Genomic DNA, 57,671 nt, shown 5'->3' on the forward strand with positions numbered 1-57,671 from the left:
GAGACCACCTGGCCCGTCGTCGACGGTATCCCCTACCTGCGTGACCGGGAACCCCTGCGCTCCGCCGCCGTCCGGGCGCTGGAAGCGGGGGACGTACGGAGCGCCCGCCGGCACCTGCTGGCCGACCAGGACCGCTTCAGCCCCACCGCCCCTCCCGACCGGGAAGCCATCGACCGGGCCACCGGCGCCGGGCATTCCCTCCGGGAAACCATGGTCTTGCTGAATTACGGACCGGTGGGGGACTACTTCGCCTACCGCTGGTGTTCCCCCACCTTCACCGGCGGACTGTACATGCTGGAGTGCACGCCCCCCCATCTACCGGTCATCGAGGTAGCCTGCGGCATCGGCCACTTCCTGCGCGCACTGGAGGCTACGGGGCGGCGGACGGTGGGCGTGGATATCGTCTGGTCTAAACTATGGCTCGCGCGGCATTTTCTGGACGTTCGGGGATTGCTGGTCTGCGGGGACATCGAGGAAGGTCCAGTACTCCGGACCGCCGAACCCCATACCGTATTCTGTCACGATGCCTTCTACTTTTTCGCCCGCAAACCAACCGTACTTACCCATCTACGGCAGCTGCGGCAGGGGGGCAGCCTGGCCGTGGGCCATATACATACCCGAAGCAGCGCCCACGGGGCGGGGTTTGCCGAAAGCCGCGCGGATTACGCAAATCTGACCCAGGCCTCCGTACGGGACGACGTCTACTACGTAAGGGGCTGGTACGGTCAGGAGCTCGGTGCCCCCTCCGGATCACCCACCGCCGTGGGCTGGATCGAGGGGGAAACCGATCACCAGCCGATCGACTGGTCGGACCCCTCCGGGGGAGTAGAGCTGCAGCCCAACCCCCTGCTCGGGCAGGGAGAAATACGCTGGCCGAGCACCGCCTGGGCGCGGGAATATGCCGAGGACAGTCGTGCCCTGAACGGGCTGTCCGTCAACGATTTACTGCACCGGCCACCACCCGCCACCCGGGCCGATCGGTACCGCCAACGGTACCTCATCAACTTACCCGACCGATGGTGAAGCCGCTACGGATCGGGATCATCGGCCTTGGCTGGGTGGCGCGCGACTACATGTCGCCGGCCATCGCGGAGGCGGGCGACCGGGTGCGACTGACCGCGGTTGTCAGTCTGGACGACGAGGGTTTTGTCGGCCTGGACCCCGACGTGCAGCGGTTTCACCGACTGGATGACTTGTCCGCTGAGCTGGTCGACGCCGTGTACATCGCTACCCCCAACCATCTACACCGCCCCCAGGCCATCGCCTGCCTCGACCGGGGTATTCACGTTCTGTGCGAAAAGCCCCTTGCCCTTTCTTACGCGGAGGCATGCGAGATGCGGGATGCCGCCCTGCGGAACGGCCGCTTACTGGTCACCGCCTTCGACCAACGCCACCATCCGGCTCACCGGGCCATGCGGGAGCGCATCCGGGCGGGCGCCATCGGTACCCCCACCCAGGCCCGGATCGACTACGCCTGCTGGTTGCCCGCCGGCTGGAGCGCCGACAACTGGCGGATCGACCGTACGCGGGCCGGCGGCGGTGCCGTAATCGATCTGGCTCCCCACGGCCTCGACCTGCTCGAATGGCTACTGGAAGACGAGGTCCGGGACGTGCACTGCTTCCTGCAGCGTGCCGTGCACGACTATCCGGTTGACGACGGCGGCGTCCTGAGCGTGCGTTTCCGGGGCGGTACCCTGGCCGCACTCACGGTGGGTTACAACCGACCGGAAACCCTTCCCCGCCGCCGCCTGGAAGTGACGGGAACCGCCGGCACCCTGCTGGCCGAAAATACGATGGGTCAGGACGCCGGGGGGCGTCTCCGATTCATCGATGCCACCGACGGACGCGTGGATACGATCTCCTTTTCCCCTACCGAGGGGCCCTTTCGTCATCAGTTACTGGACTTTGTCGACCGCATCCACTCGGCTCCCGGCGACTGCCGTGACCTGGACGTTGCCCTCCGTCACGTAGAGCTACTCGAACGGGCGCTGACCCGTGCCACCGACCCAACTCATTCCCTATGGCCCTGACTCACTACGCCTGCACCCACTGCGGGGGTTGGATCCTCTGGTTCGACACCCGCGAGCCCGTCGTCTGCCCCAACTGCATGGACGTGCGCAACGCCCTGCCGCAGGAGGATTTTACGTATTTGCACATCGACGACGCCCACGGCCGGTACCGCACCCGGTGGCGGGAGGTGCTGCCCGGACTGTGGGAATACTGGACCGAGCCGCAGCTCGGTTTGGGCAGTCACGGCTGGCTCATCGTGCGGCAGGCCGGGAATGTCGCCTTCGAAGCCGCCCCCTATTACGATGCGGCCAGTCGGCGGCATATTGAGTCTTTGGGAGGCATCCGGGTTCTGGCGGCCAGCCACCCCCACGGCTACGGTGCCCTCTGGCAGTTGCAGGAGCACCACCGGCCGGAAGACCTGATTATTCACCGCGACGACCTCATTCACACGAAGGCCTTCCGGGTAAACCGCCCGATCGATGACCGTTACGTACTCGACGCCGACCGGCAGTTTCAGCGGCTGGGCGGCCACTACGAGGGGCAGACGGCGCTGTACGACGCGGCCTACCGGATCCTGTTCCTCGGCGATGCCGTGAAGATCGACTTCGCCGCCGATGGGGCGACCCCCGTCGCGCTCAGTTGCCACAAGGGCTATCACTACAGCATTCCCCTGACCCGCGACGAGCTCCTGCACTACCGGGAAGTATTCGGTCGCTTCGACTTCGACCACGTATGCACCCCCTTCGAATTCGGGCGGGGCGTGGGCCGGCGGGAGGCGATCGCGTTGGTCGACCATCTCCTCGCTACCGAGATCCACACGAAGGCCGTGCCCCTCACTACCCTCCTTGCCTATGAGTGACTACGACTACGCGACCCCTACGGAAGCCTACCGCCGGAGCCTGCCTCCCGGTCACCTGGAGGAATTCCGCATCGACTACGTCGACTATCTGGGTATACCTATCGTGAACGTCGACCTGCATGCCGACGACGGCATTCACGCCAACGGCATCGGCTACGGGCGTACTGAGGCTGCCGCCCGCCTCGGCAGCTACGGGGAACTCTGTGAAGAGCGTCACACCCTGGCCGGATTTACCCGGTTGCCCCAGGAGGAGGGCAGCTACCGCGATCTGGTGAAGAAGTACGGGGCGGGGCGCGTGGTCGACCCCCTAACCCTCGTACTGGAGGCCGGTAGTCCCTACACCGCCGACTATCCGCTGCGGTGGGTACCCGTAGATCGCCTGGCGGATGGCGAGAGCTGCTGGATACCGGCTGAATTCGTCGCCTGCACCAATGGTCAGGTGGATTACCCTCACCGACTCATCACCGCCATCCGCAACGGCAGCGGGGCCGGGGATACCGAAACCCGGGCCCTGCTCCACGGCACCCTTGAGCTGCTGCAACGAGACGGCAACGCGGACTGCTTCCGGGCCCTCGACCGGGGGCTGGTCATCGACCCGGCTACCCTACCGGAGGAATGCCGTACTCTGATGGATAAGTTAGCCGGGCGGGGACTGCACATTACCTGCAAACTGGCGCGCGTAACCTGCGGCTGCGTAAGCGTCTACGCGGTAGGCGACGACCGGACCGACGATGACTTTTCGCTGGGGGTCACCGCCACGGGCGAGGGGGCGGACACCGATTACCGGGTCGCGCTGGTGAAGGCCATTACGGAGTGCGCCAGCAGCCATACCCGCAAGCGCTTCAACAACGTACCCTGGGAACAAAAGGCGGGTCCGCTACCGGAAGGCTACCGCCAGCGCCGTCTGGACGAAATCGACCTCGCCACCGAGGAACCCCGCGCCCTGCGCGCCATGGTCGACTGGCTCACCGGAAGCCGGGAGGCCCTCCGCGAAACCCTCGCCGGTACCGTTTTTTTGGAGAGGGAGCTGGTCGACTGCCGGGATCTACCCGCTCGATCGTTTGCTACCCTGGAGGAGCAGTGGGCGTACGTCTTGTCCCAGTTGCATGCGGAGGGACTTACGCCCTACGTATTTCGTGCGCCGGTTCCCGGCGGCCACTGCCACGTCGTGAAGGTCATTATTCCCGGCATCGAGCAGGAACTGGGCAGCTACCACCGGATCGGGGAGCGGGGAGTACGTCGTCTGCTTGAGCGCGGGGAGCCCCAATTAATTGCCCGCCAGCCGGGGCCGGGTCGCTCCCGTATCCTGCTTTCCGCCGCCGCCGAGGAACGCCTCAGCGGGCCCGTCTGGTTGGAGGCCGGGCGCCTCGATAAACTGGTCGAGCCGGTCTACGCCCTCTACCGGGAGCCCAGTGCTTTTGCCGCCCGCCAGGCTATCGACACCGACTTTCTTACCTAAAGCCCACCCTGAACCATGCGCATTTGCTTCATTTCCCGCCGCTACTTTCCGGCCGTGTCCGGTATGAGCGTGTACGCCCGTAACCTGACCAAAGCGCTGGCGGACCTCGACCACGAAGTCGTGATGATCAGCCAGTACCGGGAAGATCCGACGGGAGTCGAGGTTTACGGCGGCGGCCCGCCTCCCGACGAGCCCTGGATGGAGGTACACGGCCTGCGCAGCGTGGGGGAAGAACTGGGCGCCGAATCTCCGCCCGCCGACTTCGAAGCGGACCTGCGGGCCATGGTGGCACTGGCGGTGGAACTGCACGAACAACGTCCCTTCGACGTCGTCCACGCCCAGTACGCCTACCCCACCGGCCTGGCCGCGCTGGAGGTGAGCCGTCAGCTGGGTATCCCGAACGTCGTCAGCATCCAGGGTGGCGACGGCCACTGGGTAGGGGCCTGCTGTAAGACCCACCAGCGCGCCATGGACGCCGTGCTGAACCATAGCCTCGCCCTGGTCATCGGGTGCGACAGCTTCCGTGACGAGGTCGTCGAAAATCACGGTACGGACCCCGGCCGCTTTACGATCGTACCGGGGGCTACGAACGTCGATCAATTCACTCCCCGTCAACTGGAACACCCGAACCTGATCGATCGCGTGGTCCGGCTCGGGGAGTTGCGGCAGCCGGCCCGCCTGCTCTACCACGGCCGGGTAGATCAACGGAAGGGAAGCCTGGACTTTATCCACTGCGGAGCGCGGCTCGTCGAGGACGGTTACGATATTCACCTGATCGTCAGCGGCATCGGTCCGGACCTTGAGGAAACCCGCAATTTGGCGCTCAAACTGGGACTGGGCAGCCGTTGTCAGTTTCTCGGGGAAGCCGACTACGCCGATGCACCCGCCCGCTACCACGCGGGAGATATCTTCCTGAGCCCGACCTACGCCGAAGGATTTTCGAATACGATCCTGGAAGCCATGGCGAGCGGTCTGCCCATCGTAAGCACCCGTACGGTCGGCGTGATCGACTGCCTGCGCGACGGCGAGAACGCCCTCCTCGTGGAACCGGGCGGCCTCGATGCCCTGACCACCGCTACCCGCCGCCTCCTCGACGACGAAGCGCTACGCCTGGATCTGACCCGCACCGCTTACGCGGAAGTCCGGGAAAAATACTCCTGGCCGGTGGTCGCCGAGCAGATCGCCTCCATCTACCATGACCTGCAAAAACGCCCCGTCGACAACGACTGGACGGACATCATCACCGCCGCGGCCCGGGTAGAAGATGCCGACGCCACGTGCCGCTTCCGGACCCAGCCCCACTTGCTGTGATCCTCGCGATCAGCCCCCACCTCGACGACGTAGCCTTCTCCTGCGGCGGCTACCTGTACGATCGTGCCCGGGCGGGGACACGGGTACGGTGCCTGACCGTATTCACCGCCAGCGTGCCCGAGCCCACCGGTTTTGCCCTCGCCTGTCAGCTCGATAAGGGACTGGACCCCGGCGTAGACTACCTACAGCTTCGTAGGGCGGAAGACCGGAATGCCTGCCGCCGCCTCCGGGTCGAACCCCTCCACTGGGACTTCCCCGAAGCGCCGCACCGGGGATACTCCTCCGCACCCGCATTGTTTGCGGGAATCCTTCCGGACGACCGACTGGACACCACCGCCCTGGATCGCCGACTACGCGCCCTCCTGCGACAACATCAGCCCACCGAAGTCCTCTATCCCTTCGGGGCGGGCAATCATGCGGATCACCTCCAGGTCATAGGGGCCGTGGGGCGTATTCGCCCCGAATTTCCGGATATCCGTTACCGGCAGTACTACGATATGCCCTACGCCCGAAAGTTCCGGGATCGCTATCCCGAACTAGATACCACCGTCCCCGCCCGCTGCTTGTCCGGGCAGACATTCACCGCTAAGCTCGCGGCCTGTCGTGCCTACACCACCCAATTGGCCTTTCAGTTCGGCAGCGCCGATAACGTCGCGACGGTACTGGGCGACCGTGAATACCTGTATTGTCCCCCACCTAAGTCGTAAGCCCGCGCTTCACACCAAGCGCCGGCATCCTTATGTTCACCCACGTTCCATTTCACGTTCGCCTACGATACCCTACCTTCCCCGGCTCACACCATCCCGAATCCCCGTGATCGAATTCGTAGCGCGTGCCAACCAATTTTCCGAGCGTACCGCCGTGGTCAGCGACGGCGACCAGTACTCCTACCGGCACCTGCTGGAGGCATCCTCCCGTATTGCACGGGCGTTGCTGGACGGCCGTACTGACCTCGACGAGGCCCGTATCGCCTTCCTCGTACCCCCCGGCTTCACTTACGTAGCCCTGCAGTGGGGCATCTGGCGGGCCGGAGGGATTGCCGTCCCGCTGTGTACGAAGCACCCCACGCCTTCCCTGCGGTACGTCATCGAAGACACCGGTGCGGAGCGCGTACTGTTTTCCCGGGGGTTCACCGACGTGCTCTCGCCGCTACAGACGGAAGGCCTTACCACCTTTACCCCGGCGGAAAAATTTGGGGTGGATACGCCAGCCGACCTGCCCGACGTCGCTCCCGCGCGCCGCGCCCTCATCCTCTATACCAGCGGCACTACCGGTCGGCCCAAGGGCGTCGTCACTACCCACGCCAATATCCGGGCCCAGATCACGGCCCTGGTGGATGCCTGGCGGTGGTCCGCGAGTGACCGCATTTTAAATATCCTGCCACTCCACCACGTGCACGGCATCATCAACGTGCTTTCGTGCGCGCTCTGGAGCGGGGGGTGCTGCGAGTTCCTTCCGCGGTTCTCGGAGGCGGCCGTTTTCGATCGCTTCCGGAGCGGCGAGATCAACGTCTTCATGGCCGTGCCCACCATCTACTTCAAGCTCATCAGCTACTACGACACCCTCCCGGAAGACAGTCAACGGGACATCAGCGCCGCCCTGCGCGAGTTCCGCCTGATGGTTTCCGGTTCGGCCGCCCTGCCCGTTTCGGTACTGGAGCGGTGGCGCGGGATCAGCGGCCATACCCTCCTCGAACGCTACGGCATGACCGAAATGGGGATGGCCATCAGTAACCCCTACGCGGGCGAACGACGACCGGGGCACATCGGTCAACCGCTGGACGGCGTGAGAGTAAGGCTCATAAGCGAGGCGGGGACGCAGGTGCCGGCCAACTCCACGGAGAGCGGAGAAATTCAGGTAAGGGGGGATAATGTATTCCGGGAATACTGGGGCCGGCCGGAAGCTACCGCCGCTACCTTCACCGACGACGGCTGGTTCCGTACCGGAGATATCGCCGTACTCGACGCGGGAGCTTACCGTATCCTCGGCCGCAACTCGGTCGACATCATCAAATCGGGCGGGTATAAGATCTCCGCGCTAGAGATCGAGGAGGTACTCCGGACCCATCCTGAAATTCGGGAATGCGGCGTCGTAGGGCTGCCCGACGAGGAATGGGGCGAGATCATCGGTGCCAGCCTGGTCGCCGATCCCGGGGCGGTCGACCTCGATCAACTCACCACTTGGCTCCGCGAACGGCTCCCCGGCTATAAGCTGCCGCGGCGCTACATCTTCCAGGACGACCTGCCCCGCAACGTGATGGGCAAGGTGACCAAGCAAGAGCTTAAACTGGCCTTCTCATGACCATCTACGGCGTCGCCCTCCTGGCCTTCTGTTTTCTGGTAGGCAAGATTACCGGCACCCTGGTCGGCGCGGCCATCGGCATCGACGGCGACGTGGGGGGCGTGGGGTTTGCCATGATCCTGCTGGTCGTCGGCAACACCTGGTGGAAGCAGCGCGGCGGACTCCCCCCGGCCACCGAGCGCGGCATACTGTTCTGGAGCGCCATGTACATTCCCATCATCGTGGCCATGGCCGCGGTACAGAACGTAAAGGCCGCCCTGTCCGGGGGTTGGCTGGCCCTGCTGGCGGGTACGGCGGCAACCGTGGTCGGCCTGCTGCTCGTCCCCGTCCTTTCCCGGATCGGACGGCGCCAATTACCGACCGATGTATGAGCTCATCGAGGGAATCCTGATCAAGAACGGCCTGCTCTTCGCCTTTGTCTGTGTCGGCGTCGTGATGTGGGCATCGTTCTGGGTATCGCGCCACCTCCTGGCCAACCGTATTCCGGGGGTAGCGCTGGCCATCGTAGCCGGGCTCGCCCTGGCCTTCCTGGGGAACGAAAAGGGACTCGCTGACGTCCCGCTCTTCGCCGGCCTGGCGCTGCTCGGCGGGTCCATGCTGCGCGATTTCGCGGTGGTCGCCACGGCCATGGGGGCCGACCTGGATCAGATCCGCACGGCGGGGCTGGCGGGCGCGATCGCCCTCATGCTCGGCGTTTTGTCCGCCTTCGCCGTAGGAGTAGCTTTCGCCCTGGCCCTCGGACACACCGATCCGGTAAGTCTCACTACCATCGGCGCGGGGGCCTGTACCTACATCGTCGGTCCCGTGACGGGTTCGGCCCTCGGGGCTACCTCGGAGGTGATCGCCATCAGCATCGCGGCGGGTGTAGTGAAGACCATCGTAACGACCATCGCCACTCCCCTGTTAGCCCGGGTCATCGGTCTGGACAACCCGCATTCGGCCGTCGTTTTCGGGGGGCTTATCGGGACCACCAGCGGCGTGGCGGCGGGACTGGCGGCCACCGACCCCAAGCTCGTTCCCTACGGCGCGCTGACGGCGACTTTCTATACCGGGCTGGGCTGTCTGCTTTGCCCCTCCGTGCTGTACCTTGCCGTACGCTGGCTCGTGGGCTAACTGCTGCGGATGATCCCATCCAGGTCGGGAAGGCGGGCCAGAAACTCCTGGGTGAGGCGCAGCTGATTGCGGGCGCGGAGCAGATTGTGGTCCGGAGAGGAAATCTTGTAGTACACGTCGCCCGAGAGGAAATCGGTAAGGAAGCGCACGCCCATGATGAAGGTCATGTAGGCGCCCGAGAGTCCGAGGTACCGCAACTCGGTGGCGGAGAGTACGTCCCGCGTCACTTCCAGGTAGCCCGCCGAGAAGGCCCGGAACTTTTCCAGGTCGACCGTCACCAGCGACAGATCGGCTTCATCCTCGCCGGCGGTGCCGATACCCGAACGAACGGCGTCCCCAAAATCGAAGTGCACCACCCCCGGCATGACGGTATCGAGGTCGATCACGCACTTTCCGCGATCGTCGGGGGTGAGCAGCACGTTGTTGAACTTAGTATCGTTGTGGGTCACCCGTTGACGGATCTCCCCCGATTTATGCAGCCGGTCGATGACGAGCAACCTCTCCGCCAGCTCCGAAACGAGGCTCACTTCGGTGCGGCAGCGCGGCTCCCGTCCCGACGTGGGTGCGTTCGCGGCAAGCTGGAAGGCGCGCAAACGGCGCGCGAGGTCGTGAAATCCCGGGATAACTTCCGTGAGGCGCCCGGCCGGAAAATCGTCGAGGAAGCGTAGGAAGTAACCGTACGACTTGGCCCCTTCGTAAGCCTGCCGTGTCGTGGTAATGAAATCATAGACGTGGAGGTCACTCAGAAAGTGGAACATGCGCCAGTACTTCCCCTCCTGATCCCGGTAAAACCGGGCTCCGTCCTTCGTCGGCACGACGAAAAGCGTCGTTTGTTGGTTAGCCGGAAATGGTGCCCGGGCGATTCGCCCCCGCAGATGATCGGTCACCAACGCGATGTTTTCCATGAGCCCGGCCACGTCGGGGAACACCCGGTCGTTCACCCGCTGCAGCAGGTAGTCCGGCGAGTCCGCTGCCCCATTGAATACCCGGTAGGTATCGTTGATGTGGCCGCCACCGAAAGCTTCGATCCGATCAATATTCCCCTCCAGTCGAAAATGCCGTACTACTTCAATCATCCTGCTCATCCCCTAATCCTCCTCAGCAATCCATCACCGGTTCCTCCGGCTTCGCCCGGCTGTTCTGCAGGATGCGCTGGTAGTAGGCTTCGTACTTGGGGATCATCTCTTCAATGTCGAAGCGGGCGGCCTGCGCCAGGGCGGCCTCGCGGAATTTCTGCAGCGATGCGTCGCTTTCGAAGATCTTCATGATGTCTTCGGCCATTTTATCGACCATCCCGACGCCCGAGGTGAATCCGGTCACGCCGTCGATGTTTACCTCGGGAATACCCCCGACGTTGCTGGACACTACGGGTACCTGACAGGCCATGGCTTCCAGGGCGGCGAGTCCGAAGCTCTCGCTGGCGGAGGGGAGGAGGAAGACGTCGGCCACGGCCAGAAGCTCCTCAACCGCGTCCTGCTTGCCGAGAAAGCGAATGTCCTTGGTGAGCCCGAGGCGGCGACTGAGTTCTTCGCACTTGCTCCGCTCGGGCCCGTCGCCGATGAGGAGCAGCTTGCTCGGCGTCTGGTCGTGAATGATCTTGAAGATGTAGATCACGTCGTCGACCCGCTTCACCGGACGGAAGTTGGAGACGTGAATGAGGATGCGTTCCCCATTGGGCGCGATGGCCCGCTTGAAGTGATCCTTATTGTCGCGCTTGAATCGCTTGAAGTCGATGAAGTTGTAGATCACTTCGATCGGCTGGCACACCTCGAAATTGGCGTGGGTGTCGGCCTTCAGGGACTCCGATACCGCGGTGACGCCGTCGGACTTATTGATCGCGAAGGTGATCGTGGGCGCGAAGGCGGGGTTAGACCCCACCAGGGTGATGTCGGTACCGTGCAGGGTTGTCACGAAGGGTACGTACCGCCCCCGGGTAAGCAGGATCTTGCGGGCCATGAAGGCTACGGCGGCGTGGGGCACCGCGTAGTGCACGTGCAGCAGGTCGAGTCCGTAATTTTCCACCACGTCGACCAGTTTCGAGGCCAGGGAAGTTTCGTAGGGAGCGAATTCGAAGAGGGGGTAGTCGGCCCCGCTGTCCACTTCGTGGTAGAAGACGTTCTCGTGAAAGAAGCCCAGGCGGGCGGGCCGCCGGTAGGTGATGAAGTGGATCTCGTGTCCGCGGCGGGCCAGTCCCAGACCGAGCTCGGTGGCCAGAACGCCACTCCCTCCGTAGGTAGGATAACAGACCACGCCAATCTTCATACAAGCTCGTTTGCCCCGCCGGTTACGGACTTCCGCGGACGGGTCTAACTCAAATGTAATATGCGTGCAAATAGTTTGGCCGCCGCCCGCGCGCCGCGCCAGTGAACCCATCACCCGACCGTGACCTTAGTGCACTATGACCACCATCACGCTACTGCCCGCTACCGGGAAAGACGACTACGCCGAAACCATCGACTCCGATACTTATTTGCGCACGGTTTCCCCACCGGGTTTCATTGCTCGCTTGCCGGAAAACGCCGTACCCGCGTCCGCGCAAAAACTGGGGCAGCGCCTGAGCCACTCGGAAAAAAAGCATTTCACCCCGGAGGTAAGCATCGCTGCGGAGGGAATCGCAGACGAACTGGTTGCCGCCTTCATCGGCGGACTGCGGCTCGGGACCTATTCCGCCGGGCAGGGTAAGTCGGACCACGCCCCCCACCCGCTGGCGGAGGGGAACATAAGCTGGGGCGGGGACGCGGGAGCAGCGGAAATACTGTCCAGCGTGCAGAATCGGGTGCGTGCCCTGGTGGATGCTCCGGCGAATAAAAAACGTCCCCAGGACCTGGCCGCCTGGGCCCTGGAGAGCGGCGATACCTACGGCTACGCCGTGAAGGTACTCGACAAGCAAGCCTGCGAAGCCGAGGGGCTGCACGCCCTCCTGGCCGTCAACCGCGGCAGTGAAGACCCCGCCGTGCTCATCGTCATGGAACACCGGGGCGGGTCCGAAGCCGACGCCACCACCGCACTCATCGGGAAGGGCGTGACCTTCGATACCGGCGGGGTGAGCATCAAAGGTAGTCAGAACCTGCACCTGATGAAAAGCGATATGGGCGGGGCGGCGGCCGTGTTCGGCACCCTGGAAGCCGCCGCTCGTCTGCACCTCCCGGTGAACGTCATCGGCATCGTACCGGCTACCGATAATAGCGTGGATGCGCTGAGCATCAAACCCAGCGACGTGATCCGGAGCCACGCCGGTAAAACCATCGAAATCATCGATACGGACGCGGAGGGCCGCCTGATCATGGCCGACGGACTAAGCTACGCCGTCAAACACTACGCCCCCACCACGCTCATCGACGTGGCCACCCTCACGGGCAGTGCCGTGCGCACGTTCGGCTACGTCTGCGCCGCCACCCTCAGCAAGCACGAGGAATTACTGGAGCAGTTTCGGCGGGCCGGGGAGACGGTCGGCGAAAGGATCTGGCCCCTGCCGCCCTGGGATGACTTTGCCAAGGGGCTCGAAAGCGACGTGGCGGACGTGAAGAACTTCAGCGGCACGCCGCTCCACGGCGCGACGGATGCCTTTAAGTTTCTGGAGCACTTCACCCACGACCACGAACGCTACATTCACTTCGACATCGCGGGAATGGCCCTACAGCAGGGCCCCTTCGCCAAGGACCGTCAGGCTACGGGATTCGGGGTACGGCTGTTCGTGGAATGGTTACGCGCCCACGGTGCCCGTGCCTAAACCGCCGCCAGTCGCGACCACCCCGCCAGCAACAGGATCAGAAAGACCAGACATAGGAGAATGCTGGCGCGGGATCGCCCAGCGTAGTAGGGAGTATGTGGCATGGCAGACAGGTAAGGGTGAGTAAACGGGAGTGTATAATACGTCGCCGGGGTGACATTTCAAAGAGCTTGGTGGCCGTCCTTTTATCGAATAAATTGTTTTAAAATAGCTTCTATAGGCAAAAGCAACTGCCATGAAAGTCAACGTTCAAGAAAAGCCCCGCCTACAGAATGGTCGCCACATCGTGACCATTACCGAAATCTCCGAGGGAAAGAGTGAGTACAAGGGGATCCCCTTTTTCGCCGCCCGCATGGAAACCGAGGAGGGATTCGTGGAGCAGCGCTTCTACGACAGCGAGCCCAGTAAGCCGATCCTGGCCGAACTGATGCGCGCGGTGGAGATGGAAGGACAAACCCTCGACACGGAAAAGCTGGTCGGCAAGCAACTGTCCGTAGAGGTACACGAGCGCAGCTACCCCGATCCCGATACCGGCGTGGAGAAGACCATCACCGAAGCGGGCCACTTCCGTCAGGTGGGCGAGGCGGATACCAGCGATCAGCCGAAATAATCCCTACGGCCGTCTACGGGCGGCGGGCATTCATCGAATAGCGCGGGCGTGGCTAACCCCTCTGCGCTATTCGTGGTTATGGGGATAGATGAAACGAATACTCTACGCCCTGCTGGTCGTCGTGCTCGGCACTACGCTCGTTCAGGCTCAGACCAACGTGACCGTGAGGGGTTACGTGCGTGACTTGTCCAATGGCGAAACCCTGATCGGGGCTACCGTCTACCTGGACGGAACGAGTAAGGGCACGGTGACGAACGAGTACGGCTTCTATTCCCTCACCGTGGCGCCCGGAACCTATACGCTGGTGGCCGGCTACCTGGGCTTTGAGGATCAGCGGACGTCGTTGGATTTATTCGAAAATCAGACCTATGACTTCGCGCTCGGCGAGTCGGGGAAGTTGCTACAGGAGGTGGTCGTCACCGCCGAGGAGGAGGACCGCAACGTCAGTACCGTACAGATGAGCGTGGAGCGACTCGATATGACGACCATCGAGAAGTTGCCGAGCCTACTGGGAGAAGTCGACGTGCTCCGGAGCATTCAGTTACTGCCGGGGGTGACCAGCGTCGGCGAGGGGGCGGCGGGCTTTAACGTCCGGGGAGGCAGCATCGACCAGAACCTGGTCATCCTGGACGAAGCACCGGTCTTCAACTCGAGCCACCTGTTCGGCTTCTTTTCCGTCTTCAATCCCGACGCGGTCAAGGGCGTGAAACTGTACAAGGGCGGCATTCCGGCGCGCTACGGCGGTCGGCTCTCCTCCATTCTCGACGTCCGCATGAAGGAGGGCAACAACCAGCACTTCGAGGTACAGGGGGGCATCGGGACCATCTTCAGTCGCCTGAGCGTGGAAGCACCCATCGTCAAAGACCGCTCTTCCTTCCTTCTGGCCGGCCGGCGGAGCTATATTGACGTACTCGCCGCCCCCTTCCTCAACGACGATCTGGCCGGAACGCAGCTCAACTTCTACGACCTCACGCTCAAGACCAACTACCGCTTCAGCGACAAGGATCAGGTATTCCTCTCCGGCTACCTGGGTCGCGACGTGTTCAGTCCGGGCGACGACGCCGGCTTCAGCTGGGGCAACGCGACCGGCACCCTGCGCTGGAACCACCTGTTCACTGACAAACTGTTCAGCAACCTCACCTTCTACTACAGCGACTACGACTACGCCATCGACTTCGGGGACGACCCCGACGAGGATGCTTTCAACTGGGACGCCAGCATCATCAACACCAGCGTGAAGCCGGAATTTTCCTACTTCATCAGTCCTACTAACATTCTGCGCTTCGGTGGACAGGCGATCCACTACCGTTTCGAACCGGCCAATGCCATCGCGGTGAGCGACGGCGACGAGATCGACATCAGCATCAGCCGGCAGTGGGCCCTGGAATCGAGTTTGTTCGTCGAAAACGAAGTCACCCTCTTCGAGCGGCTGAAACTGAACTACGGCCTGCGCGTCAGTCACTTCGCCTACCTCGGCGGCCGCAACGTGTATACTTTCGGCGAAGCCCTCCGGACCGGCCTGCCCCGCCCGCTGACCGGCGTCACCCCCACGGCCCGCGACGAGACGATCGAGGACTGGTTCAACTTTGAACCCCGGGCGGCGGCCCAGTACTCCCTCAACGACAATAGCTCGGTAAAGGCAAGTTACCAACGCACGGTGCAGTACATCCACCTGCTGAGCAATACCACCGCCTCCATCCCCCTGGACATCTGGACCCCGAGTACCAACAACATCGATCCGCAGCTTGCCGATCAGTACGCCATCGGCTATTTCCGCAATTTGCGGGACAACCGCTACGAGGTCAGCGTGGAGGCCTACTACAAGGATTTCAGCAACCTGATCGACTACATTGACGGGGCCGACCTGGTCCTGAACGAATTCGTGGAGGGGCAGGTACTGACCGGTAAGGGGCGCGCCTACGGCACCGAACTGCAGGTCAAAAAGACCGAGGGGCGGGCATCCGGGTGGCTGAGCTATACCCTGGCGCGCACCGAACGTCTGGTCGAGGGTATCAACAACGGCGACTGGTACCCTACCCGCTTCGACCAGACCCACAACTTCAACCTGACCGGCTTCTACGAACTCAGCGACCGGGTGACGCTGAGCGCGACTTTCGTGTACAATACCGGCACGCCCCTCACCCTGGCCAACAGCGGGTATTATCAACTGGGATACTTCGTGCCCCACAACGCCGGCAACGCCCGCAACAACTTCCGCATTCCGGATTATCACCGCCTGGACTTCTCCGTTACGTTGGACCCGAAGGCGGAAAAGGCGGACCGTCGCTGGCGGGGACAGTGGATCTTCGGCGTGTATAACCTCTACGCCCGCCGCAATCCCTTCACCGTCTACGGAGATCAGATCGACGGGCGCACCCTGCCCGGATCCGTCATCAATACCGAAGCCATCAAGCTATCCGTAGTGGGTAGCATCATTCCCTCCGTTTCCTACAACTTCACCTTCAAATGATGCGCGCCCTCCTCCTTACGCTGCTGGCCGGAAGCCTCTGGACCTGCACGGACGTGATCGAACTGGAAACGGACTTCACCGACCCCCAGTTGGTGGTCGATGCCTGGCTGACCGACGAGGCAGGGCCCCAGACCATTCGCCTCTCCCTCAGCCAGGACTACTACGCCAACCGCCTGCCTACCCCGGTAGAGAACGCGGAGGTGGTGGTATGCCGCACGGCGCCCGACACCGCCTGCTTCGTCTTTGCTCCCCGGGATTCCGGTCGGTACGTCTGGACCCCCGCCCCCGGGGAACGGATCGGCGAAGTCGGGCAAGAATTCACCCTGGGCATCCGGCACGGCGACGAGAACTACGTAGGCCGGACCAGTCTCTACCGCGTGCCCCCGATCGACAGCATCAGCATCCAGTTCGAAGAGGAACGACTGGGACTGGACGAGGGCCTCTACGCTCAGCTCTATGCCCGCGACTTCGCGGGGGTGGGGGATGCCTACCTGATCCGCAGTACGATCAACGACACGCTGCTCAATCGCCCCTCGGAACTCAATCTGGCCTTCGATGCCACCTTCGATGCCGGCAGCGGAACGGACGGAATCGCCTTCATTTTTCCCATCCGTTTTTCGATCAATAAGACCGACGACGATGGTGCCTTCGTTCCGCTCATCGCCGGCGATAAGGTGGAGGTGGAACTCTGGTCCCTGAGCCCGGAAGCCTTCTACTTTCTGGGGGTTGCCCGTGATCAACTCCAGAACGGGGATAACGGCATTTTTCAGATCCCGGTAGCAAACTCCCCGGGAAACGTATTTAACGTAGATACCCAGGAGAGCGCCCTGGGTATATTTAACATTGCCGCGGTGAGTCGGGCCGCGCGGGTGGTGGAATAAGCGAGATTATTCTTGGCGATAGGTGACTCCCTTTGTACTTTGACGTCTCACTATTGTACCGGATTCATTCCGGGCGACGCAGAATGAGTTAAATGCCGACTGGCGCACCAACCAAAGGCTGTGATACCTCGATGGAGGACCTGGAAATTATTCGTGCCTACCGGGAACGGCAGCACGCTATCTGTTTCCAGATCCTCTACGACCGATATTCCACGAAAGTGTACAGCAAGGCGGTGACCATGCTGCACAAAGCGAGTGAGGCGGAGGATGCCACCCAGGAGATATTCACGAAAATCTTTCTCAACCTGAGTAAATTTCAGGGGCAGTCCAAATTCTCCACCTGGGTATACTCCATCACGTACAATCTGTGCATCGACAAGATCCGCCGGGACAAAAGGGTAAAGGATCTGTTTGCCACCGAAGTGGATGATCCTCCGGATACCATTGAGGAAGTACCGGACGAAGCCCTCCTGAGTATGCAACTCACCGAACTGCAGTACGTACTCAGTCAACTCACCGAAGCCGACCGCACCCTGCTCTTAATGAAGTACAAGGACGGGGTCAAAATAAAGGCCATCGCCGGGCTACTGGGCAAGAACGAGTCTGCCGTCAAGATGCAACTCAAACGAATCAAAGAAAAGGCCAAGCGCATCCACGATGCCCGCTTTGCTTCCACATCCTCCCATAATACATGAACGCTTTTCAGGCATTGCAGGAACAGGAGCTGACCGTCTTCACGGAAGAACGGCGGATCAAGGTGCGGCAGCGGGTGGAACGCGAGCTGCGGGGCGCGGAATTCATCGGTCGCCTCATCGAGTTGTTCGGCCCCGTAATGGCGGATACGGTCAACGTGATGAGCGGCGGGGACCCACTCGTGCAGGATGAAACCTACCTGATGCTCCAGGAGGCGGAGGACGACGACCCCTACGGCGACCCGCCCGCCGGCCCCGCCACTCCCGGCCCGACCATTCGTTAATCATTGCTATGGAGTCCATCCTCAACATACTCAAGTTACAGGCCTATCAGTTGCTGACGGTGATTCCCGCCCTACTCAAAGCAGCGGTCGTTTTTCTGGTGGGCTACGTGATTGCCCGGGTCCTCTACCAGGTCATCCGGCGAATCGTGGCCGCCTCCGGTTTGGATCGTCTTACGGATAAACTGCTCAGCATCGACATGTTTCGGAATACCGACATCCGCGTGCTGCCGAGTCGGGTACTGGCCGGTATCGTGTACTACTTCGTCCTGATTGTCTTTACCATGGCGGCCGTGGACGCTCTCGGTATGCCGATGCTTTCGGCCATGATGGCCGATCTCGTCGCTTACATCCCGAATGCCATTACCGCCTTCATTATTCTGATCGGAGGCATCTTTCTGGCCGACTTCATTAAGCGCCTCGTTGTCAATACCTGTCGTTCGCTCGGCATCCCGTCGGCCAATCTGATCGCCGGGGCGGTATTCTACTTTATTCTCCTCAACATCGTACTCATCGCCCTGAGTCAGGCGCAGTTGCAGACGGAGTTCATGGAAGCCAACATAAGCATCGTACTGGGCGGGATCGCGGGAGCCTTCGCCATCGGATACGGCATGGCCTCCCGGCACATCATGGGCAACATTCTGGCCAGCTTTTACAATCGCAATCAGGTGAGGGTGGGTGACGAAATCAGCATCGACGGCAAGCGGGGGGAAGTCATTCAGCTCAGCAGTCTCCACATCACGCTCCGCGCGGAAGAATCGGACTACACCATCCCCTTCAGCAAACTGAGCAGCGATGGGTTTGAGGTGCACAGCCGGCGGGAAGACGGTCGCACACTCCCCCCCCACCCGGGCGAATAGCCGTATCATTGCAGCTCCCTTATTCAGCGGGGCACCGCCCCCGGACCGACCCCCTCAACCCCGTACCCATGTACAAGGCGAGCCTGTTCTTGTTTTTACTGCTGCTATCCCTGAATCTGTCGGCGCAAAAAGAAGAAGCGGAAGAAATTCCCGAAGGATGGGACCGCGGCGCGGGAGTAGGATTTGACTTCGCTCAATTGTTGCAGATCAATCCCAAGCAAGGAGCCGGACAAAACCGGCTGGGGCTGGGCGGAGCCTTCGACGGCTTCGCCAACTACAAGATGGGGCGTAAAGCCTGGGACAACACCATCCTGTGGCAATTCGCCGTTCAGCGGCTCGGAGCCGGCGTGATTGCCCAGGGAGCTACCTCCAAGATACCCTTCCAGAAGACGATCGACGAACTTCGTTTCGGTAGTAAGTACGGCTATAAGATCAAGCCCGACGGTAAACTCTACTATTCCGTCAACGCCACCTTCCTCAGCCAGCTGACGCCGACTTACCAGTTTCCGGATCTGTACTCGGGTAACTTCGTGTCCGATTTCATCGATAGTGGTCGCAGTCCGCGATCCAAGTTTCTGTCACCGGCTACAATGACCCTCTCCGTCGGTATCGATTACAAACCCACCGAACGGCTGTCGATCTTTTATTCACCGCTCGGAGGTAAGTTCATCGTGGTGGCCAACGACAGCATCGCCAGTCGGGGGGTGCACGGCAACGAGGTCAGTGGCGAACCTACTGACGGCATCTATCCGGAATTCCAGAACGTGGACGCCCAGATCGGCTCCCTGTTACAATTCAAGTATAAGGTGACCTTCGGCGGGGAGGATCGGTTCGGCTTTTCTTCTAATCTCGGTCTGTACTCCAACTACCTGGACAGCCCGCAGAACGTCGACATCGACTGGCAGAATACCGTTTCCTTTGCCTTCACCGAGAACCTGCATCTCAACATATTCATCAACGCGTTCTACGACGATGACATCCGGGTGCAGATCACCGATTACAGTGCCCCCAACGGCGTAGCGGGTCTGGGAAAGCGGATCAGCATCACGGAACAACTGGTGATCGCCTACGCCCGAAGTTTCTGAGCCGGTGGCTAAGGGCTATACCCCCAACTTCGCACACCCCCTCCCGGAGCGGGCACGTGACTGTACGGTCTGCTCCGAACACTTGCCCCTGGGACCGAACCCTATCTTTCGCATTCACCCGGAGGTACGGATCGTACTCATCAGCCAGGCGCCCGGGCGGCTGGCCCATTTATCCAGCGTAGCCTGGGACGATCCCAGTGGCCGCCGCCTTCGGGAATGGTTGGGGGTTACGGACGCGGAATTTTTCGGCACCCCAACCTTCGGCATCCTGCCCATCGGATTTTGCTATCCGGGCAAGGGCAAGGGCGGCGACCTTCCCCCCCGGCCGGAGTGCGCGCCGTTGTGGCAAAATCCCCTGCTGGCATTGATGCCTAAGATCGAACTCCGTGTACTTATCGGATCGTACGCCCAGGCCCATTATCTCGGCGATCGGCGGAAGAAAAACCTGACGGAGACGGTCAGAAATTACCGCGAGTACTTACCCCACTACTTTCCCATCCCCCACCCCAGTCCGCGCAACGGGATCTACCTGCGCCGCAATGCCTGGTTCGAGGAAGAGAACGTACCCCACCTGCAGGAGATCGTAGCTACCATCGTGCGTAAGTCCGCCGGCGACTAGATACTACCGATGCCGCCGTCGATCGCAATCACTTGTCCGGTGATGGAGCCGGCGGACGAGCCCAGCAGGAAGGCGGCCATAGCCGCTACTTCGGCGGCGGGGGCAACCCGGTTAAGGGGGTGGCGCTGGGCGCTGGCCGCGCGTTTTTCCTCCGTAGCGAGTAGCTTTTCGGCCAGGGGAGTATCGGTCAGGGAGGGAGCGATGGCGTTTACCCGGATGGCGGGTGCGTATTCGGCGGCCAGACTGAGCGTAAGGCCCTCCACCGCGCCCTTCGCCGCGGCTACGGAAGCGTGGAAGGGCATGCCGTGGCGCACCGCCACCGTCAAAAAAAGAACTACGGACGCCCATTCGCTTTTCTTCAGCGCCCGCTCGGCGGCCTGCAGACAGCGCACGGCTCCGATCACGTTCAGTTCGAAGGCATCGCGGAAAGCGGCGGGACGTAGGCTACGGAAGGGGCGCAGGTCGATGCTGCCGGGACAGTACACCAGGCCATCCAGGGATTCCGGAACGGCGGACTTCAGGGGCGCTTCTTCGTCGGTGACGTCCAGTGCAGTGAAGTGTACGGTAGGGGGTAGATCCCGGCGGTCGCGGGCCCAGACGTGAACCTCGGTTCGGTCATCGGCCAGAAGTTGGTCGACGAGTGCGCGGCCGATACCGGAACTGCCGCCGACGATGAGGTAGGTGCTCATAGAGGTTGGATTGTGGGGGCGCGGGGAAACGACAACGACCCGGCCGGCGGGTGCCGATCGGGTCGTTGGGTCGGGCCGCGGGGGCCTAATGATAGCGGGCGGTTTTAGTTGACCGACTCGCTCAGTTTTTTCCCGGGCTTGAATTTCACCACGTTCTTGGCCGCAATCTGAATGGTTTCGTTGGTGCGGGGGTTACGTCCTTCGCGGGCGGGGCGGTTGTTCACCGAAAAGGTGCCGAAGCCGATGAGGCTTACGCTATCCTCTTTCTTGAGCGCTTCTTCGATGGCTCCGAGGGTGGCGCTCAGTGCGCTTTCGGCCTGATCTTTGGTGAGGCTGGCTTTGTCGGCAATGGCCGATACGAGATCTCCTTTATTCATTATTCAGAAGTTTGATAGGTTAAAAAACGGCAATTACGTGTTGCCAGGGTAAATGGTTAGTTTAGGTATTTTAGGGTTGGCGCATTGCTTTTACCCTAACTTCCCTAGTTCAGCCTACAAACGTATGAAAAACCGCAGTGTTTATCCTGTTTTCCTTATTTTACTAGGGTTCGCGGTCTTATTTTCCTCCGGCTGCAACCGTAAATCGGGTTGCGCGGCACTCGACAAGACGGTGAAAACCGATTCGAAGAAGAAACGGTCCGGCAACCGCGACCTGTTCGGCCGCCGCTATTAGTCCTCCCGCCGACCGGCCGGGCGGCTCCGGGAGTCGGCGTGTTCAACGGGCGGCCAGCTTAGTGCTTCCTCCTCCGTCCGCCGAATCTCCCTGATCTTATACGGTCGTTTGTTCTGGCTTTCGTAGTAAGTTCGCATCAGTACCTCCACGATGATGCCTACGGTAATCAGTTGAATACCAGCCAGTACGAGCAAAGCCCCCAGGATCAGCAGCGGCTTTCCCCAAATGTCTTGGCCCATAATTTTGAGCACCAGCAGGTAGGCGTTGATGAGCGCGCCGACGGTGAACAGGGCCAGCCCCGCCTGGGCAAACAGGTGCATGGGACGCTGGAGGTACTTCTTCAGGAAGAGCATCAACAGCAGGTCGCTGACGACCTTGAAGGTGCGCCCCAGACCGTACTTACTCTTCCCGAACTGGCGGGCGTGATGCCTGACCGGAATTTGGGTGATCCGGGCCCCCTCCAGGCTGGCCAGCACGGAAATAAATCGGTGCAGTTCTCCGTAAATGCCGATATCGTGGGCGATTTCGGCCCGAAAGACCTTCAGCGCGCATCCGTAATCGCGCAGGTGGACACCGCTCAGGTTGCGGATGATCCAGTTGGCGATACGGCTCGGAAATCGCCGAAGCAGCGCTCCGTCCTGACGGTTGACGCGTTCGCCGACCACCAAGTCCCAGTCGTCGTGCTCGACCAGGGCGAGCATGGCGGGGATGTCCGCGGGATCGTTTTGCAGGTCACCGTCCATCGTGGCGATGTAGCGTCCGCGGGCGGTATCGATACCGGCCATGAGGGCCAGGCTCTGGCCGTAATTTTTGCGCAGCTCGACGACCACCAGGCGGGGATCAGCGAGCGACTTAAGGAGTTCGACGGAGCCGTCGGTGCTGCCGTCGTCGACGTATACGATCTCGTAATCGAAGTCGCACTCCCCCAGGGCCGCATGGGTGCGGTCGATGAGGGGTTGGATATTTTCCACCTCGTTCAGGATGGTAACGACGACGGATAGATGCATGAGAAACTCACAATTTACGGGTGTGACCCAGGTAATGTACCATTTGGCGCGGAGGGGAGGATCATTCAATGCTAATGCCCGACCCCATCCCGTCACGCAGCTCCGTGGCATCCGGACCGGGATCCGGCAGGGGGTTGAGTAAATATCCGACCGGATAACGCGTATCGAGGTGACGGAGGTACAGGGAATCGGTAGCCGCAATACGGAGCTCCCCGTACTGTAACGGGCTACCGACGTACACGGTTCCGGGCACGTAACGGTCGAAGTGACGGGGTACTACGCGGCCGTAGGCGGCGGTAAGGTAGTAGCCCGTGGCGGGTTCCACGAGCGTGTGGCGGTAGATGGCCAGCTCTTTCCCGGCATTCGTACGCACCACCGACTCCGCGGTAGCCCGCACGGCATTCCCCCGTTCATTGCCGGTGGCGCGAGCGGGGAGAAGAAAAAGGTTGAATGCGATGCGCAACAGCAGCAGGAAGCAGCACAGCAGCAGCAGAAAATTTCGTTCGTCGCGCCAGCCTCCGAGAACCACGGCACCCGCGACCCCGCCCAACAGCACACTTTTAAGCCACGGGTACGCCACGACTGCGGTCTGGGGAACGAGGGGGACGAAGGGTAAGGCGATCGCACAAAGCGTCATGACCGTCAGCAGTAGATACCGGAGGACGTGGTAGGTGCGGGAGCCCCGTTCGGCATGTAAGCGGTGGAGGTACAGTAGGCTCGCGAACAGGAGGGGGAAGAGCATCAGGAGGTAACGGGGATACACCTCCGGCGAGAGCCAGTACACGGGTATATTGACCAGGAAGGCCACCAGACAGAAGGCCGCGAAACCATTGGTCCGCAGGGAACGCCAAGCCCCCGGCCGCAACAGGTAAGCCAGCAGTAGGGTCCAGGGGAGGAAATGGTAGCTCATTTCAAAGGGAAAGGCGACTACGTGGCGTACCGTTTCCCAGATGCCGTGGGCGGCCGCGGTACGCTTACCACTTTCCACGAAGAGCCGCTGCCCTACCTGCGCGAGATCGACGTAGTGACCATACTGTAGGTAGTAGAAGCCGAGAACAAGCACGCAAGTCAGACCACTGAGGAGGTGGGCGGGGCGGAACAACTGCCGCCACTCGCGGAGGTACCCCAGCAGGGCGAAGATGCTCAGGCCCTGAAAGACCACCGCGGGCAGTCCCTTGAGCATGAAAGTGGCTACGGTGAGCAAGTAGGTGCAACCAAAGGCGAGCCACCACCGTCCCTTATGCCCGAAACGATACAGCAACATGACCTGGGTATACACCAGCCAACTGAAGCATACGTCGATGAGTGCCAGCATGCTGTCCCAGAAGAGCATCCGACCGCAAGTGATGACGGTGAGGGCGTGGATGACGGCCAGCCGGTCGCCGAAGGGTCGGCGGCTGAACAGGAAGGTCGTGCCGGCAAAGGCCAGGAGGCTCAGGACCGTCGGCAGTCTGGCGGCCCACTCGTTCGCTTCGCCGTGGAGAGTAAAGCTGGCGGCCAGGATCCAGTTCCAGAGGGGCGGCTTGTTAAGGTACGCATCGCCGTGCATGGCCGGCGCGACGAAATTTCCCGACCACAACATTTCCTGGGCGACCAGGGAGCGGATGGCCTCGTCGTCGATGAAGACCATCAGCCCCAGATTAATCAACAGGGCCGGAAACAGCAGTAAGACTGCCAGGATGAGGTACCACTTCCGCACCGGGGCGAAGATACGTCCGTGCGACAGGCCGGAAAGAAATCCGCTTAATATGATGTTAAACACCCGGATGAAGGGTAGGTGACTCAACAACCCCTCCCCGCAAAACATTTACATACGGCAGTCCCGGAGCTGCCCATAATGAATTGGCGAAGCCGGGAGTTCTAAAAAGAAAATACATGAAAACGCGCGGCCCCCTGCTTTTCTCCGCCCTCGTGCTCGTCTTCGCTCTGATCGCGGCCGTCCGACCGGCCACCACGCCCCCCGGCGATGCCCCGTCGATCATTCTGAAGACGATGCTGGCTAATTTACAGAACTACCACTACCAGCCTACCGACATCGACGATGACTTCTCGGAGCGCGTCTACGATCATTACCTCAATGATCTGGACGGTGCCCGCCTGTTCTTCACCCAGGAGGATATCGAAGTCTTTGCCCCCTACCGCACCCGCATCGACGACGAAAGCAAGGCCGGTGAATACACCTTCTACGACCTGGCACAGGAACGCTGGACGGCCGCCCTCGACAAGACCCAGGGCTGGTACGAAGAGATCCTCTCCGAACCCTTTAACCTGGAAGAAGCCGGGAGCTTTACGGACCGCGACGAAGATTCCGACTGGGCCACCAACGACGCCGAACTCAAGCAGTACTGGCACGACTACATGAAGCGCGACCTGCTGAGCCAGATCACCGACAAGCGGGAGGAAATGGCCAAGGACACCACCGGCGCCGAACAACCCAGCCTGGATTCCCTGGAAATCGAGTACCGCGGCAAGATCCTCGAACGCTACAACGACTGGTTCAAGCGGATGCGGGAGCTTAAGCCCAGCGTAAAGACCTCCCAGTACCTCAACTCGATGACCGCCGTCTTCGATCCACACACGAGCTACTTCCGGCCGAAGGATAAGGAAAGCTTCGACATTCGTTTCAGCGGGCGGCTCGAGGGCATCGGTGCCACCCTGCAGACCGACGACGAGTACACCAAGGTTACTTCCATCGTAGTGGGCGGCCCCGCCTGGAAGGGCAAGGAACTCAAGGAAGACGACGTCATCATGGGCGTTCGTCAGAAGGGCGAGGAAATGGTCGACATCAAGGGCATGCAGCTCGAGGACGTGGTCGATAAGATCCGCGGAAAGAAAGGGACCGTCGTCAACCTGAAAGTGAAAAAACCCGACGGTACGATCCGTGACATCTCCATCGAGCGCGACGTGATCATCATCGACGACACCTACGCCAAGTCGCTCATCATCGACGATAACGTCGGCGGCGAAAAGATCGGCTACATCTCCCTTCCCAGCTTCTACGCCGATTTTCAGAACGAAGACGGTCGCTTCTCCGCGAAGGACGTAGCCGCCGAACTGGATAAATTAAAAGCCCAGGACGTCGACGGCATCATTCTCGACCTACGCAACAACGGGGGTGGATCCCTGCGCGACGTCGTGGACATGACCGGCTTCTTCATTCCCGAAGGGCCTGTGGTGCAGGTAGCCGGCCGGGGAATGAAGAAAGAAGTGCTGGAGGATAAGGACCGCCGGGTACAGTACGATGGGCCCCTGGTGGTGCTGGTCAACCAGTATTCCGCCTCGGCCAGCGAAATTCTTGCCGCCGCGCTGCAGGACTACAACCGCGCCGTGATCGTCGGCAGTAACTCTACCTTCGGCAAGGGTACGGTGCAGCGTTTCATCGACATGGATCGCACCGTCAGTGGCCATAACGACATCAAGCCCCTCGGCACCGTGAAACTGACGATGCAGAAGTTCTACCGCATCAACGGTGGTTCCACCCAACTGCGGGGCGTAGTGCCCGACATCATTCTCCCCGACAGCCGCTCCCTCCTGGAAACCGGCGAGAAGGAACAGTCGGCCCCCCTCGCCTGGAGCGAGATCGAGCCCGCCGACTACGATCAGGACGTCTACCGTATCCGCAACCTCGACGAGCTGAAGGCCCGCAGCGCCAGCCGCGTGGAGAGCAGCCCGACCTTTACCCGCATCCAGGATAATGCCCAGCGGGTCAAGCGCCAGCGCGATCGCGATACTTACCCTCTGTCCCTGACCGAGTTCGAAGCCCTGCAACACGCTAGCCGGACCGAAGCCGAGATGTACAACGACCTGTTCGACGATGTAGTCAATCCCGGCGTCCTCAACCTGCAGGTTGACCTGGAGCCCATCCTAGCTGATGAGAGCAAATCCGCCCGCAATGACGACTTCAAGCAGAGCGTAAGCAAGGATGTATATATCCGGGAAGCCGTGAGTATCGTGGAGGATATGATTAAGCTGGAGGGGAAGTAGGGTGTGGTAGGCCGTTAGGGGGGTTAGTTCGTTAGGCTGGTAGTGTGGTAGTGTGGTAGGCCGTTAGTTCGTTAGTTCGTTCGGGTGGTAGTATGGTAGGCCGTTAGTGCGTTAGGGGGTTAGTTCGTTAGTTCGTTCGGCTGGTAGTGTGGTAGGCCGTTAGTTCGTTCGGCTGGTAGTATGGTATCTGGATAGTGCGGTAGTATAATCGTATGGTTGAAAAATGACTATCCGAATAATAGCCTAATTGACTAAAGTTCTAATTGACTAAACGACTAACTGACTGCACGCCTACACCTCAGGCTGCTATTGTTAGCGACTCTGCGATCGGGCATCCGAAAATGACTATCCGGCTAACTGCCTAATTGACTAAAGTCCTAAAAGACTAACCGCCTAACCGCCTAACGTACTAAAAGACTAACTGACTAAAACCCCACCACCTCCTGCTCACCGGTCCGCATATTCTTTACGGTATACTGTCCGCTTTCGACTTCGCGGGAACCGATGATGATCACTTTCGGGGCATTTCGCTGATCGGCGTACTTCATCATTTTACCGAGCTTGGCGGCGGTTGGATAAAGGTCCGTATGGAGGCCGGAACGGCGCATCCTGCGTTGTAGTTGGAAGCCGTGAGCAAGGCTTGCGTCGTCAAGGCAGAGGAGAAGGTACTCGAGATCTTCACTCGTATCCGCGGGAAACAGGCTGAGTTCCTCCAGGACGTCGTAGATGCGTTCGGCTCCGAAGCTGATGCCTACGCCGGAGAGGTCACGCCCCCCGAAAATACCCGTCAGATCGGCGTAGCGGCCACCCCCGGCAATGCTTCCCATCTGAATGCCGGGATGTGCTTCGGTATCCACTTCCACTTCGTAGATACACCCCGTGTAGTAGTTGAGTCCTCGCGCAAGGGTGACGTCGAATTCCAGGCGATTGGTCAGGGTGCCTGCAGTGGCGAATACTTCCTGCAATTCGGCAATGCCCTGGCGTCCCACCGCGCTGTCCTGTAATAACGGTGCGACACTATCCAGACTGGTAGCGCCGAGAAATTGCTTGATGATCCCGACGGCGGCTTCGTCTACCCCCCGCTCGCGCAGTTCTTTTTCGACGCCGGCCTCCCCGATCTTGTCCAGCTTATCGATGGCGATGGTGATGTCCATCATGCGGTCGGCGTGCCCCGCGATCTCGGCAAGCCCGGCCAGAATCTTCCGGTGGTTGAGTCGGATGACGGTCCGGAGACCCAGCTCGGCGAACACATCGTCCAGGAGCTGCGTGAGTTCGGCCTCGTAGAGCAGGGAGTCGGACCCTACGACGTCGGCGTCGCACTGGTAAAACTCATTGTACCGCCCCTTCTGCGGCCGGTCGGCCCGCCACACGGGTGCGATGGCGTAGCGTTTGAAGGGAAAGGCAAGATCGTTCTGGTGCATCACCACGTAGCGGGCGAAGGGTACGGTGAGGTCGTAGCGGAGTCCCCGTTTCGAGATTTGCGGAAGTACGGCGTTGCTGTCCTTGTTCTTCAGGTCGTCCGCGTCGGCTTTTCCGAGGAAGTCGCCGTTATTCAGGACTTTAAACAGCAGGCGGTCGCCTTCCTCGCCGTACTTACCGGTAAGGGTCGACAGGTTTTCCATCACCGGCGTCTCGATGGGCTGGTAGCCGTAGCGATGAAAGTACCGGCGAATGACGTCGAAGATGTAGTTGCGTCGGCGTACTTCACCGGGCAAAAAGTCGCGGGTGCCTTTGGGGATGGACGGTTTCATGGGCGCGAAGGTAGGGAAGCGAAGGGATTGGCGGCGGAGCGCGGGAGCCGGGCAATCAGTACAGATCAGCCAGAATTTCGGCGGCGCGGTCCCGGTACGGATGACTCACGTCGTCACGGATCCGCACGAGCTGACGGCGGGCCCGCGGAAGATCCTGACCGGCGAGCGAGGCCAGGGCGCGGTACCAATCGGCCACGTCGGCGTAGGGGCCCAGTGGGTCTACGCGACCGAACCACTCTCCGGCCCTGCCGGGATCGCCGAGCGCCAGGGCCGTGACCCCCAGGTAGAGGGACGCCGCGGGATACGCCCGGGCGGCGGGCAGCAGTTCGTCGTAGGCCGTACGGTAATCACCCCGGTCGTAGTAGTAAAGAATCCGTTGCAGATCACGCTCGTCTTCGGTAGTGGGTACGCTATCCCGGAAAATATTCGGGTAGGGCTCGAAGTAGCGGGCGTAGAGCCCGTCCGGCGTGGCGTTTCCGAAGGTGTCATAGACTAACCACATGAAAACCCCGAAAATTACGGCGGCCACAACGGTCCCGACGGCCGGGGCCCGCAACTTCAGGCGGCGGCGAGGGGTGAGCCGTACCGCTTCCCGCTTCTCGTCCATCTGGGCCTCGGACTCATCCGCCAACTGGTCAGTGGTGAGGCGTTGTTCCTCCCGTTCGAGTGTTTGCATCAAATCCTGACGACCGGCTACGGTAATGACCTCCGACCAGTAGCGGGGAGCGGACGGCGACGAAGCCTCCAGTTCACGGCGGCAGACGGCAATGCGGGCGGTAACCGGTTCCTCGTCGTCACCGACGGCCCGGGCGATCGCTGCGGTAGATAAGCGGTGGTAGTCCGCCAGCAGCAGCAGTTCCCGGCACCCCGGCTCCAGTTGGTGAAAAGCCCGGAGCAGCGACTGGCCTTCCGGCGGCAGGTTGATGGAGCGCGGAAAGTAACGAAGGGGGCGGTCGGGGGGAGGATGATCCTTTCCGAAGTACACCTTGGCGACGGAGATGATGAAGTCCATGGGGTCTCCCCGGTACGGATCGTCGTCCGCGGTGCGGGCTTCGTACCACGCTATCAGCGCGCGGCGGTAGTTGACGAGGGTTTCCGGTTCCGGATAATCGTGGCTCGCGGCCCAGCCCAGGAATTCCTCCCGTAGGTCCGGGTAGCGGTGAATGAGTGCGGTAAGTATTCGGCCGTCCTGCATCGTGGTTCTTGGGACTTATCCGTTCGTCGGAGCAGTCCCGTATACCGGCATAACAAGCCCGGCCGCTACTCGTTCTCCACCGGGTAAAATCTGACCACCGAGTGAGCTGCTGTCTGGAATTCGGGAATTCGTGGCTCCCGCGCACGCGCCACAACCCTGAGCACTCGCAGCGTGACAGGAAACAATCGCTCCCCGGCATCGGAAAACTGCGGCATACTTGCTGCGGCGGGAACGCGGGAGCAGAGAACAAATGGGGAAGCAATGCCTTTAAAATGCCTAAATTCGCGGCTTCGCGGCCGTGCCGCAACCCAAAAATCTCCCCCCTTATATGGCAGACATTCAGGAACTCAAACGTATTGCCTCCCAGGTACGGCGTGATATCATACGGCAGGTGTACCTATGCCAGAGCGGCCACCCCGGCGGGGCACTCGGCAACACCGATCTATTCGTAGCTCTGTTCTTCGAGGTGATGAAGCACGACCCCAGCTTCAACATGGAGGCCCACGGCGAGGATGCGTTCTTTCTTTCCAACGGTCACATTTCACCGGTCTTCTACAGCGTGCTGGCCCGTGCGGGTTACTTCCCCGTGGAGGAACTCAAGACTTTCCGCGCCATCGACAGCCGCCTGCAGGGGCACCCCACTACTCACGAGGGGCTTCCCGGTATTCGGGTGGCTTCGGGCTCCCTTGGTCAGGGCGTAAGCGTAGCCGCCGGTATGGCGCTGCAAAAGCGGATGGACGGCGACGACCGGACCGTCTTCGTCCTCACCGGCGACGGCGAGCAGCAGGAAGGTCAAATCTGGGAAGCCGCCCTGTTCGCTCCCCACAACAAGCTGGAAAACCTAGTCCTCATCATCGATGACAACGGTCAGCAGATCGACGGGCCGACGCGTGAGGTCCTCCGCCTCGGCAGTTTTGCCGATAAGTACCGGGCTTTCGGCTGGGACATCATGGAGATGGACGGCAACAATATGGAAGAAACCGTAGAAACGCTGAAAAAGGCCCAGGCTAAGCGGAACGGCAAACCGACCTGCATCGTCATGAAGACCGAGATGGGCATGGGTGTCGATTACATGGTGGGGACCCACCACTGGCACGGTAAGGCTCCGAACGAGGAACAGGCCAAGAATGCGCTTTCGCAACTGGAAGAGACGCTCGGCGACTTTCCCGCCGAGGGGATCTGATGCGTTGCTCCCGCCTTCCCGCCCCCACCCTTCCCCCACAAAATGCTATCACCAGATAGCGGAGACGTACCCTTACGTCATAACAACTAAGAATTATGCTATCCCTAGATAAACTCCAATCTACCGGCAAGAAGGCTACCCGCGACGGGTTCGGTGCCGGCCTCAAGGCTGCCGGTGACCAGCACGATAACGTAGTCATGCTGACCGCCGACCTGCGCGGATCCATGAAGTCCGAAGACTTCATCAACACCTACCCCGAGCGCTTCGTGCAGGTGGGTATCTCCGAGGCCAACATGATGGGCCTGGCGGCGGGTCTCGCGACCGGCGGCAAGATCCCGGTCACGACCACCTTCGCCAACTTCAGCACCGGCCGGGTCTACGATCAGATCCGCCAGTCGATCGCCTACAGCGACAAGAACGTGAAGATCTGTGCCAGCCACGCCGGGCTCACCCTGGGCGAAGACGGGGCGACCCACCAGATTCTGGAGGACATCGGCATGATGCGGATGTTGCCCGGCATGACGGTCATCAACCCCTGCGACTACAATCAGACCAAGGCCGCCGTGCAGGCGATCGTGGAACACCACGGACCGGTGTACCTCCGTTTCGGCCGTCCGAGCTGGCCCATCTTCATTCCCGAAGACACCAAGTTTGAAATCGGCAAGGCCCTGCACCTGAGCGAGGGTTCCGACGTGTCCGTATTTGCCACCGGACACCTCGTCTGGTACGCCGTGGAGGCCGCCCGCCAGTTGAAGGAGGAAGGCATCAGCGTCGACCTGATCAACATTCATACCATCAAGCCCCTCGACGAGGAAGCCGTAGTGGCCAGCGCCCGTAAGACCGGCGCCGTCGTGACCTGTGAGGAGCACAATAAGTACGGCGGACTGGGTAGTACCATCGCGGAGTGCCTCTCGAAGCAGCTGCCGACGCCCCAGGAGTACGTGGCTACCGACGACACCTTCGGCGAGTCCGGAGAAGCGGAGGAACTGCTCGAAAAGTACGGCCTCGGGGTCAAAGACATCGTCGCGGCCGTGAAACGCGCGGTCGGCAGGAAATAACCCACCGGAACGGCCTTACCGAAAGCCCCGCAGCGAATCGTAACAGTGGATTCCTGCGGGGCTTTTCTGTAGGTTAGCCTAAGTATCCGCTACATTTATTACCGGACTCAGCAGATGACCATGGAACCAATCAAGATCACCCTCGCCCGCAGGGACGGCCAGCTCAAACAGATCCTTGAATTACAGCGGATCAACGCGCTGGAGAGCCTCGACGCGGATACGGCTAAAGACCAGGGCTTCGTAACGGCCCGCCACGACCTGCCGCTGTTGCAGCGGATGAATGCTTCGGCGGCGGCCGTGATCGCCCTACGGGAGCGAAAGCTCCAGGGGTACTGCCTCGCGATGACGCGGGAGTTCAGTCAGTCCATCCCATCTCTAGCAATTCTCTTCGAAAAGCAGGATGCGATCGTACACCGCGGGGAGTTACTCGGCGAAGTAGAGTATCTGGTCATGGGGCAGGTGTGCGTCGCGGAAGAAGCACGCGGACAGAAGCTGGCCGACCGGATGTACAAATACCTACGGGCCTGCTACCACCTGCGTTTTCCCTACTGCCTTACCGCGATCGATGCCCGCAATACCCGTTCGCAGCGCGTCCATGAGCGCATTGGCTTCGAGGAATTGGCCCGCTTTACCGCTCCCGACGGCCGCAACTGGATTCTCATCATCTGGAACTGGCGCGACGGGATGGAGGGTTTTTAACTATGCTCCCTACTCGGGCGTTATTCGTGTACGTACATTAAATATGCGGTCATGACTCCTCGCTCCGTTGCCAACATTCTGCCGGCCCACGCCATCAGTATGGGCGGCACCACTATCCATCAGCCGCTGCCGACCCAGCGGATAGATCAGATCGATCCGTTTTTGCTGTTGCACCATTTTGGTCCCTTCAAAGTGGCACCCGGCGAGCGGGACCCGCTGGACGTCGGTCCCCACCCCCACCGGGGGTTCGAACCCGTGACCTTACTGTACTCCGGCGGACTGCGGCACCGGGACAGTCGGGGAAATACCGGCTACCTGCGCGACGGAGACGTGCAGTGGATGACGTCCGGGAGGGGAATCATCCACAGCGAACGGGCCAGTGACGAGTTTGTCTCCCGGGGCGGCATTATGGAGGGCATTCAGCTCTGGGTGAACCTCGCGCCGGAGCACAAAATGGTGCAGCCACGGTACCAGGATATCAAAGCCGCTGACATTCCCGTCGTCCCCCTGGCGGATGGGGCGAGCATGCGCATCGTTGCCGGTCATTGGGGCGAATCCGTGCGGGGTCCGGCGAAAGTGTACGGTGATTTGCTGGTTTGGCAACTGGATTTGCCGGCGGACACGGTGGTGGAGCTTCCCGTACCGACTGATTATAATTTGGCGGTATACCTACTGGATGGGGGGATAGTTTCCAGTACCGGGTTTCCATACGGCGCCCGCACCATGCTCCATTACCGCAATGATGGTGAGGGCGTCCGACTGCGGGGTGAGGCACCATTGACGCGGGTGCTCTTACTGGGCGGACGACCCATCGGGGCTCCGGTAGTGAGTCATGGGCCGTACGTGATGAATTCCCAGACGGAAATCATGGAGGCCATGCGCGATTACGGCATGGGGAAGATGGGGTTCTACATCGATGAGGAACCCCAGTAATCCGGCAACGGCCGAACGGGCGCGCTGATTTTCGGCGGCTGAAAGCCGCCCGGCGTCCTGGAGCTACCAAAAAGTCACTATAACACCTATTTCACCCGGATTACCCTCCCGATGGATGGGCCGGTGTACTTATTTAGTTATTTATTTGCTGATTTGGGTGGCGGGCATTATAGCGGTTGGACGGCTATAGCCGTCCAACCGCTATAGCCGTCCAACGGGTGTGGTCACCGCCGCACCCGTCCGCTTCCGTCCCCCTCCATGAGTTCGATGACCTCGGCTTCGGTGACCAGATTGACGTCGCCCGGGATCGTGTGCTTGAGCGCGGAGGCCGCCACGGCGAAGCGCAGGGCATACGTCAGATCACTGGGCCAGGTGATGAGGCCGTGGATAAGTCCGCCCATAAAACTATCGCCACCGCCGACCCGGTCGACGATGTGCGTGAGTTGATAGGTGGGGCTGGAATGAAGGCGCTCACCGTCCCACAGGAGGGCGGTGTAGGTATTGTGGCTGGCGGAAATGGTGTCCCGCAGAGTAGTTACGATGCTTCCCGCCCGCGGAAAACGCTGCCGCAGGGCCTGGGCCAGGGGCGTGAAGTCCGTCGAATTGGCGATTTCGATCCCGAAGTACCGTTCGGCTTCGTAGGCTCCCCCGACGATGACGTCGCAGTACTCTACCAACTCCGGCATCACCTCGGCGGGCGTTTTTCCGTACTGCCAGAGCTTGCTGCGGTGATTGAGGTCGACGCTGATAGTGATGCCCCGGTCGACGGCGGCCCGGCAGGCTTCGAGGCATACCGCGGCGGCCGAAGCACTCACGGCCGGCGTGATGCCCGACCAGTGGAACCAAGTGACGCCGTCAAAGGCGCGGTCCCAGTCGATATCACCGGTAGAAACGGTAGCCATGGAGGAATCCTCCCGGTCGTAGATCACCTTCGAGGGGCGCTGGACCGCACCGGTTTCCAAAAAATAGATGCCCAGTCGCTTGCCCCCCCGGACGATGTGAGTCGTATCGATCCCGGCGGCCCGCAGCGACCGGATGGCGCACTCGCCAAGGTCGTTGTCGGGCAGCCGGGATACGAACCGCACGTCCTGACCGTAATTCGCCAGGGAAACCGCTACGTTGCTTTCTCCTCCGCCGTACTCCACCTCCATCGTGCCGGCCTGTCGGAAGCGCTGATGACGCGGAGTGCTGAGGCGCAGCATAATTTCGCCGAAGGTGACGACGCGGGGATGAGCCACCTTAGGAGAAGGCGAGCCCACCGTTGATGTCGACGTTGTTTCCCGTTACGAACGAGGAATCATCGGAAAGTAAGCAAGCGACCAGGTTGGCCACCTCCGCGGCACTACCCTCCCGACGTAGGGGGGTCTTTCCGGCCACGGCTTCCCGGATGTTGTCGGTCGTGAAGGTATCGTGGAAGGTCGTGGCGATCATACCCGGACACACGGCGTTGACCCGGATGCCGTCGGGACCAAGCTCCTTGGCCATACTGCGGGTGAAGGTCGTCACCGCGCCCTTGGAGGTCGAGTAAGCGGCCGAACCGCCACCGCCGCCATCCCGCGCGGCCTGCGACGACAGGTTGACGATAGAGCCGCCGGAGGGCATATGGGGCACCACGGCTTTATGCATAATGAAGACGGATTTCAGGTTCAGATCCATCACTTTATCCCAGAAGGCTACGTCCATTTCGGCAAGCGTTTTACGGGCTACCAGGCCACCGGCATTGTTCACCAGGCAGTGAATCTCCTGGCCGAAGGCTTCTTGCGCTTTAGAAACGAGTTGATGGCATTCGTCCCAGTTGGTCACGTCGGCCCGTACGGCAATGCCGTTTCCGCCTGCATCTTTGATCTGCCGGAGGGTTTCGTCGCCGTCACTCTGGCTACTGTGGTAATTAACGACCACGTTTGCTCCAAGCTGAGCCAAACGAAGAGAGATTGCCCGACCGATGTCGCGGGCGCCACCGGTGACGATAGCAGTTTTTCCAGTTAAATCCATAAGGGTATTATTTATTCAGGGGTTGTAGAGGTTCGATCTTCGGACAAAGGATCCAAACACTGGCAATAGCGATGGAAGCAAGGGCCGCGCCGATCACGAAGGCCGGCGTATAGTTGCCGCCGGCGGTGAGCCAGGGAACGAGGGAGGTCAGTCCCGCAACCGCCAGTTTGGCGGCCATGCCCGACAGCCCCGCGAGCGTACCCACGGTCTTGCCGCCGAACAGATCGCTGGGCAGGGTTTGTACGTTCCCGATGGCGGTCTGGAAACCGAAGAGGATCACGGCCATCAGCAACACGGCGGTGACCGGAGCGCCGGGATTGGACATGGCCAGCAGGGCCGGCAACATGATCACGCAACCCAGTGTGATGACCAGCTTACGGGTGCTGTCTACGTTCCAGCCGGCCTTCAGGCGGTTCTGGGCGAGTAACCCGCCAAACCATGCTCCGAACATGGCCCCAACGTAGGGCACCCAGCCGTAGATGCCGATCGTCTTCACATCCATTCCGTACACTTCGGAGAGGTAGATGGGAATCCAAAAAACGAACAGCCACCAAATAGGGTCGATGACGGCCGAGGCGATGATCACGCCCCAGCTTTCCTTGTGGGAGAGCATCTTGCTGAATCCCGGATTATACCCTTCGTCGTAATTGCCGTCCTTATCCTTATCCTGATTCTGCTGGCCGGTCAGAATGTACTGCCGCTCTTCCTCACTGATCCAGGGGTGAGACTTCGGGGGTGCCTTCACCAGCACGACCCAGGGGATCAGCCACAACAAGCCAGTTACGCCCACCAGGATGAAGATCACCTGCCAACTGAAGTAGATGGAGAGCAGGGCGATTAGCGGAATGGAAATGATGCCCCCGATGGCCGCGCCGGAATTGAAGATGCCCTGAGCCAGGGCTCGTTCCTTAGTAGGGAACCACTCGGCATTGCCCTTCGTCGCCCCCGGCCAGTTACCGGCCTCGGCGATACCGAGGATTGAACGGAATAGGGCGAAACTCGCCACGCTGCTCGCCACCGCGTGTAGGGCCGTCGCGATGGACCAGACGCCGATGGAAAGTACGAAGCCGAGGCGGGTACCGATCCAGTCGAATATCTTTCCGAACAGCGCCTGCCCGAAAGCGTAGGAGAAGACGAATACCACGGAGATGAAGGCGTAGATCTCCTTGCGTTCGTCGTCCGTTTTATCGGGGTAGAGGTCGACGGAAATTTCCGGCCAGAGCACGTTGAGTGATTGCCGGTCGATGTAGTTGATGACGGTGGCCAGCGCGATTAGCGTAACGACCCACCACCGGAGTCCGGATATCTTCATGCGTGCTTGACTGAGTCGAGGAAGTCCTCGCGAACGGGCGAGAATACGTCGATGAGCACCCCGGCTTCCTTACACACGCAGCCGTGCATGACGTGGGGCGGAATGTAGTAGGAATCTCCGCCGCGAATGGTTTTCACCTCATCACCGATGGTCATTTCGAAGGCGCCGCTTTCCACGTAGGTCACCTGACTGTGGTGGTGCTCATGTAATTGTCCCACCGCCCCGGGCTGAAAGTCGACTTTGACCAACATGATCTTGTCGTCGTATCCCATAATCTGGCGTTTGAGGCCGGGGCCGACTTCTTCCCATTCCAGGTCCTTACCGAAGATAAATTCTTTACTCGCTTTCATTGTCGTGCTTGATTAAATGATGGACGCCACGCCACTGGTGGGATTGTCCGTTAATGTTCAGGGTGTGTTCCCGCTCCGGATCGGCATCCTTCGTGGAAAAGATAAGTATCCAGCGGCCGGCATTCGGGTAAGCGAACTCCAGGGCAAAGTAATTATCATCGTTTACGAGCAAGCGCAGGTCGCTGATGCGCCCGAAGGGATTACGCGCCACCTCATCGCGGGGATTATAGCTGCCGTGACTCTCGAGTACGGAGACGAAGGTAGGGTTAGTCACCCCCCCGCGCCGCAGCACGAAACCCGGATCGCGCCGTAGGTTGAAATTGGGGTCATGGGCACCCGGCCGCACGAAGAGAATTTCGTCGCCCGGCTCCGTGATCATGGTTTGCGTATAGAAGCGCTCGTCACTAAACCATTCGACCGAAGCGCTAGCCTCCGTGGGCCGCCCCCGCGCCTCCAGGAACAGGTGCTGGTAGCCATGGTCGGTGCCCAGGGGCCGCAGCGTATCGTTAGTAACGAAGTCGAAGTCGGTGGCCATCAGCTGCCCCATATACCAGGTAGGAAGGTCATGCACGGCCGGTCGGTCACCGGTGGCGCGGAACAGGTCGATGACCAGAGGGTGTTCGAAAACCGGGTCCTGTAGTAACCATTGCGCCCGGTGCAGCCGCCGCCCGGGGTAGGCCTGTTCGGCCACGGCACTTACCAGTTGCAGGTTACTGTCGGCAACCGCGAAGGCGTACAGATCGGGGTGGTGGTTTTCCGCGATGCGAATGTCGCCGTTGTAGTGAGATACTTGATCGACCACCAGGGTATTGTGGGCAACCGTCTGCTTCGCGTAGGTCTGATTCTCGGGAAGGTAACGACCGCCGCCCTTCTGGTCGATGTTGACCCAGCGGGCCGCGCCGTAATCCTGGATCACCTCGCCGGTACGATCGTAGAGGGAATAGGAAAGCTTATCGAAGTGGCCGTGCCCCATGCCCTGGGCGGAGTACTTCATCACCAGGGTGGTTTGCTCCTCTCCGTCCCCGTAAGCCCGCAGGATCCCCACGCCCCCTTCGGTACCATCCGGTCCGTCAGTAAAGGCAATGGAACGCGGACGGAAGGGCTTGGCTTTTCCGGCGGCCAGACCAGTAGCGACGGCCAGCCCGGCATCGTCGAGGGTTACCCGCCCCTGCACCTCGGCCAGCGAGAGTAAGCTCGGGTCTCGACCGTACAGGAAATATCCGTAGTCCACGGATTTGACTACCTCGGGTGCGTAGAGTGACATCCCCTTCTGGGAATCGTTGAGGGGGAAGAAGTTACCCTGGGGGTCGGCTTCCAACAGAAGCGCATCGATGGCCTTTCCGAGAATACCGTCGCGGTAGGTAAGCACGTTCAGTTCCGGGCGCTTTTCGGCCAGTGCCCGCCCGAAGAGCAGGAAGGGGGAAAGGGCGTACCGCAGGTAGTAGGGCCCCTCCGTGAAATAGCCGTCGGGGGAAAAGGACAGGTCGAGCTGGGCCAGGAAGCCCGCGCGGCCGGTTTCCGACATGATGCGCCCGGAGTCGTCGTCGCGCAAGTCCTCGGGCAACTCTTCGTTGGGAATGCCGTAGAGAGCGCGTTGTACCAGTTCCTCGTCGTCCATAACCAGACCGATCATACCCACGGCCGCGTTACCCCAGGTACTGTGGTTGTGTATGCGGTTAAAGAACTGAGGATTCCCCACGGAGAGGAAGTCGGCCATGGGGCGGAACAGTTCCGTATTTAGCCGTTCCCGCACGGCGGGGTCGAGCCAGTCGTAAATGTCGTCGTAGGCTTGGCTTACGTACACCAGCCAGTTGGCATCATTGAGCGACTGCCAGAATATCTTGCCGGTAGCGTACGAACGATCGGTGGGGTGCAGGGGCCAGCTAGGGTAAGCTTCGGCGTACTGCAGCAGGCCGTCGCGGACGAATGTGGCGTACTTCTCCTCCCCCGTCAGGCGGAACAGGGCGCCGGCGTCCATCAACGTTTTCCAGTTCTGCTTGTGGACCTCGTGGGTGTAACCGCCCGCCATATCCACGGGGGTGGGTACCAGGAAAGTTTGCTCCATGGTAGCGTCCACTTGCTCCTGCGTCTCCGCCAGCGTAAGCGCGAACAGCGGGGGATAATCCGCCTGGACCTGGCCACGCAGGCACAGGCTAAACGGCAGCAGTAGGATGAGTAAGTAACGCACGCTTAGTTGGGGATTTTAGTACCGACGGGGGTTCCGTCCGGTAGTTCGGTGAGGGGTTCCTCAACGTTCATGTGTACGTCGTGAGTCCGGTAGGGTTCTCCGTTGTCGAGCAACTCGGTGCCCCCGGAAAAGACGGAATGCTCGATGTCGACCACCGGCTCACCGACGACTAGGTGCAGGCGTACGGGAGCCGAATCGTCGAAGACGCTGTTGGTGATGTGTACGAACTGGGTGCCGTGCAGGCTGATCGAACTTTCGGTTTTGTTCCACTTCTCGTCGGTACCCACCTCGTCAAAGGTGCAGCGATCGATGGTCAGCATGGGCCCGAAGGTGCTTTCGTCGCTGCCCCCGCGGTGCAGATGGAGAGCCGCCTGGCCGATGTCGTCGAAGAGGCAGTTCTCCAGTACGACGTTCTCCGCGTTGTAAATACCGATATCGTCGTTCTCCTGATCCAGGGACAGTACGCTGCCGCTGACGTTGCGGAAACTCGTATTGCGCACCACGATGGAGTCGGCAAAGGTGTGCTTGTACACCCGCAGCACGTTGAAGGAGTGATTGATGTCGAGATTGGTGAACTCGCAGTCCTCAATGAACAGCTTGTAGTTGCGAACCATGGAGTAGCGACTCGTGCGGATCACGCTGTTCAGCGGCTGGTCTAGGCACTCCCGCCCGTCGACGTGAATGCCGCGGAGGGTCAGGGCACCGCCGTTTTCGATGTTCAGCAGGGAAGTTTTCTGGAAGAGCAGGAGGGGCTTCTCGTCGCCGGCCGCCTCGATGGTGAGGGGGTGATGCAGATCGATCGTCTTGGACGAGAGGTACTCACCGGGCGCCAACCGGATGATGTCTCCGGGGGCCGATCTGGCGACGGCGTCGGCCAGGGTATTCTCACCGGGACCGATCTCCAGGACCTGTCCCGTACCGAAGTACTGCGCCTCTTCGCGACGCGGATACCAGTTCACGCCCGTATTCTCCGGGGTGGCCATGATATTCATCCGCGCCCGGACGCTGTCGGCGGCGGGCGTACCCTCCGGGAGCCGCACGCCGTGGCCGGCATCGGTGAGGGTAATCGACTTTTTGACGAAACCCTTCTCCTGCAGGGGCACCAGGTTTTCGTCCAGCAGGTTGTTGCGGAAGGTGATGCCGCTCATGTCGTCGTACACCGTGAATAGGGTGTCGCGCTTACGGTTGACGAAAACGTTGTCGGCCACCAGGGTGCTTTCCGGAACGGCGCTGCGCTCCTCGTCACTACCGGCGCCGAGTTGGATATGGTCGCTGTCGACGAACACGTTGTTACTCGCCTCCGAGTCCTTCACCTGGAAGTAGCGGTTGATGGGCGAGTTCGGTACGCCGTTCATGATCACCAGAGCGCCGCGGAAGCGGTAGCCGGTGAGGCCGTCGAGGTAGTTGTTGGTGACCCGCTGCCGTTCGTTGATGATGCGGATGCCGCCGGTATTAGGCTTGCCGTTGCCGAAGAAGAAGTTACCGTCGACCGTGGTACCGTTGCCGTGGCGCATGGTCAGCGTACCCTGGCATTCGTGGAAGGTGTTGCCGCGGAATACGTTGCCGCCCGACTTATTGGAGATGATCTCGTGTTCTCCGTTACAACGGTCGAAGTAGTTACTTTCCACCAGTGTATTGGAGTTGCTCAAAGAGTAATGACTGGTACCGATCCGCAGGGTTTCGCCGCCGTTAGAGCCCAGGATGGGGCGTTCGCCGAAGTAGTTGTGATCGATGCGGTGGTCGTTCTCCCGGCTTTCCTCCGCGTCGAGGCGCACGGCCAGGGTGACGCCCTGGTTACGTTTTCCGGTCAGGTAGTTGTGATCGAAGCGGTTGTTTTTGCCGTAGATACCTACCCAGTAGTCGCTCTCGAAGCGCTCGGCGGGGTTATAATTGTCGATCACGCACTCCGTGACCCGGCAGTGGTTACAGAGTTCGTCCTTGGCCGTACGGAAGGAGATCACTTCGCTGGTCGGGGTGTAGCCGTTGCGAAAGACGAGGCCTTCCACGATGAGGTGTTCGCCGGAGAGGCGCAGGTAGGATTGTCCCTCCAGATAGACTTTCCCCTTCTCCTCGGCGACCAGGTGAATGGGAGCGTCGGCCGTCCCGTGGGCCCGAAACTCGAGCTCCAGGTCGGTGTAGGTACCGTTGGCGACGACGATGCGATCGCCGGGACGGGCATTCGCGATGGCTTTCTTCAGCGCGTCAACATCCTGAGCCAGGAGATTGCCGGCCGCGCAGCCGAACAGCAACAGTAACAGGCAGGCGCGCAGCAAGTTGGGCGGGGACGCGGGAGCAGGGTATTTCGGGAGGTGCAATGTCATGTTGTTAGTGCGTTACCGTAAGTTCGTAAAATTTGACGCGGGCGAAGGCATCCGACTCCCGGGCCTGTAGGTAATTCCCGGCCTTAAAGTAATTTTCGAATGCCCCCCACTTATCCATATCGAAGCCCGTGTAGGTGTGGGTCTCCTTATCGTTCAGAGTCACCCGCATACCGGCGGCGTCCGCGACGATCTCTACGGTGAAGGGGTCGGTGCCTACTTCTTCCGGAAAGGTGTAGCCCTCATCGTCGCCCCAGGCGTCGGTGTGCAGCAGTTCCTCGTAGGTGGCGTCGGGGTCCTTCAGGTACTTGCTCTTCAGGCGTACGTACCCCTTCTGCCAGTAGACCTTCATGATGGGCGGTGCATTGTTATCGTCCTCGCCGATCAGGTCGCGCTGCTCGTTGGTCAGTCGTCCGTGTATTTGCAGGACGATCACCCGGTGGGGGTCGCCGGAAGCATCCCGGGAGACTTCCGGCACCGCGAGTTTCGCCCGCATCCGACCGCCCTGGGCGAAGGTCCAGTTGACGCTGTTGCTGCCGGGCTGCATTTGCTCGCGGAGTTCCGACCGGGAGTAGGACGAATTCGCCGTAGAAGCTCCGGGGGTAGCGTAGAAGACCAGGGACCCGTCGGTGGTGTCGTCGTACATGTACGGCTTCACCTCGGCAAGTTGGGCGTAATTCAGGATCTCCGGAGGCTCGATCTCGGTCGGCGCCCCGATGGGCAGGGTCAGCTTCCAGTGGCTGAGATCGATTCCGTGGGCCGGAGTGTTGTCCGGCACCTCGGTTTCCGTGGATCCCGCGGGTCGGGGAATACTCTTTTCGCCACAGCCGAGCAGGGCGATCAAGAGTAGTCCGATGAAAAGGTTACGGTGCATGGGCCTAATTTTCCACGATGGTGAAGCTGTCGATGCGGGCTTCCACGTCGACGTTGGTGAAAAAGATAGCTACTTCCGTGTTCTCCCCGGACGCGAAGGTCACCGATCCGAGTACGTAATCGGAGGACGAGGTCTGGTCGTTCACCGTTACCGAGGCAATGGTGCTGGCACCGATATCTTCCGCGCTCTCCACGCCGTTGTCGAGGATGGACACGGTCAGGCTGCCTTCGGGGGAGGTCTTGAGGGTATAGTAGAAGGATACGGTGTACTCCTTATTCGCCTGCACCTTAATGAGTTGGTAGCCGATCCGGCTGCCGTCGGAGGGCAGCTTAGCGGCCTTCACGCCATCGTGTACGGGACTGCTGGTGATCTGGATCACTCCGCCCAGGTCGCCGTTGCGCCAGTGGTCGCGGTAACTGTCTTCCCCTTCAATATCGAATCCCGGATTCATGATCTCGGGGGTAAATACGATGACGGGTTCGACGATGGAGATGACCTGGGTGGTTTGGTCCGTCGCGTTCAGTTTGTCCGTAGCGGTCAGCGATACGGTGTAATCGCCGTCGGCGGCGTAGGTGTGGGTCGGGTTCGCCTCCGTGGAAGTGTTACCGTCTCCGAAGTCCCACACGAAATCCGTGGCGCTGACGGAGCGGTTGCTGAAGCTGATCTCCCGGTAGGCCGACTCGCTGGGCGTGGCGGCAAAATCGGCGGCCGGGGGAGTAAGGTCGGGGAGCTCCCCTACGCCGGGGAGTTCGAGCTCGTCGCAGGAAGTGACGAAGAGGAGGAGAATCAGCCCCGAAAGAATGTAAGCGGTGTACTGCATGATCGATTTAATTTTAGTAGCCGGGGTTCTGGGAGAGAAGGCCCTGGCTGACGTTTACTTCGCCCTGGGGTATTGGGAGGATAAGGTCGGTGGGGGTGAATGTGTAGCCGTTGGCGGCGGCGAAAGCTCCGAGGATACGTTCGGCCTCGCCGAAGCGGACCAGGTCGTAAAAGCGGTGGTTCTCGAAGGCAAGTTCGATCCGGCGCTCGTGCAGCAGTTCTTCCTCGGTGAGGGTGGCGCTGCCGTCGACTTCCAGCGTGGAAAGACCGGCGCGGGCACGTACCTGATTGTACGCCCGGATGGCCTCCAGGCTCTGGGTCGATTCGCTGCCCGCCATGATGGCTTCGGCGTAGAGCAGCAGCACATCGGCGTAGCGGATCACGATCCAGTCGTTGCCGTCCAGGCGGGCATCGGCGGACTGAGTAATGAATTTACCTACCTCCGCCGGCGCGTCGGGGTTGAAGAGGATCGCGGCGCGTTCGGTGTCGGCCGTGTCGACGGCGGCCCGGAAGTCGTCCGTCGGAAAGTTCAATCCGCTTACGCGGCCGCCGGCCGTGAATTCGAAGGAAAAGTCCTGGCTCTCGTTGGAGTCGTCGTCAAGGTAGTTGATGGAAAAGAGGACCTCGTCGTTGCCCTCGCTGTAGAATACGTCGCCGTAATTGTCGAGCAGACGGTACTGATCGCTGTCGATGACGGCTTTCAGTACGTTGGCTGCTCCCGCGTACTCGCCCTGGTTCAGCAGCACCTTAGCGAGCAGGGCGTTGGCCGCCCCGCGGGTGGCCCGGCCGTAGGGCATGGCGGACTTAGCAGGAAGCAGACCGGCGGCGCGCTCGAAGTCATTCCGGACGAAGGCGAGCACGTCCTCCCGGCTGTCCTGGGCAAAGTACTCTTCGTCGGCCTGGATGATCACGCGGTCCACGATGGGCACGCCACCGTAGGCCCGCACCAAATTGAAGTGGGCCAGGGCACGGCCGAAGAGCGCCTCCCCCTCGAACTGGTTACGCAGGTTGGTATCTTCCACGACATCCAGGTTTTCAAGGACCCGATTGGCGCGAAAGATGACGTTGTAGTTCGCCGCCCAGTACTGCCCGATGGCGGTGTTGGTGGGTTCGACGTCGAAGCTCTCGAACTGGGCCCAGTCGCCCTCGCTGGACTTGGTCTTGGTATTATCGGACCGCATCTCCGTCAGGGCGAATTCGCGCAGGGGTACCTGCTGGAAGCCGTCGTAGATAGCGACTACGGCACCCTGTACTTCCCCGATATTGGTGTAGAAACCGTTGTCCCCGATTTCGGAGAGGGGGTTGAGATTGAGGTCTTCCTCGTTGCAGCTGGGTAGCAACAACAGGCCACAAAATAGTGGCAGTAAGTTGCGAAATTTCATGATCGTCATTTTAGAAGCTTAGGTTAAGGCCGGCCGAAACGGTGCGGTAAATGGGTGCCGGTCCGCGCTGGTAACCGTAGGTGAGGGGGCTGTCCAATCCCTGGTCGATGCCTTCGGGGTTGTAGCCTTCGTAGCCCTCCGACATGATGTAGAGCAGGTTCTGAGCACTGGCGTAGACGCGCAGCTTGCGCATGCCGAACTTGCCGAGCAGTCCGTTGGGCAGGGTATAGCCTACGTTGAGGTTGCGCAGCGATACGTAGGAGGCATCCTGGATGTCGTCGTTCGTGAAGATCCGCTGTACCACCAGGTCGCCGTCCGCGAACTCCGAAGTGTAGTCCTGATTGCTCGAGAACTCGTTGTTGATGTACTGGGAGGAGATGTTGCGGACCTCCGCGCCGTGGCTGCCCTGGAACATGAAAGAGGCATCAAAATTGCCCAGGCGGAAGGTGTTGTTCACGCTCCAGATCAGGTCCGGATACGGGGAACCGAGGATGGTGCGATCGTCCGTATCGATGAGGCCGTCGCCGTTCAGGTCCTTGACGTAGATGTCCTGCGACTGCCCGTTGATGGGGAAGAAAGGGTTCTTCAGGAAGCCGATCTCGATTTCCTTCTCCACGACGTAGCCGTAGAAGCTGGAGATGGGATTGCCTTCCAGGGCGATCCACTCGGCGGGGCGCTTATCGTCCACGATACTGATGAGACCGTCGGCGCCGGCGAAGTTGATCAGCGTGTTCTTGTTGTGGGTAAGGATACCGGTCGTGGACCAGGAAAAGTTCCCCGTAGAGACGTTGCGCGACCGCAGTTCCAGCTCAAAGCCGCGGTTTTCCACTTCACCCTTGTTTACGAGGGCCGTCTGGAAGCCGGTCACCGAGGGAATCGGTAGGTCGAGCAGCAGGTCTTCACTCTGGCGGACGTAGTAGTCGAAGGAACCGCTGAAGCGACCGTCGAGGATGGAGATGTCGATACCGGGGTTGACCTCCACCAGCTTTTCCCACCGCAGTTCGGAGTTGGAAATGTTGGTAGCATTGAATCCCGTGGCACCGCTGCCGGTAGCCGTACCGACCGGCTCGATGAGGCCGATGTAGTCATATTCTCCAATGCCGGCGTTGCTGCCGCTGATGCCGTAGCTGAAGCGCAGCTTGAGCTCGTCGATGAAGGCGTTATCGGCCAGGAAACCTTCCTGGGACACCCGCCAGCCGACGGAGGCCGCCGGGAAGAAGCCGAACTTGTTGCTCGGACCGAACTTAGAGCTTCCGTCCGTGCGGGCGGAGATCGATATGAGGTACTTATCGGCGAAGGCGTAGTTGATGCGGGAGAGGTAGGAGATGAGAAGCTCCTCGGCGGCACTCGTCCGACCACCGACCAGGTTGGCGGCGGGGATGGTTTCGATGAAGTCCGAGTCGAAGCCCGCGCCCTCCAGCAGCGAGTAGTCGCGTTCCCACCGTTCGTAGGCGAAACCGCCCACGGCGCTAATGCTGTGCCGTCCGAAATCCTGGTTCCAGTTCAGGGTGCTTTCGGAGATGACGTGGTACTGGTTGTCGTTGGAGAGGGTCGATTCCGAATCCGCCGCCCCGTTGCGGGAGGCCAGAACGCCCTGAAAGCGGGTGTTCTCGGTGAAGCGGATATCGCCGCCGATCGTCTGCTTAAAGTAGAGGGCGTCGTTGAAGTGGTAGTTCAGGTAAGTGTTGGCGAAGATCTTCGTCTGCGTCTTGAAGCGCTTCCGCTCGAGCACCTTAGCCAGCGCGCTGGCGTTAGACGTACCACTGATGTCGGTGCCGCTACCGGTGCTGGGCATGCCGGCGGCGAGGTCGTAATCGTCGAACATGCGCTCCATGGCGTAGTCGCCGATCTGGGCATCGGCCCAGCGGCCGTTTTCGCGGTTCCGATTGACGTACTGAATGTTGTCGGCATCGAGGTAGAGCGGGAGCCAGGGCTGCTGACGGATGGCGTCGTGCACCCCGATCGGGAAGCGCCGCTGGCGGACGTAGGAGGGGTTGAGGACCACTCCGAAGTCGATGCGGTCGCTCACTTTGGTGTCCAGGTTAAGCCGGAAGTTGAGTTTGCGGTAGTTGTCGGTGAGCAACACGCCCTGGTCGTCGAGGTAGCTGACGGAGGCGCGGAATTTAGTGTTGGCCGTACCGCCGCGGGCGCTCAGCGCGTGGCTCTGAATGGTGCCGCCGTTGAACATGACGTCCTCCCAGTTGGTGTAGGTACCGAGTTGCTCGATGTACCGCAGTTTGTCCGGTAGTACGCCGCCGTTATTGGCCCGGGCGTATTCGTTCCAGGCGGTCGGGGTGGTCAGGACGTCGTTGCTCGGTACGTCCTTGCGACCTACGTAGGCATCGTAGGAGAACTGGGTGGGGCCCTCCTTTCCCTTTTTCGTAGTGATCATGATGATGCCGTTGGCACCGCGCGACCCGTAGATGGCCGAAGAGGCCGCATCCTTGAGTACCTCGATAGACTCCACGTTATTCATATCGAGACTCGCCAGGTAATCGGCATCGGTACCGACGCTGATCCCGTCTACTACGATGAGTGGATTAGACCCGAAGGAGATCGACCCCTGACCGCGCACCCGGATGGTGGGGGCCTCCCCGGCCGCGGGGTTGGTGGACTGGACGTTGATGCCGGCCACCTGGCCGACCATGGCGTCGTCTACCCGGGAAATGGGGATCTGGTCGAGTTTCTCGTTTCTCACCCGCGAGACGGAGCCCGTCAGGTGAGATTTTTTCTGTTTACCGTAGCCGACCACGACGACTTCGTCGAGCAGCTCGGCATCGGGCGAAAGGCTTACGTTGATGGTGGTCTGACCCTTCACGGGAATGATCTGGGTGGCCATTCCGGTGTACGAAAAGATCAGGTTGTCGGAAGGCTCGGCGTCAATTTCGTAGCGGCCGTCGAGGTCGGTTACGGTTCCCGAGGTGGTGCCTTCTTTCATTACGGTGACGCCGATCAGGGGGTCGCCGGTTTCGGCATCGGTGACGACGCCTACGACCAGTTGGTAGTCGACCGTAGCCGCGAACAAGAAGACCGGCAGTAGAGCGGCCAGGAGCAGCACGGTGCGGCGGAGCCGCGCGCCAGTCGATGAAGTATTCATGGAGTAAAAATTTGCGTGAGGACTTTGAAGCTTAGGGGCAATCCGCGTCCGTTCCGCCGTGATCGGGCGGTGCGGGGCGGGCAAAATCTGGGAGGGTGTCCGGGTGGACACTTACTCCATTGCCGTGATTCAGGGGTTTGGTAGCCGGCGAAGCGGCTGGGTGAATGATCTGACTTTAACTTTTCGGTGCGTTGCGCATGGTCTGACTGAAGCGGGTTACGTCGCTCAGGTGCTGCCGCATAACTTTTTCAACGGCCACGGCATCCTGGTTGCGGATGTGGCTCAGTATTTCTTCGTGTTCGTGGTGTGCTTTAAGTTCGGCACGATCGTCACAGACGCGGTATTTGACGTAGCTGTTAATGATGTCGGGGGTAATGATCATCATCAGAGACTTCAGTACGCCGTTCTTACTCGCGTCGGCAATGCTCAGGTGGTAGAGCAGGTCTTCCTCTACGGCGGGTTTGCCGGAGCGGACCTTCTCCTCGTAGGCGGCGAGCGCTACTTCAATCTGCACCAAATCGTCCTTCGTACGGCGCTCGGCGGCCAGCTTCACGCACTGCAGTTCCAGCATGACGCGCGTCTCCACCAGGGAGCCGAAGTCCCGTTCCTCGAGTTGCAGTACGTCGGTGATGAGCCCCTCGAGGGCCGCGATGCCCATGCCGGCGACCACCGTACCGCTCTGCGGCAGAGTACGGAGGATCCCGTAAAACTCCAGCTTCTGCAGGGCATCCCGTACGTGCCCCCGGCTAACGCCGAGTCTTTCGGCCATCTTTCGTTCGGCGGGTAGTTTGTCGCCCGGTGCGAGTTGGCCGGAGGTAATCAGCGCCCGTATTTGCCGAATGATGACATCGACCGGGGTTTCCACTTTGATTTCGCTGAAATTCTCTAACATCGAGGAAGTAATTTCTCCTACCGTACTCCAGCAGGTCCAACAAATATAGGTCACACGAATTGGTCAACCAAATTTTGGTCAACCAATTACAGATTTTTTGATGGTTTTCCCCCGTCCGACCGCTTTAGCCGTTGGACGGGGTAGCACCGTCCGTCATTTTATTTGCCTCTCAGGTCGTAGATGACTTACCGGCAATTTTGGTTCGCCAATCTGGATTAGCGATTATGCCAACTCGCGCCGGCCCCTTCGCCAAACCACGCCGGCTCCCGCGATTCCCGCCAACATGAACCCTACCGCGATGATTTGCGCCTGGGTCAGGCTCAGTCCCAGGACCTCGTAGTGATCGTTCAGCCGGACATACTCGATGAAGAAGCGCTCGACACCGTTCAGAAAGAGATACAGGCAGAACAGGAGACCGGGAAAGACCGTCCACGGCTTCCTCACCGCCCACAGGATGCCCCCGATAGCGAACGACATCAGGGTTTCGTACACCGGCGTGGGGTAGTGCAGTTCCGCCAGTCGGGTACAGTACTCCACCGCGCACCCGGGGATGGGCACTCCGCTGTGAATCACGTTGTGGGGATAGTCGTAGCCGTAGAGCCAGTCGGGCAAGAACCAACCGTCGGGGATGGCCGCGATCTCCGTTCCCCAGTCACCGTCGCCGCTCAACTGGCACCCGATACGCCCGACTCCGTACGCTACGATGAGGGCCGGGGCCACCGCATCCATGATGGGCAGGGCCGGGATGCGGTGCCGGCGGAGATAGAGGTACACGGCCACGCCCCCCCCGATGAGGCCGCCGTAAATGGCCAGCCCACCGCCGCTGAGCAGTTCCTGTAGGGGGTTTTCCAGGAACCGGTCCCAGTACTCGATGACCGCGAAGAACTTAGCTCCCAGCAGACCACCAACCGCCGCGCGCATGGTGATCGGACCTACCCGCTGACTTGGATATACGTCTACCGGGACCGGGTCCGGCACGGCTCCCTGTTTGCGGGCAATGTTGTAATAATAACCGAAGAAGAGTGCCGCTCCCAGGACGCCGGTCAGGAAATAGCCATCCAGAGAGAGCAGTACCCCCGAGGGATCGCGTTGCCAGGCGGCAAAGTTGGCGATGGCATACGGGAGTTTATATCCGAGAATAAACCCGATGATCAGGTTGGTGACGTAGTCGGCCGTGGTGACCGTATCGCCGGGAATCTGGAGAGTTTTCTCCGGCTTCAGCTGCCCAATCTTCTCGCGGCGCCGCATTTCCCCCTTCAGCAATTTCGCGGCCACGATGAAGGCCAGCAACAGGAACAGCCCGAAGGTTTTGACGATGCTGAAACCGTTATCGCGCGCCGTACCGATCAGGTCGTGGAGAATGTAGGAGAGGTCTGGGTACATGGCCGCAAAGCTACGCCATCGCTATTTGGTCGCTTCGCGCAACTCGTCGATGAGTCCCTGCACGGCGCGGCGGTAATTGGCGGGTCCGTCGCCCAGCGCGGCAAGGGATTTCTCGGCTACTTCGAGGGCCTGATCGAGTCGTTGACGCGTTTGCAGAAAACGGGCCAGGCGGTAGTAGTCTTTCCACCCTTCGGAAGATGACTCGGCCGCGGCGGTACCTGCTTCCACGGCCAGGTCGATCACTTCACTGTAGTCGATGAAGGAAGACTTCTCCAGATCGGTAAAGAGTTTCCGGAGGCGTTCCTCGTCGCCGTCCGCCCCCTTTTTAAGGTAACTTTTCGTGGCCTTCACAAGATCCTTGCGGTTGTTCCCCCGCAGAGCCAGGGCAAATTCACCTTCCGCGGCGAGGCGGCGGGATTCGTCGCGGTCCACCAGGGCCAACTTATCAACGGCGGTGGCGAGCAGGTCTTCATTACGGTATTCCAGCGCCTTATCGAAGGTCGCGCGGACGGCCCGGCGGGCCTGTTCGTTGACGGCTTGGGCACCTTCCAGTTCGGCAATGGCTTGGCGGTGCTCGAGCAGCAGATCGTAGATGCGACTGTCGGCCTCCGTAGCGGCAATAAGGATCAGGCGGAGGTTCGCGGGAGCGGTGTAGTCCAAATCAGCAGCGCGCAAGTGGTCGTTCGCGACGCGCAGGTGGGGTTCTCCGTTGCGGATAAGGGCGCGGACGTACTTGTAGGTAGCCTCCGCGGTGCCCTTAGCTTCGTAAGCTGACTTCAGCTTGTCCAGATCGTCCACTCGGGCCAGGGCGGCGGCGGCGTCGCGGAGGAGTTGGGGTGACTGACGGGCGCCCACCAGCCGGTGGACTACTTCATTCTTTGCATCGATGAAGAGCAGGGTCGGAAAGGCCTTCGCGTAGTGTACTTCCCGGAACTCCTCCGACTCGGGCTTCTCCATATCGAACTTAACGTTGATGAAGTTGGCGTTGAAGTATGCCCCTACTTCCGGGTCGGGGAAGACGTTGGCCGTCATCAGTTTGCAGGGGCCGCACCATTCGGCGTAGGCGTCGACGAAGATGAGCTTATCCTCGGCTTCGGCGCGGGCGAGGGCTTCGGACCAGTTGCCCTGGAAGAAATCGATGCCCTGACCGTACGTAGCGGTGGACAGAGCGAGGATGAGGAGAAGGATGCGGTACATAGGGTAAAGTTACGGCGGCGGGCGGGTGGGGCAGGGTAGGTTTAGGGAGGGTGAGGCAGGTTTAACACAGATTTAAGCGGATTTTGGTCACAGATTTTCGCGGATTTTCCTGTACAATGCTACCTCTGGTAGCGCAGTCCGCAGCAGTCTCCTGCTGCGCGGGGGCAGTAGGCAACTCAACGTAAATACACTCTAACCATATCAACTGAGAAAGAGATAAGTTACCAGTTTGGATTGACGCAATCCCTTATCAAACTAAAATACCTTCATCAAGATTATCATAATGCAGAAGCACGCTGGTGGGTACACCAGTACAATGAACACGGCGGCTGCTTTATGCAGTAATGACGCATTTCTTCGGTAGGTCTTTTTCGGTCGATGCTCCTTCACCCGCTCGGACGTGAGGCCCCACTCTTTCTCGAGAAATAGGTACAGAACTGACAGGCATAGTAATGCAGCAGCGGGTATATACAGGGGGCTGTTTAGACCCAGTATTCTCAGCAGGATCTTCATGATTGGCCCGCACACGACTATTCCGAGTCCGAGATTGGTGACATTCGCTATTCTTTCCGCCCAGTCTGCCGGAAACTTAGGATTTTGTACCCTCAGCGATAAGTAAGCTAAATCGATCCAGCGGACAAGAATCTTACTTCGCAAAAGGAGGGTGGTTACGTGCACGACTTAACTGGCACACTCGCGCAAAAGCTACCTAACGCCCTGTGGGTAAATAAATGTATAGTGGACGTTTAAAGTGTTTGGTACTGTACACGTGAAGTTTCGCGGGGGCGGCGGGTTTGACGCGGACTTCCCGGTACAATGCTGCCTCCGGTAGCGAAGTCCGCAGCAGCCTCCGGCTGCGCCAGAGTGCTAAGGGTGCCCGAAATCGGGAGCCTCCCTCACTCTCCCTTCTTCGGCACCGGATCGGGCCCGAAACCTCCCCACGGGTGGCACCTTCCGATCCGTTTGATGGCCAGCCAGCTACCCTTCAGCACGCCCCACTCCTGGATCGCCCCCACCGCATAGTGCGAGCAGGTTGGATCGTACCGACACCGCGGTGCCAGAATCGGCGAGATCGCGACCTGGTAAAAGCGAATGGGGAGGATGAACAGTTTGCGGAGCAAAGTGGAGCGTTAGTTATGATGTAAACGGCATGCCTGGCGTGTGGGTTGTCCGGGGGATTTCGATCTTCCCGGTAGCGTCACCTTCGAAGAAGCGGATTCCGGGGGAAAGAATATCAACACCGGAGCTTACTACCCCCTTACAACCTCTTGCGCCCCTTTTTATCCATTAATAGTTGCCTTTTATCCCCAAATTATATTTTATGCTTGTAAGTGTGGACCAACTTATTTACAGCGGTCCGACGGCTATAGCGGTCCAACGAGGTGACCCCGTCCAACGGCTATAGCGGTCCAACCGCTATAGCCGTCCGACCGGTAGTGGCGAGGAACCAACACTCCCGCGCCCTGCTTATCTTGCGCGGAACCGAATACCAACGATGACCTACCGAATTTTATCGCTCCTTGCCGTAATCCTCTGCACCTGCGGCCCCGCCACTACATTCGCCCAGCAACAGCCACTTAACAAAGACCACTGGAAAGCCATCGCCCCGCGCCCCATCGGCCCGGCGGGCATGTCCGGTCGCGTGACGAGCATCGATGTAGACCCCACCGACAAGGACCGCATCTACGTCGGTACCGCCTCGGGTGGCCTCTGGCTCAGCGAAAACGGTGGCATCAACTTTCAGCCGATCTTCGACGACCAGAAGCACCTCAGCATCGGCGCCGTTGCGGTCAGCGACGCCAACCCCAGCATCGTCTGGGCCGGCACCGGGGAGGGTAACCCCCGCAACTCGGCCAACTACGGCGGCGGCATCTACCGGAGCCTCGACGGCGGCAAACACTGGGAACTGATGGGACTGGAAGACACCCGCCACATCCACCGCATCCTGCCCCACCCCACCGACCCGAATACGGTCTACGTCGGCGCACTCGGCAGCATGTGGGCCCCCAACCCCGAACGTGGCGTGTACCGCACCACCGACGGCGGCAAGAACTGGGAAAAAGTCCTGTACGTCGACGAAGGCACCGGCATCGCCGACTTCGTGATGGATCCCGAAAATCCCAACAAACTCATCGCCGCCAGCTGGACCTTCGACCGCGACCCCTGGTTCTTCAACTCCGGTGGCCCGGGTTCCGGCATCTGGGTATCCCTCGACGGGGGCGATCACTGGGAACGCCGCACCGCCAAGGACGGTCTGCCCAAGGGTGACCTCGGCCGCATCGGACTGGCCATCGCCCCCAGCAGCCCCGATATCCTCTACGCTTTGGTCGAAGCCAAGGAAAACGGCCTGTACAAGAGCACCGACGGGGGAGAAACCTTCCAACTGGTCAGCAAGAAAAACATCGGTACCCGCCCGTTCTACTACGCCGAGCTGTACGTCGATCCCCAGAACGAGAACCGCATATTCAACGTCCACACCTGGCTGGAGCGCTCGGAAGACGGCGGCAAGTCGTTCGAGGAGATCGCCAATTACGGTAATGCCGTGCACCCCGATCACCACGCCTTCTGGATCGATAAGGACAACCCGGAATTCATCATCGAGGGCAACGACGGCGGCCTGAACTTCAGTCGCGACGGCGGTGACACCTGGCGCTTCGCGGAGAACATCCCCGTAGCCCAGTTTTACCACATCTCCTACGACATGAGCTACCCCTACCTCGTGGGCGGCGGCATGCAGGACAACGGCAGCTGGGTCGGCCCGAGCCAGGGACTGAAGAGCGGAGGGATCACCGATGCCGACTGGCAGGAAGTATACTTCGGCGACGGCTTCGACTTGATCTTTAAGCCCGACCAGCCCGACGTCGTCTACGCCGCCAGCCAGGGAGGCTACGTCGGCCGCGTAAACCGGTCGACCGGCAAGACGACTTTCATCCGGCCCGTCCACCCCGAGGGGGAATTCCTGCGCTTCAACTGGAACGCCCCGATCGCCCAGCACCCCACGGAGGCCAACACCATATACATGGGCAGCCAGTACGTGCACAAAAGCACCGACGCCGGCCAGAGCTGGGAGATCATCAGCCCCGACCTCACTACCAACGACACCACCAAGCAGCGGCAGGACATCAGCGGCGGACTCACCATCGACGCCACCCAGGCCGAGAACCACACCACCCTACTGGCCATCGTGCCCGCCCCGCCGCAGTTTATGCAGCCCCAGACCCTCTGGGTCGGCAGCGACGACGGCCGCTTGCACGTCAGCCGCAACGACGGACAGGACTGGACCGAGCTCACCGGCAAACTCAGCGGCATGACCCCGGGCAGCTGGATCGGCTACATCGAGGCCTCCCCCATCAATCCGGGAGAAGCCTTCGTGGTCGTAAACGATTACCGCCGCGGCGATTACCGCCCCATGGTCTACCACACCACGAACTACGGCGACAGCTTCACCCGCATCGTGGATGAGAACAAGGTCAGCGGCCACGCACAGGCCATCGTGCAGGATCTCGTAGAGCCCAACCTGCTCTTTCTGGGCACCGACCAGGGACTGTGGTACAGCCTCGACTACGGCGACAACTGGACGCGCTTCGATGCCGACTACCCCCACGTCTCCACCATTGACCTTAAGATCCACCCCCGCGAGCACGACCTCATCATCGGCACCTTCGGCCGGGCGGCGTACATCCTTGACGATATCCGCCCCTTCCGGGAGATGGCGCGACGGGGACAGGAGATCCTCCGGGATTCCTTCTACGTCTTCCCCGCCCCCGATGCCTACCAGTGGGAAACCCGCTCGTACCAGGGTACCCGTTTTTACGCCCAGGGGCAGTTTCAGGGGGAGGACCGGCCCGGCGGATCTCTGCTGACCTTCTGGGTCCGCCCCGGTGGTCCGAGCGCCGCACCCGATACCGTCGATGTGAGTCAGCTCACGAAGTATTCCCTCATCGCCCCGGAAATTAAGGAGGACATCCCCGGTCGGGAAACCGGCGACCCCGAAGATGCCTACCGCAACCAGGACGATGAGATCGATCCCATCGACCCACCGAAGGAAAAGGTGAAGATCCAGGTCATCGACGTACAGACCGGCGACACCATCCGCACCTTCACCCACAAGCCCCAGTGGGGCATGAACCGCATGAGTTGGAATATGCGCCGCGACGGCATCAACTACCCCAGCCGCCGCGAAGTGAAGGAAGACGCCGACACCCCCAGCGGCCTGCCGGTCGTCCCGGGCACTTACCGTATCCTCATGACCTACGGCAACCACACCGACGAAACCATCGTGACCGTACAGGCCGATCCCCGCGATCACTACACCGGCAGCACCCGCTACGCCGAGCGCGACCGCATGTACGCCGAGCTTGAAACCGAAGTGAAGAAAGTAGGCGACGCCTTCGACCGCCTGCAGAATGCCCGCAAAAGCATTACCCGCGTGGAAGGCGCCATGGCCGATGCCCCCAAAGCGGTAAAGGATTCCCTTATCAAGGAAGGCAAGGAGATCATCAAACGCATCGCCGAGCTCGAAGAGATCTACACCGAAGCCGAGGACCTGAAGGGCATCCAGCGCAACCCCACCAACCTGGAGTCGAAACTCTTCAGCGCCCGCAGATACATCAGCCAGATCGAGGGTCAACCCAGTCAGATGGCCCGGTTCACGCTCGATCAGTTCCAGCAAAGCGCCGCCGATTTTACCGAACGGGTCGACGCCTTCTTCAGGAACGACTTCGCCGAATACCAGCGGAAAGTCGAGGCCGCTAACCTGAGCCTCTTCGGGAATGAAGGATTGAAGGACTGAATGTTAGAAGGAATGAAGGAGCACTGACCCGTGGGGCCTTATTCACTCCTTCAGTCCTTCCATCCCTCAATCCTTGATATGAACCCTCGCTACCTCGGCTTCGGCTTCCTTCACTTCTTCTTCAGCTTCGTAGGGCAGACCTTCTTCATCAGTCTGTTCGTGGCGCGGATGACGGAGCGGATGGCCTGGGCCGACAACACCTTCGCCGCTATCTACTCGGGGGTGACCCTGGTGTCCGCCTTCGTGCTTCCGGTGGTGGGACGGCAGGTCGACCGGTTTCGGGTTCGGTACGTGAGCACGACTACGGCGGTGTGCCTGATCGTAGGGACGCTGTTGCTGGCCTTTGCGGATCAGACGATCTGGCTCGTGGCCGGTCTTTTCATTGTCCGACTGGGTGGTCAGGGAGTACTTCCGCTCATCGGTTCTACCACCATCGGGCGCTACTTCGATCAGCGGCGCGGGCGGGCACTGGCGCTGTCCATTATCGGCATTTCGGTGGCCGAGGTCCTATTGCCGCCGCTGGCGACCTACCTCATGGTGGACTACGGTTTCCAACCCGTTTGGTTAATGGCCGGGGCGGCGGTGCTGCTGGTCTTCGTGCCGGCGGTGTGGTTACTGGTGCGGCGGCACGACGATTTTCAGCGGGCGGATACGGTGGCCGAGGCCCAGCTTCGCCGGGACCCCGGGGCGGAGGAGGTACATTCGTGGACGGGTGCGCAGGTGCTGAGGGATCGCCGATTTCAGCTCATCCTGCCCATCGTACTTTTCATCCCCTTCGTCTTCACCGGCCTGGTCTTTAATCAATCGGTGATAGCGGAGCAACGTGGCTACACCCCCGCTACCATGGCCTATGGACTAAGTGCCTACGGGCTGGTACGGGTCATTTTTCTGCTCTTCGGCGGAGACGTGATCGACCGGGTGGGACCGACGCGGCTGCTGCGCTTCGTCCTGTTGCCGGCGGTAGCGGGGCTACTAGTCTTGCTCATCGTAGAAGCCAGTTGGTCGGTACCCGTCTTCTTCGCGCTTATGGCCGTAAGCGGCGGCATGGATTCCGTCAATACCCCCGCCCTCTGGGCCGAACGTTACGGACCACGATTTCTCGGCAGCATTAAGAGTACGGTGCGGCTATTCGTAGTGGTGGCCTCGGCCGCGGCGCCGATTCTGTTCAGCTACGGACTGCGGTGGGGAGTAGGAGCGTGGTTAGGCTTGATGGTGGGGTACGGGGTAGCGTGCGTAGTCCTAGCCCTGCTGGAGCGGCGGGTACAGTAGTAACAACTGCTCGTTCCAGTAATCGTAAAGGTGACGGCAGTACATCGTGCACTGTCGGACCAGCGGATGGGTATACTCCTCCCACCTGCTTGCATGGGTGATGCACGTCTGCGCGCAGTGCTGCAGCCGATCAAGGGCGAGTTCACTATTGGTTTCCAGCATAATGGTCGCTACCTCCAGCGACAGAATAACATCCGGCAGAGTATCGTGACAAGCCCCAGTCGGGGAAGTCGCTTCCAGGCAGTGACGGCACATCCCCAGGCAGGCCCGGCATAAAGTCATCAGTTCGGAAAAAACCTCGGTTACGGATGTGCTCATGGATGTCTCGTTAAGTCATTACTACAGACCGCCCGA

49 protein-coding genes (1 of these 49 only partly in view) are annotated in these 57,671 nt (G+C 60.6%); 26 read left to right on the forward strand and 23 right to left on the reverse strand.

What is annotated here, in order from left to right; genetic code table 11:
• The 9 genes from NMA52_RS13350 to madM all read left to right on the forward strand — a co-directional run.
• Window positions 1-1,023, forward strand: partial view of a methyltransferase domain-containing protein gene (locus tag NMA52_RS13350; RefSeq protein ID WP_254828189.1) — the 3' portion only. The gene continues 75 nt to the left of window position 1, outside the view; only the last 1,023 of its 1,098 coding nucleotides appear in the window; its start codon lies beyond the left edge, outside the window; the stop codon is at window positions 1,021-1,023.
• Window positions 1,017-2,030 carry a Gfo/Idh/MocA family protein gene (locus NMA52_RS13355; protein WP_254828190.1) on the forward strand — a complete coding sequence of 338 codons (1,014 nt, stop codon included), beginning with the start codon at window positions 1,017-1,019 and terminating at the stop codon, window positions 2,028-2,030. The genes NMA52_RS13350 and NMA52_RS13355 overlap by 7 nt, the downstream gene beginning before the upstream one ends.
• Window positions 2,021-2,869 (forward strand): hypothetical protein, encoded by an 849-nt coding sequence (locus NMA52_RS13360; RefSeq protein WP_254828191.1) that lies wholly within the window; start codon window positions 2,021-2,023, stop codon window positions 2,867-2,869. The genes NMA52_RS13355 and NMA52_RS13360 overlap by 10 nt, the downstream gene beginning before the upstream one ends.
• Window positions 2,862-4,328 carry a YcaO-like family protein gene (locus NMA52_RS13365; RefSeq protein ID WP_254828192.1) on the forward strand — a complete coding sequence of 489 codons (1,467 nt, stop codon included), beginning with the start codon at window positions 2,862-2,864 and terminating at the stop codon, window positions 4,326-4,328. The genes NMA52_RS13360 and NMA52_RS13365 overlap by 8 nt, the downstream gene beginning before the upstream one ends.
• A 15-nt stretch (window positions 4,329-4,343) precedes the next feature.
• On the forward strand, window positions 4,344-5,639 hold the full coding sequence (locus NMA52_RS13370) for a glycosyltransferase family 4 protein (RefSeq protein WP_254828193.1): 1,296 nt from the start codon (window positions 4,344-4,346) through the stop codon (window positions 5,637-5,639).
• Complete coding sequence (locus NMA52_RS13375) at window positions 5,636-6,346, forward strand: PIG-L family deacetylase (protein ID WP_254828194.1); 711 nt, start codon at window positions 5,636-5,638, stop codon at window positions 6,344-6,346. The genes NMA52_RS13370 and NMA52_RS13375 overlap by 4 nt, the downstream gene beginning before the upstream one ends.
• Window positions 6,347-6,452: 106 nt before the next feature.
• Window positions 6,453-7,940, forward strand: a complete 1,488-nt coding sequence (locus tag NMA52_RS13380; RefSeq protein WP_254828195.1) for an AMP-binding protein — start codon at window positions 6,453-6,455, stop codon at window positions 7,938-7,940.
• Window positions 7,937-8,311: a malonate transporter subunit MadL gene (gene madL / locus NMA52_RS13385; RefSeq protein ID WP_254828196.1), complete on the forward strand. Its 375-nt coding sequence runs from the start codon at window positions 7,937-7,939 to the stop codon at window positions 8,309-8,311. The genes NMA52_RS13380 and madL overlap by 4 nt, the downstream gene beginning before the upstream one ends.
• On the forward strand, window positions 8,304-9,053 hold the full coding sequence (gene madM, locus NMA52_RS13390) for a malonate transporter subunit MadM (protein WP_254828197.1): 750 nt from the start codon (window positions 8,304-8,306) through the stop codon (window positions 9,051-9,053). The genes madL and madM overlap by 8 nt, the downstream gene beginning before the upstream one ends.
• Here madM and NMA52_RS13395 read toward each other — a convergent pair.
• Window positions 9,050-10,138, reverse strand: a complete 1,089-nt coding sequence (locus NMA52_RS13395) for a phosphotransferase enzyme family protein (protein ID WP_254828198.1) — start codon at window positions 10,136-10,138, stop codon at window positions 9,050-9,052. The genes madM and NMA52_RS13395 overlap by 4 nt on opposite strands.
• A gap of 13 nt (window positions 10,139-10,151) precedes the next feature.
• The gene (gene bshA, locus NMA52_RS13400; RefSeq protein WP_254828199.1) at window positions 10,152-11,315 is read right to left on the reverse strand and encodes an N-acetyl-alpha-D-glucosaminyl L-malate synthase BshA; all 1,164 of its coding nucleotides are present in this window, start codon (window positions 11,313-11,315) and stop codon (window positions 10,152-10,154) included.
• 136 nt (window positions 11,316-11,451) lie between these two features.
• On the opposite strand from bshA, the gene NMA52_RS13405 reads away from it, so the two are divergent.
• From NMA52_RS13405 to NMA52_RS13445, 9 genes are all read left to right on the forward strand, one after another.
• Window positions 11,452-12,783 (forward strand): M17 family metallopeptidase, encoded by a 1,332-nt coding sequence (locus NMA52_RS13405; RefSeq protein ID WP_254828200.1) that lies wholly within the window; start codon window positions 11,452-11,454, stop codon window positions 12,781-12,783.
• 235 nt (window positions 12,784-13,018) lie between these two features.
• Complete coding sequence (locus tag NMA52_RS13410; protein WP_254828201.1) at window positions 13,019-13,393, forward strand: hypothetical protein; 375 nt, start codon at window positions 13,019-13,021, stop codon at window positions 13,391-13,393.
• An 88-nt stretch (window positions 13,394-13,481) separates the two neighbouring features.
• The gene (locus NMA52_RS13415; protein WP_254828202.1) at window positions 13,482-15,863 is read left to right on the forward strand and encodes a TonB-dependent receptor; all 2,382 of its coding nucleotides are present in this window, start codon (window positions 13,482-13,484) and stop codon (window positions 15,861-15,863) included.
• Entirely contained in the window at window positions 15,860-16,744 is an 885-nt protein-coding gene (locus tag NMA52_RS13420; RefSeq protein WP_254828203.1) for a DUF4249 domain-containing protein, read from the forward strand. Before NMA52_RS13415 ends, NMA52_RS13420 begins: the two co-directional genes overlap by 4 nt.
• A gap of 131 nt (window positions 16,745-16,875) precedes the next feature.
• Complete coding sequence (locus NMA52_RS13425) at window positions 16,876-17,439, forward strand: RNA polymerase sigma factor (protein WP_254828204.1); 564 nt, start codon at window positions 16,876-16,878, stop codon at window positions 17,437-17,439.
• Complete coding sequence (locus NMA52_RS13430) at window positions 17,436-17,720, forward strand: hypothetical protein (protein WP_254828205.1); 285 nt, start codon at window positions 17,436-17,438, stop codon at window positions 17,718-17,720. The genes NMA52_RS13425 and NMA52_RS13430 overlap by 4 nt, the downstream gene beginning before the upstream one ends.
• Before the next feature lie 8 nt (window positions 17,721-17,728).
• The gene (locus NMA52_RS13435; RefSeq protein WP_254828206.1) at window positions 17,729-18,577 is read left to right on the forward strand and encodes a mechanosensitive ion channel domain-containing protein; all 849 of its coding nucleotides are present in this window, start codon (window positions 17,729-17,731) and stop codon (window positions 18,575-18,577) included.
• A 68-nt stretch (window positions 18,578-18,645) separates the two neighbouring features.
• Complete coding sequence (locus tag NMA52_RS13440) at window positions 18,646-19,662, forward strand: DUF3078 domain-containing protein (RefSeq protein ID WP_254828207.1); 1,017 nt, start codon at window positions 18,646-18,648, stop codon at window positions 19,660-19,662.
• A gap of 4 nt (window positions 19,663-19,666) precedes the next feature.
• Entirely contained in the window at window positions 19,667-20,281 is a 615-nt protein-coding gene (locus NMA52_RS13445; protein WP_254828208.1) for a uracil-DNA glycosylase family protein, read from the forward strand.
• On the opposite strand, the gene NMA52_RS13450 is transcribed toward NMA52_RS13445, so the two are convergent.
• Entirely contained in the window at window positions 20,278-20,970 is a 693-nt protein-coding gene (locus NMA52_RS13450; protein ID WP_254828209.1) for an SDR family NAD(P)-dependent oxidoreductase, read from the reverse strand. The two genes, NMA52_RS13445 and NMA52_RS13450, sit on opposite strands and share 4 nt — an antisense overlap.
• 104 nt (window positions 20,971-21,074) lie before the next feature.
• Window positions 21,075-21,347, reverse strand: a complete 273-nt coding sequence (locus tag NMA52_RS13455) for an HU family DNA-binding protein (RefSeq protein WP_254828210.1) — start codon at window positions 21,345-21,347, stop codon at window positions 21,075-21,077.
• Between the two features lie 124 nt (window positions 21,348-21,471).
• Between NMA52_RS13455 and NMA52_RS13460 the strand changes: the two genes are divergently transcribed.
• Window positions 21,472-21,642 (forward strand): hypothetical protein, encoded by a 171-nt coding sequence (locus NMA52_RS13460; RefSeq protein WP_254828211.1) that lies wholly within the window; start codon window positions 21,472-21,474, stop codon window positions 21,640-21,642.
• Here NMA52_RS13460 and NMA52_RS13465 read toward each other — a convergent pair.
• Together NMA52_RS13465 and NMA52_RS13470 are read right to left on the reverse strand one after the other, a co-directional pair.
• Window positions 21,639-22,649: a glycosyltransferase family 2 protein gene (locus tag NMA52_RS13465; RefSeq protein ID WP_254828212.1), complete on the reverse strand. Its 1,011-nt coding sequence runs from the start codon at window positions 22,647-22,649 to the stop codon at window positions 21,639-21,641. The genes NMA52_RS13460 and NMA52_RS13465 overlap by 4 nt on opposite strands.
• Before the next feature lie 61 nt (window positions 22,650-22,710).
• On the reverse strand, window positions 22,711-24,411 hold the full coding sequence (locus NMA52_RS13470) for a glycosyltransferase family 39 protein (RefSeq protein WP_254828213.1): 1,701 nt from the start codon (window positions 24,409-24,411) through the stop codon (window positions 22,711-22,713).
• Between the two features lie 113 nt (window positions 24,412-24,524).
• On the opposite strand from NMA52_RS13470, the gene NMA52_RS13475 reads away from it, so the two are divergent.
• Window positions 24,525-26,633 (forward strand): carboxy terminal-processing peptidase, encoded by a 2,109-nt coding sequence (locus tag NMA52_RS13475; protein WP_254828214.1) that lies wholly within the window; start codon window positions 24,525-24,527, stop codon window positions 26,631-26,633.
• Window positions 26,634-27,058: 425 nt separating this feature from the next.
• Here NMA52_RS13475 and hisS read toward each other — a convergent pair whose 3' ends face one another.
• Complete coding sequence (gene hisS / locus NMA52_RS13480) at window positions 27,059-28,384, reverse strand: histidine--tRNA ligase (protein ID WP_254828215.1); 1,326 nt, start codon at window positions 28,382-28,384, stop codon at window positions 27,059-27,061.
• Between the two features lie 55 nt (window positions 28,385-28,439).
• Window positions 28,440-29,579, reverse strand: coding sequence for a tol-pal system YbgF family protein (locus NMA52_RS13485; protein WP_254828216.1), 1,140 nt, complete (start codon window positions 29,577-29,579; stop codon window positions 28,440-28,442).
• A gap of 328 nt (window positions 29,580-29,907) precedes the next feature.
• On the opposite strand from NMA52_RS13485, the gene NMA52_RS13490 reads away from it, so the two are divergent.
• From NMA52_RS13490 to NMA52_RS13505, 4 genes are all read left to right on the forward strand, one after another.
• The gene (locus NMA52_RS13490) at window positions 29,908-30,762 is read left to right on the forward strand and encodes a transketolase (protein WP_254828217.1); all 855 of its coding nucleotides are present in this window, start codon (window positions 29,908-29,910) and stop codon (window positions 30,760-30,762) included.
• Between the two features lie 95 nt (window positions 30,763-30,857).
• Complete coding sequence (locus NMA52_RS13495; RefSeq protein WP_254828218.1) at window positions 30,858-31,820, forward strand: transketolase family protein; 963 nt, start codon at window positions 30,858-30,860, stop codon at window positions 31,818-31,820.
• Window positions 31,821-31,934: 114 nt separating this feature from the next.
• On the forward strand, window positions 31,935-32,519 hold the full coding sequence (locus NMA52_RS13500) for a GNAT family N-acetyltransferase (protein ID WP_254828219.1): 585 nt from the start codon (window positions 31,935-31,937) through the stop codon (window positions 32,517-32,519).
• Between the two features lie 51 nt (window positions 32,520-32,570).
• Window positions 32,571-33,452 (forward strand): pirin family protein, encoded by an 882-nt coding sequence (locus tag NMA52_RS13505; RefSeq protein WP_254828220.1) that lies wholly within the window; start codon window positions 32,571-32,573, stop codon window positions 33,450-33,452.
• A 224-nt stretch (window positions 33,453-33,676) separates the two neighbouring features.
• Here NMA52_RS13505 and NMA52_RS13510 read toward each other — a convergent pair whose 3' ends face one another.
• The 14 genes from NMA52_RS13510 to yidD all read right to left on the reverse strand — a co-directional run bounded on the left by NMA52_RS13510 (window position 33,677) and on the right by yidD (window position 52,377).
• Window positions 33,677-34,690 (reverse strand): PfkB family carbohydrate kinase, encoded by a 1,014-nt coding sequence (locus NMA52_RS13510; RefSeq protein WP_254828221.1) that lies wholly within the window; start codon window positions 34,688-34,690, stop codon window positions 33,677-33,679.
• Between the two features lies 1 nt (window position 34,691).
• Entirely contained in the window at window positions 34,692-35,444 is a 753-nt protein-coding gene (locus tag NMA52_RS13515) for an SDR family NAD(P)-dependent oxidoreductase (RefSeq protein WP_254828222.1), read from the reverse strand.
• Between the two features lie 7 nt (window positions 35,445-35,451).
• Complete coding sequence (locus NMA52_RS13520) at window positions 35,452-36,756, reverse strand: MFS transporter (protein WP_254828223.1); 1,305 nt, start codon at window positions 36,754-36,756, stop codon at window positions 35,452-35,454.
• On the reverse strand, window positions 36,753-37,106 hold the full coding sequence (locus NMA52_RS13525; RefSeq protein ID WP_254828224.1) for a cupin domain-containing protein: 354 nt from the start codon (window positions 37,104-37,106) through the stop codon (window positions 36,753-36,755). Before NMA52_RS13525 ends, NMA52_RS13520 begins: the two co-directional genes overlap by 4 nt.
• Window positions 37,093-39,294, reverse strand: a complete 2,202-nt coding sequence (locus NMA52_RS13530) for a heparinase II/III family protein (protein WP_254828225.1) — start codon at window positions 39,292-39,294, stop codon at window positions 37,093-37,095. The genes NMA52_RS13525 and NMA52_RS13530 overlap by 14 nt, the downstream gene beginning before the upstream one ends.
• A gap of 2 nt (window positions 39,295-39,296) precedes the next feature.
• Window positions 39,297-41,615 (reverse strand): polysaccharide lyase 6 family protein, encoded by a 2,319-nt coding sequence (locus NMA52_RS13535; RefSeq protein ID WP_254828226.1) that lies wholly within the window; start codon window positions 41,613-41,615, stop codon window positions 39,297-39,299.
• Window positions 41,616-41,619: 4 nt separating this feature from the next.
• Window positions 41,620-42,486: a polysaccharide lyase family 7 protein gene (locus NMA52_RS13540; protein WP_254828227.1), complete on the reverse strand. Its 867-nt coding sequence runs from the start codon at window positions 42,484-42,486 to the stop codon at window positions 41,620-41,622.
• A gap of 4 nt (window positions 42,487-42,490) precedes the next feature.
• The gene (locus NMA52_RS13545) at window positions 42,491-43,306 is read right to left on the reverse strand and encodes a PKD domain-containing protein (protein WP_254828228.1); all 816 of its coding nucleotides are present in this window, start codon (window positions 43,304-43,306) and stop codon (window positions 42,491-42,493) included.
• Window positions 43,307-43,319: 13 nt separating this feature from the next.
• On the reverse strand, window positions 43,320-44,687 hold the full coding sequence (locus NMA52_RS13550) for a RagB/SusD family nutrient uptake outer membrane protein (protein WP_254828229.1): 1,368 nt from the start codon (window positions 44,685-44,687) through the stop codon (window positions 43,320-43,322).
• Between the two features lie 10 nt (window positions 44,688-44,697).
• Entirely contained in the window at window positions 44,698-47,784 is a 3,087-nt protein-coding gene (locus NMA52_RS13555; RefSeq protein ID WP_254828230.1) for a TonB-dependent receptor, read from the reverse strand.
• Window positions 47,785-47,959: 175 nt separating this feature from the next.
• Window positions 47,960-48,676: a FadR/GntR family transcriptional regulator gene (locus NMA52_RS13560; RefSeq protein WP_254828231.1), complete on the reverse strand. Its 717-nt coding sequence runs from the start codon at window positions 48,674-48,676 to the stop codon at window positions 47,960-47,962.
• A 222-nt stretch (window positions 48,677-48,898) separates the two neighbouring features.
• Complete coding sequence (locus NMA52_RS13565) at window positions 48,899-50,059, reverse strand: prolipoprotein diacylglyceryl transferase (RefSeq protein WP_254828232.1); 1,161 nt, start codon at window positions 50,057-50,059, stop codon at window positions 48,899-48,901.
• Between the two features lie 21 nt (window positions 50,060-50,080).
• Window positions 50,081-51,256 (reverse strand): thioredoxin family protein, encoded by a 1,176-nt coding sequence (locus NMA52_RS13570; RefSeq protein ID WP_254828233.1) that lies wholly within the window; start codon window positions 51,254-51,256, stop codon window positions 50,081-50,083.
• Window positions 51,257-52,152: 896 nt separating this feature from the next.
• Entirely contained in the window at window positions 52,153-52,377 is a 225-nt protein-coding gene (yidD, locus tag NMA52_RS13575; protein WP_254828234.1) for a membrane protein insertion efficiency factor YidD, read from the reverse strand.
• Window positions 52,378-52,751: 374 nt separating this feature from the next.
• Here yidD and NMA52_RS13580 point away from each other — a divergent pair, with 374 nt between their 5' ends.
• Both NMA52_RS13580 and NMA52_RS13585 read left to right on the forward strand, forming a co-directional pair.
• A complete protein-coding gene (locus NMA52_RS13580) occupies window positions 52,752-56,048 on the forward strand; it encodes a hypothetical protein (protein ID WP_254828235.1) in 3,297 nt (1,098 codons plus the stop codon).
• Between the two features lie 78 nt (window positions 56,049-56,126).
• Entirely contained in the window at window positions 56,127-57,317 is a 1,191-nt protein-coding gene (locus NMA52_RS13585) for an MFS transporter (protein WP_254828236.1), read from the forward strand.
• Here NMA52_RS13585 and NMA52_RS13590 read toward each other — a convergent pair.
• On the reverse strand, window positions 57,288-57,635 hold the full coding sequence (locus NMA52_RS13590) for a hypothetical protein (RefSeq protein WP_254828237.1): 348 nt from the start codon (window positions 57,633-57,635) through the stop codon (window positions 57,288-57,290). The two genes, NMA52_RS13585 and NMA52_RS13590, sit on opposite strands and share 30 nt — an antisense overlap.
• Window positions 57,636-57,671 lie beyond the last annotated feature (36 nt).

This window comes from Lewinella sp. JB7, assembly GCF_024297185.1.
Classification (GTDB): domain Bacteria; phylum Bacteroidota; class Bacteroidia; order Chitinophagales; family Saprospiraceae; genus Neolewinella.

Bases quoted from the DNA above. Each gene is read 5' to 3' on its own strand.
- NMA52_RS13425 (WP_254828204.1), top strand. From the start codon at position 16,876: ATGGAGGACCTGGAAATTATTCGTGCCTACCGGGAACGGCAGCACGCT.
- hisS (WP_254828215.1), bottom strand. From the start codon at position 28,384: ATGAAACCGTCCATCCCCAAAGGCACCCGCGACTTTTTGCCCGGTGAA.
- NMA52_RS13535 (WP_254828226.1), bottom strand. From the start codon at position 41,615: ATGACATTGCACCTCCCGAAATACCCTGCTCCCGCGTCCCCGCCCAAC.
- NMA52_RS13440 (WP_254828207.1), top strand. From the start codon at position 18,646: ATGTACAAGGCGAGCCTGTTCTTGTTTTTACTGCTGCTATCCCTGAAT.
- NMA52_RS13515 (WP_254828222.1), bottom strand. From the start codon at position 35,444: ATGGATTTAACTGGAAAAACTGCTATCGTCACCGGTGGCGCCCGCGAC.
- NMA52_RS13395 (WP_254828198.1), bottom strand. From the start codon at position 10,138: ATGAGCAGGATGATTGAAGTAGTACGGCATTTTCGACTGGAGGGGAAT.
- NMA52_RS13570 (WP_254828233.1), bottom strand. From the start codon at position 51,256: ATGTACCGCATCCTTCTCCTCATCCTCGCTCTGTCCACCGCTACGTAC.
- NMA52_RS13405 (WP_254828200.1), top strand. From the start codon at position 11,452: ATGACCACCATCACGCTACTGCCCGCTACCGGGAAAGACGACTACGCC.
- NMA52_RS13450 (WP_254828209.1), bottom strand. From the start codon at position 20,970: ATGAGCACCTACCTCATCGTCGGCGGCAGTTCCGGTATCGGCCGCGCA.
- NMA52_RS13565 (WP_254828232.1), bottom strand. From the start codon at position 50,059: ATGTACCCAGACCTCTCCTACATTCTCCACGACCTGATCGGTACGGCG.
- NMA52_RS13415 (WP_254828202.1), top strand. From the start codon at position 13,482: ATGAAACGAATACTCTACGCCCTGCTGGTCGTCGTGCTCGGCACTACG.
- NMA52_RS13495 (WP_254828218.1), top strand. From the start codon at position 30,858: ATGCTATCCCTAGATAAACTCCAATCTACCGGCAAGAAGGCTACCCGC.
- NMA52_RS13520 (WP_254828223.1), bottom strand. From the start codon at position 36,756: ATGAAGATATCCGGACTCCGGTGGTGGGTCGTTACGCTAATCGCGCTG.
- bshA (WP_254828199.1), bottom strand. From the start codon at position 11,315: ATGAAGATTGGCGTGGTCTGTTATCCTACCTACGGAGGGAGTGGCGTT.
- NMA52_RS13365 (WP_254828192.1), top strand. From the start codon at position 2,862: ATGAGTGACTACGACTACGCGACCCCTACGGAAGCCTACCGCCGGAGC.
- NMA52_RS13555 (WP_254828230.1), bottom strand. From the start codon at position 47,784: ATGAATACTTCATCGACTGGCGCGCGGCTCCGCCGCACCGTGCTGCTC.
- NMA52_RS13550 (WP_254828229.1), bottom strand. From the start codon at position 44,687: ATGAAATTTCGCAACTTACTGCCACTATTTTGTGGCCTGTTGTTGCTA.
- NMA52_RS13590 (WP_254828237.1), bottom strand. From the start codon at position 57,635: ATGAGCACATCCGTAACCGAGGTTTTTTCCGAACTGATGACTTTATGC.
- NMA52_RS13540 (WP_254828227.1), bottom strand. From the start codon at position 42,486: ATGCACCGTAACCTTTTCATCGGACTACTCTTGATCGCCCTGCTCGGC.
- NMA52_RS13435 (WP_254828206.1), top strand. From the start codon at position 17,729: ATGGAGTCCATCCTCAACATACTCAAGTTACAGGCCTATCAGTTGCTG.
- NMA52_RS13420 (WP_254828203.1), top strand. From the start codon at position 15,860: ATGATGCGCGCCCTCCTCCTTACGCTGCTGGCCGGAAGCCTCTGGACC.
- NMA52_RS13505 (WP_254828220.1), top strand. From the start codon at position 32,571: ATGACTCCTCGCTCCGTTGCCAACATTCTGCCGGCCCACGCCATCAGT.
- NMA52_RS13490 (WP_254828217.1), top strand. From the start codon at position 29,908: ATGGCAGACATTCAGGAACTCAAACGTATTGCCTCCCAGGTACGGCGT.
- NMA52_RS13525 (WP_254828224.1), bottom strand. From the start codon at position 37,106: ATGAAAGCGAGTAAAGAATTTATCTTCGGTAAGGACCTGGAATGGGAA.
- NMA52_RS13360 (WP_254828191.1), top strand. From the start codon at position 2,021: ATGGCCCTGACTCACTACGCCTGCACCCACTGCGGGGGTTGGATCCTC.
- NMA52_RS13355 (WP_254828190.1), top strand. From the start codon at position 1,017: ATGGTGAAGCCGCTACGGATCGGGATCATCGGCCTTGGCTGGGTGGCG.
- madL (WP_254828196.1), top strand. From the start codon at position 7,937: ATGACCATCTACGGCGTCGCCCTCCTGGCCTTCTGTTTTCTGGTAGGC.
- NMA52_RS13560 (WP_254828231.1), bottom strand. From the start codon at position 48,676: ATGTTAGAGAATTTCAGCGAAATCAAAGTGGAAACCCCGGTCGATGTC.
- NMA52_RS13580 (WP_254828235.1), top strand. From the start codon at position 52,752: ATGACCTACCGAATTTTATCGCTCCTTGCCGTAATCCTCTGCACCTGC.
- NMA52_RS13465 (WP_254828212.1), bottom strand. From the start codon at position 22,649: ATGCATCTATCCGTCGTCGTTACCATCCTGAACGAGGTGGAAAATATC.
- NMA52_RS13455 (WP_254828210.1), bottom strand. From the start codon at position 21,347: ATGAATAAAGGAGATCTCGTATCGGCCATTGCCGACAAAGCCAGCCTC.
- NMA52_RS13500 (WP_254828219.1), top strand. From the start codon at position 31,935: ATGACCATGGAACCAATCAAGATCACCCTCGCCCGCAGGGACGGCCAG.
- madM (WP_254828197.1), top strand. From the start codon at position 8,304: ATGTATGAGCTCATCGAGGGAATCCTGATCAAGAACGGCCTGCTCTTC.
- NMA52_RS13585 (WP_254828236.1), top strand. From the start codon at position 56,127: ATGAACCCTCGCTACCTCGGCTTCGGCTTCCTTCACTTCTTCTTCAGC.
- NMA52_RS13485 (WP_254828216.1), bottom strand. From the start codon at position 29,579: ATGCAGGACGGCCGAATACTTACCGCACTCATTCACCGCTACCCGGAC.
- NMA52_RS13370 (WP_254828193.1), top strand. From the start codon at position 4,344: ATGCGCATTTGCTTCATTTCCCGCCGCTACTTTCCGGCCGTGTCCGGT.
- NMA52_RS13545 (WP_254828228.1), bottom strand. From the start codon at position 43,306: ATGCAGTACACCGCTTACATTCTTTCGGGGCTGATTCTCCTCCTCTTC.
- NMA52_RS13460 (WP_254828211.1), top strand. From the start codon at position 21,472: ATGAAAAACCGCAGTGTTTATCCTGTTTTCCTTATTTTACTAGGGTTC.
- NMA52_RS13410 (WP_254828201.1), top strand. From the start codon at position 13,019: ATGAAAGTCAACGTTCAAGAAAAGCCCCGCCTACAGAATGGTCGCCAC.
- NMA52_RS13475 (WP_254828214.1), top strand. From the start codon at position 24,525: ATGAAAACGCGCGGCCCCCTGCTTTTCTCCGCCCTCGTGCTCGTCTTC.
- NMA52_RS13430 (WP_254828205.1), top strand. From the start codon at position 17,436: ATGAACGCTTTTCAGGCATTGCAGGAACAGGAGCTGACCGTCTTCACG.